Source organism: Rhodococcus sp. Q1 (assembly GCF_004153645.1).
GTDB classification, from domain to species: domain Bacteria; phylum Actinomycetota; class Actinomycetes; order Mycobacteriales; family Mycobacteriaceae; genus Rhodococcus; species Rhodococcus gordoniae.
Genome location: NZ_SDMJ01000003.1, coordinates 173,015 through 230,685, shown reverse-complemented (window position 1 = coordinate 230,685; position 57,671 = coordinate 173,015). Strand labels below are relative to the sequence as shown.

Annotated in this window: 55 protein-coding genes and 1 pseudogene (2 of these 56 running past the window's edge); 14 read left to right on the top strand and 42 right to left on the bottom strand. The window is 68.7% G+C overall.

Features of this window, described 5'->3' with window-relative positions; all coding sequences use genetic code 11:
* From EQ874_RS09580 to thyX, 5 genes are all read right to left on the bottom strand, one after another.
* Positions 1-1,581, bottom strand: partial view of a DNA translocase FtsK gene (locus EQ874_RS09580; protein ID WP_207213519.1) — the 5' portion only. 1,203 nt of this gene lie to the left of the window's left edge; 1,581 of the gene's 2,784 nt are visible here — the first part of the coding sequence; its start codon is at positions 1,579-1,581; its stop codon lies off the left edge, out of view.
* Between the two features lie 92 nt (positions 1,582-1,673).
* The gene (locus EQ874_RS09575; protein ID WP_064065147.1) at positions 1,674-2,300 is read right to left on the bottom strand and encodes a TIGR03085 family metal-binding protein; all 627 of its coding nucleotides are present in this window, start codon (positions 2,298-2,300) and stop codon (positions 1,674-1,676) included.
* 77 nt (positions 2,301-2,377) lie between these two features.
* Positions 2,378-4,183 carry a ribonuclease J gene (locus EQ874_RS09570; RefSeq protein ID WP_064065146.1) on the bottom strand — a complete coding sequence of 602 codons (1,806 nt, stop codon included), beginning with the start codon at positions 4,181-4,183 and terminating at the stop codon, positions 2,378-2,380.
* Positions 4,183-5,088: a 4-hydroxy-tetrahydrodipicolinate synthase gene (gene dapA / locus EQ874_RS09565; RefSeq protein WP_129976628.1), complete on the bottom strand. Its 906-nt coding sequence runs from the start codon at positions 5,086-5,088 to the stop codon at positions 4,183-4,185. Before dapA ends, EQ874_RS09570 begins: the two co-directional genes overlap by 1 nt.
* Positions 5,089-5,194: 106 nt before the next feature.
* Positions 5,195-5,950: an FAD-dependent thymidylate synthase gene (gene thyX, locus EQ874_RS09560; RefSeq protein WP_129976627.1), complete on the bottom strand. Its 756-nt coding sequence runs from the start codon at positions 5,948-5,950 to the stop codon at positions 5,195-5,197.
* Between the two features lie 142 nt (positions 5,951-6,092).
* Here thyX and EQ874_RS09555 point away from each other — a divergent pair, with 142 nt between their 5' ends.
* Positions 6,093-6,674 carry a hypothetical protein gene (locus EQ874_RS09555; protein WP_064065144.1) on the top strand — a complete coding sequence of 194 codons (582 nt, stop codon included), beginning with the start codon at positions 6,093-6,095 and terminating at the stop codon, positions 6,672-6,674.
* Positions 6,675-6,732: 58 nt separating this feature from the next.
* A complete protein-coding gene (locus EQ874_RS09550) occupies positions 6,733-7,173 on the top strand; it encodes an SRPBCC family protein (RefSeq protein ID WP_129976626.1) in 441 nt (146 codons plus the stop codon).
* 40 nt (positions 7,174-7,213) lie between these two features.
* On the opposite strand, the gene EQ874_RS09545 is transcribed toward EQ874_RS09550, so the two are convergent.
* The 4 genes from EQ874_RS09545 to EQ874_RS09530 form a co-directional block, all read right to left on the bottom strand.
* Positions 7,214-7,663, bottom strand: coding sequence for an NAD(P)H-dependent oxidoreductase (locus tag EQ874_RS09545; RefSeq protein WP_026003178.1), 450 nt, complete (start codon positions 7,661-7,663; stop codon positions 7,214-7,216).
* A 145-nt stretch (positions 7,664-7,808) separates the two neighbouring features.
* Positions 7,809-8,288: a hypothetical protein gene (locus EQ874_RS09540; RefSeq protein WP_064065141.1), complete on the bottom strand. Its 480-nt coding sequence runs from the start codon at positions 8,286-8,288 to the stop codon at positions 7,809-7,811.
* Positions 8,285-9,040 (bottom strand): 4-hydroxy-tetrahydrodipicolinate reductase, encoded by a 756-nt coding sequence (gene dapB, locus EQ874_RS09535; RefSeq protein WP_172506095.1) that lies wholly within the window; start codon positions 9,038-9,040, stop codon positions 8,285-8,287. The genes EQ874_RS09540 and dapB overlap by 4 nt, the downstream gene beginning before the upstream one ends.
* Before the next feature lie 104 nt (positions 9,041-9,144).
* Complete coding sequence (locus EQ874_RS09530) at positions 9,145-9,750, bottom strand: TetR family transcriptional regulator (RefSeq protein WP_129976624.1); 606 nt, start codon at positions 9,748-9,750, stop codon at positions 9,145-9,147.
* Between the two features lie 23 nt (positions 9,751-9,773).
* Here EQ874_RS09530 and zapE point away from each other — a divergent pair, with 23 nt between their 5' ends.
* A complete protein-coding gene (zapE, locus tag EQ874_RS09525) occupies positions 9,774-10,838 on the top strand; it encodes a cell division protein ZapE (protein WP_347400868.1) in 1,065 nt (354 codons plus the stop codon).
* On the opposite strand, the gene EQ874_RS09520 is transcribed toward zapE, so the two are convergent.
* The 9 genes from EQ874_RS09520 to EQ874_RS09475 all read right to left on the bottom strand — a co-directional run bounded on the left by EQ874_RS09520 (position 10,787) and on the right by EQ874_RS09475 (position 24,495).
* Positions 10,787-12,124 (bottom strand): pitrilysin family protein, encoded by a 1,338-nt coding sequence (locus EQ874_RS09520; protein ID WP_129976623.1) that lies wholly within the window; start codon positions 12,122-12,124, stop codon positions 10,787-10,789. The two genes, zapE and EQ874_RS09520, sit on opposite strands and share 52 nt — an antisense overlap.
* Positions 12,125-12,209: 85 nt before the next feature.
* A complete protein-coding gene (gene narI, locus EQ874_RS09515; protein ID WP_129976622.1) occupies positions 12,210-12,941 on the bottom strand; it encodes a respiratory nitrate reductase subunit gamma in 732 nt (243 codons plus the stop codon).
* Positions 12,938-13,621 carry a nitrate reductase molybdenum cofactor assembly chaperone gene (narJ, locus tag EQ874_RS09510; RefSeq protein WP_129976621.1) on the bottom strand — a complete coding sequence of 228 codons (684 nt, stop codon included), beginning with the start codon at positions 13,619-13,621 and terminating at the stop codon, positions 12,938-12,940. Before narJ ends, narI begins: the two co-directional genes overlap by 4 nt.
* A complete protein-coding gene (gene narH, locus EQ874_RS09505; RefSeq protein WP_129976620.1) occupies positions 13,618-15,288 on the bottom strand; it encodes a nitrate reductase subunit beta in 1,671 nt (556 codons plus the stop codon). Before narH ends, narJ begins: the two co-directional genes overlap by 4 nt.
* A gap of 52 nt (positions 15,289-15,340) precedes the next feature.
* Entirely contained in the window at positions 15,341-19,036 is a 3,696-nt protein-coding gene (locus tag EQ874_RS09500; protein ID WP_129976619.1) for a nitrate reductase subunit alpha, read from the bottom strand.
* Positions 19,033-20,292: a nitrate/nitrite transporter gene (locus tag EQ874_RS09495; protein ID WP_129976618.1), complete on the bottom strand. Its 1,260-nt coding sequence runs from the start codon at positions 20,290-20,292 to the stop codon at positions 19,033-19,035. The genes EQ874_RS09500 and EQ874_RS09495 overlap by 4 nt, the downstream gene beginning before the upstream one ends.
* A gap of 190 nt (positions 20,293-20,482) precedes the next feature.
* Positions 20,483-22,768, bottom strand: a complete 2,286-nt coding sequence (locus EQ874_RS09490) for a polyribonucleotide nucleotidyltransferase (RefSeq protein WP_129976617.1) — start codon at positions 22,766-22,768, stop codon at positions 20,483-20,485.
* 324 nt (positions 22,769-23,092) lie between these two features.
* Positions 23,093-23,362, bottom strand: a complete 270-nt coding sequence (gene rpsO / locus EQ874_RS09480; RefSeq protein WP_016933072.1) for a 30S ribosomal protein S15 — start codon at positions 23,360-23,362, stop codon at positions 23,093-23,095.
* 167 nt (positions 23,363-23,529) lie between these two features.
* On the bottom strand, positions 23,530-24,495 hold the full coding sequence (locus EQ874_RS09475; RefSeq protein ID WP_084421974.1) for a bifunctional riboflavin kinase/FAD synthetase: 966 nt from the start codon (positions 24,493-24,495) through the stop codon (positions 23,530-23,532).
* A gap of 157 nt (positions 24,496-24,652) precedes the next feature.
* On the opposite strand from EQ874_RS09475, the gene EQ874_RS09470 reads away from it, so the two are divergent.
* From EQ874_RS09470 to EQ874_RS09455, 4 genes are read left to right on the top strand one after another with little or no spacing between them, the layout of a single operon-like run.
* Positions 24,653-25,540, top strand: a complete 888-nt coding sequence (locus EQ874_RS09470; RefSeq protein WP_129976616.1) for a metal ABC transporter substrate-binding protein — start codon at positions 24,653-24,655, stop codon at positions 25,538-25,540.
* Entirely contained in the window at positions 25,537-26,334 is a 798-nt protein-coding gene (locus tag EQ874_RS09465; RefSeq protein ID WP_129976615.1) for a metal ABC transporter ATP-binding protein, read from the top strand. Before EQ874_RS09470 ends, EQ874_RS09465 begins: the two co-directional genes overlap by 4 nt.
* Positions 26,331-27,224, top strand: a complete 894-nt coding sequence (locus tag EQ874_RS09460) for a metal ABC transporter permease (protein WP_064065127.1) — start codon at positions 26,331-26,333, stop codon at positions 27,222-27,224. The genes EQ874_RS09465 and EQ874_RS09460 overlap by 4 nt, the downstream gene beginning before the upstream one ends.
* Positions 27,225-27,244: 20 nt before the next feature.
* Positions 27,245-27,937 (top strand): metal-dependent transcriptional regulator, encoded by a 693-nt coding sequence (locus EQ874_RS09455; protein ID WP_129976614.1) that lies wholly within the window; start codon positions 27,245-27,247, stop codon positions 27,935-27,937.
* Positions 27,938-28,073: 136 nt separating this feature from the next.
* Here EQ874_RS09455 and truB read toward each other — a convergent pair whose 3' ends face one another.
* The 11 genes from truB to rimP all read right to left on the bottom strand — a co-directional run bounded on the left by truB (position 28,074) and on the right by rimP (position 39,121).
* The gene (truB, locus tag EQ874_RS09450; protein ID WP_064065125.1) at positions 28,074-28,997 is read right to left on the bottom strand and encodes a tRNA pseudouridine(55) synthase TruB; all 924 of its coding nucleotides are present in this window, start codon (positions 28,995-28,997) and stop codon (positions 28,074-28,076) included.
* Complete coding sequence (npt, locus tag EQ874_RS09445) at positions 28,997-29,659, bottom strand: 4'-phosphopantetheinyl transferase Npt (RefSeq protein ID WP_165369239.1); 663 nt, start codon at positions 29,657-29,659, stop codon at positions 28,997-28,999. Before npt ends, truB begins: the two co-directional genes overlap by 1 nt.
* 41 nt (positions 29,660-29,700) lie before the next feature.
* Complete coding sequence (locus EQ874_RS09440) at positions 29,701-30,639, bottom strand: metallophosphoesterase (RefSeq protein WP_064065150.1); 939 nt, start codon at positions 30,637-30,639, stop codon at positions 29,701-29,703.
* A 5-nt stretch (positions 30,640-30,644) separates the two neighbouring features.
* Positions 30,645-32,063: an MATE family efflux transporter gene (locus tag EQ874_RS09435; protein WP_016935282.1), complete on the bottom strand. Its 1,419-nt coding sequence runs from the start codon at positions 32,061-32,063 to the stop codon at positions 30,645-30,647.
* Complete coding sequence (locus tag EQ874_RS09430) at positions 32,060-33,007, bottom strand: bifunctional oligoribonuclease/PAP phosphatase NrnA (RefSeq protein ID WP_242496740.1); 948 nt, start codon at positions 33,005-33,007, stop codon at positions 32,060-32,062. Before EQ874_RS09430 ends, EQ874_RS09435 begins: the two co-directional genes overlap by 4 nt.
* 88 nt (positions 33,008-33,095) lie before the next feature.
* On the bottom strand, positions 33,096-33,554 hold the full coding sequence (gene rbfA / locus EQ874_RS09425) for a 30S ribosome-binding factor RbfA (RefSeq protein WP_064065124.1): 459 nt from the start codon (positions 33,552-33,554) through the stop codon (positions 33,096-33,098).
* 53 nt (positions 33,555-33,607) lie between these two features.
* Positions 33,608-33,898: a DUF503 domain-containing protein gene (locus tag EQ874_RS09420; protein WP_064065123.1), complete on the bottom strand. Its 291-nt coding sequence runs from the start codon at positions 33,896-33,898 to the stop codon at positions 33,608-33,610.
* A 143-nt stretch (positions 33,899-34,041) separates the two neighbouring features.
* Positions 34,042-36,939, bottom strand: a complete 2,898-nt coding sequence (infB, locus tag EQ874_RS09415; protein WP_115311442.1) for a translation initiation factor IF-2 — start codon at positions 36,937-36,939, stop codon at positions 34,042-34,044.
* 204 nt (positions 36,940-37,143) lie between these two features.
* Positions 37,144-37,452 (bottom strand): YlxR family protein, encoded by a 309-nt coding sequence (locus tag EQ874_RS09410; RefSeq protein WP_081494085.1) that lies wholly within the window; start codon positions 37,450-37,452, stop codon positions 37,144-37,146.
* Between the two features lie 44 nt (positions 37,453-37,496).
* Positions 37,497-38,525, bottom strand: coding sequence for a transcription termination factor NusA (gene nusA, locus EQ874_RS09405; RefSeq protein WP_129976612.1), 1,029 nt, complete (start codon positions 38,523-38,525; stop codon positions 37,497-37,499).
* Positions 38,522-39,121, bottom strand: a complete 600-nt coding sequence (gene rimP / locus EQ874_RS09400) for a ribosome maturation factor RimP (protein ID WP_016933716.1) — start codon at positions 39,119-39,121, stop codon at positions 38,522-38,524. The genes nusA and rimP overlap by 4 nt, the downstream gene beginning before the upstream one ends.
* Before the next feature lie 156 nt (positions 39,122-39,277).
* Here rimP and EQ874_RS09395 point away from each other — a divergent pair, with 156 nt between their 5' ends.
* Positions 39,278-39,769: a hypothetical protein gene (locus EQ874_RS09395; RefSeq protein WP_207213518.1), complete on the top strand. Its 492-nt coding sequence runs from the start codon at positions 39,278-39,280 to the stop codon at positions 39,767-39,769.
* Positions 39,766-40,209 (top strand): ferritin-like domain-containing protein, encoded by a 444-nt coding sequence (locus EQ874_RS09390; protein ID WP_016933718.1) that lies wholly within the window; start codon positions 39,766-39,768, stop codon positions 40,207-40,209. Before EQ874_RS09395 ends, EQ874_RS09390 begins: the two co-directional genes overlap by 4 nt.
* Before the next feature lie 8 nt (positions 40,210-40,217).
* Here the strand turns inward: EQ874_RS09390 and EQ874_RS09385 are convergent.
* The 8 genes and pseudogenes from EQ874_RS09385 to EQ874_RS09350 form a co-directional block, all read right to left on the bottom strand.
* Positions 40,218-40,883, bottom strand: a pseudogene (locus EQ874_RS09385) (O-methyltransferase).
* Between the two features lie 25 nt (positions 40,884-40,908).
* Positions 40,909-41,400 (bottom strand): hypothetical protein, encoded by a 492-nt coding sequence (locus tag EQ874_RS09380; RefSeq protein ID WP_129976610.1) that lies wholly within the window; start codon positions 41,398-41,400, stop codon positions 40,909-40,911.
* A gap of 7 nt (positions 41,401-41,407) precedes the next feature.
* Positions 41,408-42,046, bottom strand: a complete 639-nt coding sequence (locus EQ874_RS09375; RefSeq protein ID WP_016933721.1) for a hypothetical protein — start codon at positions 42,044-42,046, stop codon at positions 41,408-41,410.
* Positions 42,043-42,660, bottom strand: a complete 618-nt coding sequence (locus tag EQ874_RS09370) for a hypothetical protein (RefSeq protein WP_016933722.1) — start codon at positions 42,658-42,660, stop codon at positions 42,043-42,045. The genes EQ874_RS09375 and EQ874_RS09370 overlap by 4 nt, the downstream gene beginning before the upstream one ends.
* Entirely contained in the window at positions 42,657-43,412 is a 756-nt protein-coding gene (locus EQ874_RS09365; RefSeq protein ID WP_129976609.1) for an ABC transporter ATP-binding protein, read from the bottom strand. The genes EQ874_RS09370 and EQ874_RS09365 overlap by 4 nt, the downstream gene beginning before the upstream one ends.
* On the bottom strand, positions 43,405-44,499 hold the full coding sequence (locus EQ874_RS09360) for an iron ABC transporter permease (RefSeq protein ID WP_129976608.1): 1,095 nt from the start codon (positions 44,497-44,499) through the stop codon (positions 43,405-43,407). The genes EQ874_RS09365 and EQ874_RS09360 overlap by 8 nt, the downstream gene beginning before the upstream one ends.
* Positions 44,480-45,625 carry an ABC transporter substrate-binding protein gene (locus EQ874_RS09355; RefSeq protein ID WP_129976607.1) on the bottom strand — a complete coding sequence of 382 codons (1,146 nt, stop codon included), beginning with the start codon at positions 45,623-45,625 and terminating at the stop codon, positions 44,480-44,482. The genes EQ874_RS09360 and EQ874_RS09355 overlap by 20 nt, the downstream gene beginning before the upstream one ends.
* 174 nt (positions 45,626-45,799) lie before the next feature.
* Positions 45,800-47,533: a proline--tRNA ligase gene (locus EQ874_RS09350; RefSeq protein ID WP_129976606.1), complete on the bottom strand. Its 1,734-nt coding sequence runs from the start codon at positions 47,531-47,533 to the stop codon at positions 45,800-45,802.
* A gap of 53 nt (positions 47,534-47,586) precedes the next feature.
* On the opposite strand from EQ874_RS09350, the gene yaaA reads away from it, so the two are divergent.
* On the top strand, positions 47,587-48,330 hold the full coding sequence (yaaA, locus tag EQ874_RS09345; RefSeq protein WP_129976605.1) for a peroxide stress protein YaaA: 744 nt from the start codon (positions 47,587-47,589) through the stop codon (positions 48,328-48,330).
* Here the strand turns inward: yaaA and EQ874_RS09340 are convergent.
* The 4 genes from EQ874_RS09340 to mqo form a co-directional block, all read right to left on the bottom strand.
* Positions 48,323-49,405: an FUSC family protein gene (locus EQ874_RS09340; protein ID WP_129976604.1), complete on the bottom strand. Its 1,083-nt coding sequence runs from the start codon at positions 49,403-49,405 to the stop codon at positions 48,323-48,325. The genes yaaA and EQ874_RS09340 overlap by 8 nt on opposite strands.
* A 72-nt stretch (positions 49,406-49,477) precedes the next feature.
* Entirely contained in the window at positions 49,478-50,899 is a 1,422-nt protein-coding gene (locus EQ874_RS09335) for an MFS transporter (protein WP_242496739.1), read from the bottom strand.
* A 59-nt stretch (positions 50,900-50,958) separates the two neighbouring features.
* Positions 50,959-52,221 (bottom strand): uroporphyrinogen-III C-methyltransferase, encoded by a 1,263-nt coding sequence (gene cobA, locus EQ874_RS09330; RefSeq protein WP_064063390.1) that lies wholly within the window; start codon positions 52,219-52,221, stop codon positions 50,959-50,961.
* 99 nt (positions 52,222-52,320) lie between these two features.
* Entirely contained in the window at positions 52,321-53,847 is a 1,527-nt protein-coding gene (gene mqo, locus EQ874_RS09325; protein ID WP_084421580.1) for a malate dehydrogenase (quinone), read from the bottom strand.
* Positions 53,848-54,033: 186 nt separating this feature from the next.
* Here mqo and EQ874_RS09320 point away from each other — a divergent pair, with 186 nt between their 5' ends.
* Positions 54,034-55,131, top strand: coding sequence for an alpha/beta hydrolase (locus EQ874_RS09320; RefSeq protein ID WP_129976602.1), 1,098 nt, complete (start codon positions 54,034-54,036; stop codon positions 55,129-55,131).
* Positions 55,128-56,501 (top strand): mycothione reductase, encoded by a 1,374-nt coding sequence (gene mtr / locus EQ874_RS09315; protein WP_129976601.1) that lies wholly within the window; start codon positions 55,128-55,130, stop codon positions 56,499-56,501. Before EQ874_RS09320 ends, mtr begins: the two co-directional genes overlap by 4 nt.
* Positions 56,502-56,577: 76 nt before the next feature.
* Here the strand turns inward: mtr and EQ874_RS09310 are convergent, their stop codons facing one another.
* Complete coding sequence (locus EQ874_RS09310; RefSeq protein WP_064063386.1) at positions 56,578-57,144, bottom strand: hypothetical protein; 567 nt, start codon at positions 57,142-57,144, stop codon at positions 56,578-56,580.
* A 121-nt stretch (positions 57,145-57,265) separates the two neighbouring features.
* Between EQ874_RS09310 and EQ874_RS09305 the strand changes: the two genes are divergently transcribed.
* Positions 57,266-57,625 (top strand): GntR family transcriptional regulator, encoded by a 360-nt coding sequence (locus tag EQ874_RS09305; RefSeq protein ID WP_129976908.1) that lies wholly within the window; start codon positions 57,266-57,268, stop codon positions 57,623-57,625.
* On the top strand, positions 57,622-57,671 hold the 5' portion of the coding sequence (locus tag EQ874_RS09300; protein ID WP_129976600.1) for an ABC transporter ATP-binding protein. It continues 856 nt past the right edge of the window; 50 of the gene's 906 nt are visible here — the first part of the coding sequence; its start codon is at positions 57,622-57,624; the stop codon falls past the right edge of the window. The genes EQ874_RS09305 and EQ874_RS09300 overlap by 4 nt, the downstream gene beginning before the upstream one ends.

Here is a 57,671-nt window from a genome sequence, read left to right as displayed (position 1 = left end):
GATACCGACGGCGGACTTGCCCGGGATCGGCGCGAGCAACCGGACGTTGTCGGTTGCGACCGCGTATGCGATGTTGCGGGCGAGCGCGGTGATCTTCTCGACCTTGACGCCCGGGCCGAGTTCGACCTCGTAGCGGGTGACGGTCGGGCCGCGCGTGAAGCCGGTGACGGCGGCGTCGATCTTGAACTGTTCGAGGACCTCGGTGATCGCCTCGATCATCTGATCGTTCGCAGCCGACCGCGTCTTCGGCGGGTCGCCCTTGGTGAGCAGTTCCAGCGAGGGAAGCGCGTAGTCGCCTTCGATCTCGCGGTCGCGGACGAACGTCTCGGCAGCCTCGGGTTCGGACGTCTGGTCGACGACCTCGGGTACCGGAGCGGGCTTCGGCTTCTTGCGTACGGGAGCCGGGGCCGGCGCCGCGGCCCGACTCTCCGCGACCGAGGGCATCTCCAGCGTGGGAGGGGGCGACGCGGACGTCTCGGGTTCGGGTGCCCGGTCGTCCCACAGCGGCAGGATCTCGGTCTTCGCGTCGCCGTCGAACTCGTCGGGCGGATAGTTGTCCGCCGGGGTACGCCGGCGTCTGGATCTCTTCGGCGCGGGCGCCTCCTCGAGAGGGTAGCCGTCGACATCGAACATCGGTGGCTCGTCGTAGCCGTAGCCGTCGTCGTAACGGTCGTCGTACTCGTCGTACTCGTCGTCGGCGCCGTAGCCGAGACCGAAATAGTCGCGGAACAGTTCGGGCAGCTCACGCACCGTGGTGCCGGTGAGCAGCAGGATTCCGAAGCCGGCCGCGAGGAGCATCAGCGGCACGGACAGCCAGACGGTGAGTCCGGAGGTGAGCGGCCCGCCCACCGCGGCACCCACGAATCCGGCTCCCTCGGCGCGACCCTCCGCGTCGGTGGGTGAGCCGGAGGCGATGTGCCACAGGCCGAGGGCGGGCAGGCCGACGAGCAGCCCGCCGACGACGAGCCGGGGACGGATCTCGGGATGCGGTTCGGTGCGCATGAGGGTCAGCGCGATCCCGACCGCGACGAGCGGAAGGACCGCGCTCGCGCCGCCGGTGACGGCGCGGACGGCCGTCTCGACCCACTCCCCCACCGGGCCGCCGACGCCGAACCACACCGTGCCGGCGATGATCACACCGATCGAGATCAGTCCGAGCGCGATGCCGTCGCGGCGGTGGCCGGATTCGATCTCGGTGGCGCGACCCATCGTGCGGGTCGTGGCCCCGACGGCACGGGCCGTCATCATCCAGCCGGCACCGACGGTGCGGCCGACGGCGGTGAGGATGCCCCCGGAACTGCGCCGGGGCCGGGCAGGTGCGGGTCTGCGACCGGCAGCCGGGGCACGGCGTGCGGTGCCACCGCGGCGGCGGTTCGTGGTCGACGTCGCGGCGCGCGGCTTGCGCGCAGCGGTGGACCTGCCCGAACCGGCCGCCTTCGATTTCGCGGTCGAGGTGCTCTTCGAGGTGGAGGCACCCGTACTGCGGGCGCGGGCCGTGCTGCCGCCCGAGCTCCGCGCTCCCGTCCGCGACCGAGAGGTCGTAGACGACGTTCCGCGGCTACCCGACGACTTTCCTGCCATATCCGCCAGGGTAGCCGCACGGACCTCTCGTGAACCATCAGCAACACGGGTACCGGACGGCGGCACTGGTCACACGTCGTCCGGAACGGTCCTCACAGTCCGCGTTTCGATCCCGCCAGCTCGGTCACCGCCGGCTCGTCGCCCTGGATCTCCAACCGCACCTCGTCGCGGCCGAACGCGTGCAGCACGAGTTCGGACGGCTCGCCGCGCAGCACGACGGTGCGCGGTCCACGCTTGCGCACGGTGACCTTCTCCCCCGAGTCCGACCTCTCGAACACCACGGTGACGTCGCACCCGCCGTAGCTGTTGCGGCCGAGCATCCGCGCGATCCGCCAGAGCTGATCCTGGTCGTCCGTCGACAACGCTCGCGGTTCCCATCCGGGCTGCGCACGGCGCACGTCCTCGTGGTGCACGAACATCTCCGCCGCGTTGGCGACGGCATCGAGCAGGAACATCGGCGACCACTTCGGCGGACCGGAATCGACGTCGGCGAGCAGGTGCGCCCACTGCCGGTCGGTGGTGGAGCGCCGCACCTTCTCCGTGTGCCCCGCCAGGGCGGGGACGACGATGCCGGGCATCGCGTCGACTCGGCGCTCGCGGACGAGCAGGTGCGCGGCGAGATCCCGGACCGTCCAGTCGCCGCAGAGCGTGGGCGCGTCGGGTCCGACCTCGGACATGGTGCGGACGAGGGCATGTCGTTCGCTGCGGGCGAGGCTCATTCCGCCACTCTAGCGATCGCTCCTGCCCTCGCCCATCGCGCGAGCCCGCGTGTCCTCCGGGCCCGCGCCGACCGTGTTCAGGAGACCGGAATCACCGTGGGCACGATCATCGGACGACGGCGATAGGTGTCGGCGACCCAGCGGCCGACGACGCGGCGGATGCCCTGAGCGATGCGGTGGGTCTCCGTGACGCCTTCGGCGGCGAGTTCGTTGAGCGCCTTGTCCACGAGCTGCGCCGCTTCGTTCAGAGCGGCCGGGTCGTCGGAGAAGCCGCGACCCGAGACCTCCGGAGTGCTCACCGCACGGCCGGTGGTGGCATCCACCGCGACGGAGATCGAGATGAAGCCGCCTTCGCCGAGCACGAGACGATCGGAGAGCGTGGACTCCCCCACGTCGCCCACCGACAGACCGTCGACGTAGACGTGACCGACCGGGACCCGCCCGACGATCTGCGCGAGCCCGTCGACCATGTCGACGACCACACCGTCCTCCGCGAGCACGATCCGCTCGCGGGGAACACCCGTGGCCTCGGCGAGGGCGGCGTTCGCCCGCAGGTGGCGCCATTCGCCGTGAACCGGCATCGCGTTGGTCGGGCGCACCGCGTTGTAGAGATAGAGCAGCTCGCCGGCCGAAGCGTGACCGGAGACGTGCACCTTCGCGTTCTGCTGGGTGACGACCTTCGCTCCGCGCTTGGCGAGACCGTTGACGACCGCGAACACGGAGTTCTCGTTGCCGGGGATCAGCGACGACGCGAGCACGACGAGGTCGTCGGCCCGGATGTTGATCTGCCGGTGCTCGCCTCGGGCCATCCGGGACAGCGCCGAGAGCGGTTCGCCCTGCGAACCGGTGGACACCAGCACGATGCGGTCGTCGGGAAGGCTCGCGGCGGTGTCGATGTCGACCTCGAGGCCGTCGGGCACGTTCAGATAGCCCAGATCCTGCGCGATCTGCATGTTGCGGACCATCGACCGGCCGACGAACGCCACGCGCCGGTTGTAACGCTCGGCGACGTCGATGATCTGCTGGATCCGGTGCACGTGGCTCGCGAAGGACGCGACGATCACCCGATTGGTGGCCTTGCCGATGACGGTGTCGAGCACTCCGCCGATCTCGCGCTCGGGTGTCACGAAACCGGGGACCTCGGCGTTCGTCGAGTCGACGAGGAACAGGTCGACACCCTCGTCGCCGAGGCGGGAGAAGCCCGCGAGATCGGTGAGGCGGTTGTCGAGCGGCAGCTGGTCGAGCTTGATGTCGCCGGTGTGCAGCACGACGCCCGCGGCCGTGCGGATCGCGACGGCGATCGCGTCCGGGATGGAGTGGTTGACCGCGAAGTACTCGCACTCGAACGGTCCGTGCGAGGTGGTCTGCCCCTCGACGACCTCGACGAGGTTGGGACGCTGACGGTGTTCGCGGCACTTGGCGGCGACCAGCGCCAGGGTGAACTTCGAACCGACGACCGGGATGTCGGGCCGCAGACGCAGCAGGAACGGCACGGCACCGATGTGGTCCTCGTGGCCGTGGGTGAGGACGATCGCCTCGACGTCGTCCATCCGGTCCTCGATGTACCGGAAGTCGGGCAGGATCAGGTCGACGCCCGGCTGCTGGTCTTCGGGGAAGAGCACACCGCAGTCGACGATCAGGAGCCGTCCCTGGTGCTCGAACACCGTCATGTTGCGGCCGATCTCGCCGATACCGCCGAGCGCGACGACCCGCAGACCGTCGCGAGGGGCCTTGGGGGGCGTACCCAACCGCTCGGTGGGATCGGCGATGCGTGCATCGGGTCGCTGGGGGGTGGCGGAGTTCTGCACCACCCGGCGCGGGGCGCGGGAGGGCGGACCGGCATTGCGGGTGGCGCGGCCGCGGCCACGATCGGGGCGGCTCATCACAGCACCCCCGCAGCCTGGAGATCCGCCGCGAGAGCGTCGATCTGCGCAGTCACCGGAGCGACCTGCGGCAGACGAGGCTCTCCGACATCGATGCCGAGAAGTCGCAAACCCGCCTTCGAGGCACTCACCCCTCCCAGTCGCGCGACGGCCCGGTAGATGGGGACCATCGACAAATTGATACGGCGCGCGAGTTCGAGATCACCGGCCTCGAAGGCGGTGTGCAACTCGCGGAGGCGACCGGGCACGAGATGGCCGATCACGCTGACGAATCCGACGGCACCGACGGACAGCCACGGCAGGTTCAGCGGGTCGTCGCCCGAGTAGAACTTCAGGTCGGTGGTGCCGATCAGTTCGGCACCCGCATTCAGGTCGCCCTTGGCGTCCTTGACCGCGACGATCCGCGGGTGCTCGGCGAGCAGACGCAGCGTATCGGTCTCGATCGGCACGACGGATCGCGGTGGAATGTCGTAGAGCATGACCGGCAGATCGGTCGCGTCGGCCACCGCGACGAAGTGAGCGTAGAGACCGGCCTGCGGGGGACGCGAATAGTACGGGGTCACCACGAGCAGTCCGTGTGCACCGGCCCGCGCGGCGTCGCGGGCGAGTTCGGCACTGTGGGCGGTGTCGTTGCTGCCGGCGCCGGCGATGATCTTGGCGCGGTCGCCGACGGATGCGAGCACGGCCCGCATCAACTCGATCTTCTCGTTCTCGGTCGTCGTGGGCGATTCGCCGGTCGTACCGGCGAGAACCAGTGCGTCGCAGCCACCGTCGACGAGGTAGTTCGCCAGACGCACGCCCGCATCCACGTCGAGCTTGCCATCGGCAGTGAACGGGGTCACCATCGCTGTGGCGACGGTGCCGAACGGAAGCTCGACAGCAGATGCGGAATCACCGTTGGTCATGGTCAGAAGGCTACCGCGTGGCAGTGCCGCCTCGACACACGCCCGCCCCTCGAAGACGGATCGGAGATCGGTGACCTGGTCGATCGGAGATCGGTGACCTGGTCGATCAGAGATCGGTCGCGAGCGTGGGGGCAGCGATCTCGCTGCCGTCGGGCAACTTCGTGATCGTGAAGTCCGAGAACGCGTTCGGTGCTGCCTCCGCGAGCTGCCGTACACATTCGACGGCGAGACGCCGGATCTCGACGTCCGCGTGTTCGGTCGCCCGCATGGCCACGAAATGTCGCCACGAGCGGTAGTTGCCGGTGACCACGATCCGGGTCTCGGTGGCGTTGGGGAGCACCGCCCGTGCGGCCTCCCGAACCTGCTTGGCACGCAGCGGCCCGGCAGGGAGATGCGCCAGCTTCTCGTCGAGCGCCGCCAGCAGTGCCACATAGGCCTCCCGGCTGCGTTCCGCGGCGGCGAAGAACAGCTCCTCGAGTTCGGCATCACCCGCGATCGCCGGCGGAACCACCACCGGTACGTCGCCGTCGGCGACGAAACGCTGGGACAGCTGCGAGAACGAGAAATGCCGGTGACGGATCAATTCGTGCGTGCACGAGCGCGAGATGCCGGTGATGTAGAAGGTCGCGGTGGCGTGCTCGAGAACGGACAGATGCCCGACGGTGAGCAGGTGGCGGAGGTATCCGGCGTTCGTCGCCGTGCGGGGGTTGGGTTTCGACCAGCTCTGGTAACAGGCGCGACCGGCGAACTCGACCAATGCTTCGCCGCCCTCGGCGTCGGTCTCCCAGGCGACATCGTCGGGGAGATGGAACTCCGTCGTGGCGATGAGCCGGACCTTCGGATCGGCGGATTCGGGCGCCATCGTCTCCTCCTCGCCTCTGCCGTTGCGCCCTCCGGGACGCACGGTTCCTTCCGTCCGCACAGTAACGCTCCTCGACCTGCACCGATCGATGACGTCACCATGACACCTTGCCTGGCGCCACCGATGACGCCACACTGGCGTCATGGATATCGACAAGTACACGTCCGCCATCACCGACTCCGTGATCGCGGCGGCCGAACTCGGCGACGAACAGACCCGGCGTACCGCCGCGGCCCTGGCGACGGCCATCGCCGCTCCTGTCCGGCTCGCGGTCCTGGCCGCCCTGTCCGACATGGCCAACGAGGTCAGCGACGAACTCGGCGACCGCACGGTCACCGTGCGTCTCGACGGCACCGACGCGGTCCTCGCCGTCCACAGCGAACCCGCTGCCCCGCACGAGGATCCGACGCCGTCCTTCGAGGAGATGACGGGCGACATCAGCCGGGTGACGCTGCGCCTCGTCGAGCAGATCAAGACCAAGGCGGAGGAAGCGGCCCAGCAGAGCGGCCTGTCGCTCAACTCCTGGATGGCACAGGCCGTGCAGGGCGCGCTCCGGGAGCAGATGCGCTACCAACGCCGGGCCGACGAATGGCGCCGCCGGGGCGGCTGGGCCGAGCCCACGCCGCCCGCACCCAGCGAGCAGCAGCCGTCCGAGCGCCACGACACCACCGGACCGGACGACACCGCCGGCCGCGACGACACGGGTCCTCGCGCCGACACGTGAGGCAACTCACCGCGCGATAGAGTGCCGACGCACACACATCGGGCGACGCGGAGGGCGCATGACGGTCAGCAGCACCAGGAGTTTCGACATCGACGCACACCCCGAGCAGGTGATGGCCGCACTCGCCGCGGTCGAACGCCTGCCCGAGTGGTCGTCGACCCACAAGTCCGTCACCGTCGAGTCCACCCACCCCGACGGACGGCCGCACCGCGTGCGGATGACGGTCTCGATCGTCGGCATCACCGACGAGCAGGTCGTCGAGTACTCGTGGAACGGGGACGAGTCGATGGCGTGGACGCTGGTGGAGAGCAGCCAGCAGCGGCAGCAGGACGGCGCCTACACCCTTGCCGCCACGGGATCCGGCACGGCGGTCGACTTCTCGCTGACCATCGACCCGAAGATCCCCGTCCCCGGCTTCCTCGTCCGGCGCGCCGAGAAGATGGCCCTCGAGACCGCCGGAAAGGGACTGAAGTCGTTCACGGAAAAGAACTTCCGCTGATCGCGGGGTGAAGGACGTCCGCTGATCGCGGGCGATCGATTCAGATCTCACCGGCTGCGGTCGCCGCGACGACGGCGCCGAGCTCGTAGCACTGTTCGCGCACCTTCGCGTCGACCGGCCCGGTGATCTCGAGGTCGGCGGCGGCCTGCACGAGGCCCAGCCCGGTGGTCAGGCGGCGAACCGACGCCACCGCCCCGGCAATGTCGTTGTTCCCGTGCACCCACAGCCCGTAGGGGCGGCCGGCCACGGCGTCGAGACACGGATAGTAGACGGTGTCGAAGAAGTGCTTGAGCGCACCCGACATGTAGCCGAAATTGGCAGGGGTGCCGAACAGGAAGCCGTCCGCAGCCAGCACATCGGGGACGGTGGCGCCCAGTGCGGGAACCACCCGGACGGTGACGCCCGCGATCTCCGGATCCCGAGCACCGGCCAGTACCGCTTCCAGGATCTCGCGGGTGGGCGGCGAGGGGGTGTGGTGCACCACCAGCACCGTGCGGGATCCGTCCCCGCGTCCCGTCTCGCCCGGTCCTGCCTGGTCGCCCGCAGCCTCGTCCGTCACATCAGCAGGTTGCTGCACCCGTGCGGGGTTGTCAAAGCCGCTCGCCGCTCAGGGAAGTCGACCGCAGCGTGCGGCTTCAGGAACCGCTGTGGCCGTCCCGTTCGAGCTTCTCGAGCGCGACGGCCCGACGCATGGTCTCACGCGCACGACTGCGGTCGCCCGCATAATCGTAGGCGCGCGCGAGCCGGTAGGAGCTGCGCCAATTGTCGGGGTCTGCTTCCCATTCCTGCTTCACGGTCGCGAACAGTTCGTCGGCGGCGTCCCGCTCGATCCGGCCCGACGGCATGCGAGGCAGATCGTCGATGTCGAGTTCGAGCCCCTCGTCGTGGATCCGCTGCGCGAGGTGCTGATGTTGCAGGCCGGCTCGGATGGTCGCGTAGACGATCCAGGCACCGACGACGGGGAGGATGAGGATCCCGATTCCCAGCCCGACTCCCGCGAACTCGCCGGATCGGATCAGCTTCAGGCCCGTGGAGCCGAGCAGAACGAAGTAGAACCCCAGCGCCACCACGATGAACGCGATGGGCACGAGGACTTTCAGCAGGCCGGTTCTCACAGGTCGAGGAGAGGATCGATTCCGACGGTCAGTCCCGGCCGCCGACCGATCTCTCGCACGCCGAGCAGCACGCCGGGTGCGAAGGAGGACCGGTCGATCGAGTCGTGCCGGATGGTGAGGGTCTCGCCCTCGGTGCCGAGCAGCACCTCCTGGTGGGCGACGAGCCCGGCGAGACGCACGGAGTGCACTCGGACACCGTCGACGTCGGCGCCACGTGCGCCCTCGAGTTCGGTGGTGGTGGCGTCCGGACTCGACGCCACCCCCGCCTCGGCGCGTGCCTGTGCGATCAGTCGAGCGGTGCGGAAAGCCGTGCCGGACGGAGCATCGGCCTTGTTCGGATGGTGCAGCTCGATCACCTCGACCGAATCGAAGAACCGGGCCGCGGCCTGGGCGAAGCGCATCGACAGCACGGCACCGATCGCGAAGTTCGGTGCGATGAGCACGCCCACCTCGGGGCGGTCGGCGAGCCAGCTCCGCACGCGATCCAGCCGCTCGTCGTCGAAGCCGGTGGTGCCGACCACGGCGTGGATGCCGTTCTCGACGAGGAAGTGCAGGTTGTCCATGACGACGTCGGGATGGGTGAAGTCGACGACCACCTGGGTCTGCGAGCTCACGAAGGCGTCGAGGCCGTCGCCCTTGTCGACGGTGGCGACGAGCTCGAGATCGGGCGCGGCGTCGACAGCGGCGCAGATCGCCTGACCGACCTTGCCGGCAGCACCGAGTACACCCACCCGAACCGTTGTTGCATCCACTTGCGTCGTCACGCCCTTTCGTTGCCGTCTCCCGGAAATCCTACGCAATCACCTGCGGATGTCCCGAGCGGGTCGCGTGCCGTCCACCGCTGCACACGGGCGTCCTACTGCCGGGCGCAGAGAGCGTCCAGCCAGAGACCGACCGTCGAACGGATCTCGTCGACCCGCACCGTCACCGAACCCGAGGACGCGTGGGCGCGTGTGCCGTGGGTGCGGTCGAACAGCACTCCTTCGAGCAGGGTCACCAGATCCCGCGCCGCCGTGTCGGGGTGGGACGCACCGAGGTCCCGCATGAGTCCGGTCGCGGCGGGGACGGAGAACATGCAGCCCGCCAGCGCCTCGGCCGTGCCGGGTTCGATCTGCGCGTCGGTCGCGAGCGCGTAGCGGGCGAGCACGTCGGTCCGCCGCGCGGTGAGCAGTCGTTCGAGGTAGTTCGCGATCAGGTCGGCGGGTCCGCGCGACTCGTCGCCGGGCGGCGCGGGGAACAGTGCGGCGAAATCGGCGCGCGACCGTTCGGTGAGACGGGCGATCGCAGCCGCGACGAGGGCGTGGCGGGTGCGGAAATAGTAGGAGGTCGAGCCCTTCGCCAGGCCGAGATGCATGTCGATGCCCGTGTGCGTCACCGCGTGGTTGCCACCGCGGGCGGCCAGTTCGAGGGCGGCGTCACTGATGGCCGTGCGCCGGGACGGGCGTTCGCGAGAGATCGTCACTCTACGATGATAGAGTCGGGTTCGTGAGGTTGCGACGCCGCAGTGACCCCGTCATCTCGAACCCGGTCTCCCGAACCGTGTTCGACGACGCCGCGCGCAGCCGGGGATTCGTGCTCGACTCCGCGCAATACGACGCCGTCGAGCAGCTGTGCCATCCCGGTTGCCCGAACGTCTACCTGTGGGGGCCGCCCGGGCGCGGCAAGAGCTGGCTCGCCGACGTGTACTTCTCGGCGTTCCCCGGACGGAACAAACTGCGCATGCATTTCCACGAGTTCTTCCGCGACCTGCACATCGAACTCCGGCGGCACCGCTTCGATCTCGGAGCCGCCCTCGATCGTCTGACCGGCCACGCCGAACTCGTCTGCTTCGACGAGTTCCACGTCCACGACCCTGCGGACGGCACGTTCGTCGCCCGGTTGCTCCCCGCGCTGCTCGCTCGTCGCACGCGTCTCGTCCTGACATCGAACTATCCGCCCCACGAGCTGCTCCCCAACCCCCTCTTCCACGACGACTTCCTCCCGACGATCGAACTCGTCGAGCGCTCCACGACGGTCGTCGCCCTGGACGGACCGCGCGATCACCGGCTCGATTCCGACCACGTGCGGGGGTTCGCGTCGGGGATCTGGACGACGGGCACGTCCGACCGGCAGTTACGACTTCTGGGGCTCACCCGGCCCATACCGGCCGAACAACGGGTCCTGCACCCGGCGGGTCGCCCGCTGCGTGCGATGCGGGCCGACGAGGACTGTCTCTGGTTCGATTTCGGCGATCTCTGCGGGCACACCACGGCACCGGCCGACTATCTGGCGCTCGCGGCGGAGCACCTGTTCTGGGTCGTCGACGGGATCCCGGACCTGACGGCCGCGGGTCGGGAACCTGCCCAGCGGTTCGCCAATCTGGTCGACGTGCTCCACGACCGCGACGTGCGGGTCGTGTTCGTCTCGGAGGTCGCGGTGCCGGAACTCACCATCCCGGCGGGACCCGTCTCGCACGACATCGGACGCCTGCGGAGCCGACTGGCTCAGCTGAGGACGATTCAGGACACGAGGTCGCGGACCGATGCGGGGAGATCGCGAGGCCTACGGTAGGGCCCGGCGACGGCGACCGCGAACGGCCGGTGCAGCAGGTCGGCTGCCACGCTGCGCACCTCCTCGGTCGACACCGACGAAATGCGTTCGAGGGTCTCGGTGATGCTCCAGTGCTGTCCGTAGCTCAGCTCGCTGCGGCCGATCCGGTGCATACGCGCGCCGGTGTCCTCGAGTCCGAGAACGAGACCGCCACGCAGCGATCCCTTGGCGCGAGCACATTCCGCGTCGGTGATGCCGTGCTCGGCCACGTCGGTGAGCACCTCCCGGACCACGGCGGCGACCTCTCCGAGATTGTCGGGCTGGCACCCCGCGTACACGGAGAAAGCGCCGGTGTCGGCGAAGGTGTCGGTTCCGGAGTACACCGAGTAGGCCAGCCCCCGCTTCTCGCGCACCTCCTGGAACAGGCGTGAACTCAGACCGCCGCCGACTGCGGCGTTGAGCACCGACAGCGCCCAGCGGCGGCCGTCGTGCCGACCGAACGACCGCACACCGAGCGTGAGATGCGCCTGTTCGTTGTCGCGTTCGACGATGCTCGTCGTCGGGGTGGTCCGCAGTTCGAGTCGTCCGTTCCGGCACGGCGCGGGTGCGGCCGCCTCGTCCAGGTGCCCGGCGAAGGCGCGGCGCACCAGTTCGACCGTGTGCGCGTGGTCGACGTTGCCGGCCACCGCGACCACCATCCGCGGCGGCGTGTAGCGGCGGACGTGGAACGAATGCAGTTGTGTCCGGGTCATGGACTCGATCGACTCGACGGAACCGATGATCGGCCGGCCGATGGGATGGTCGCCGTACAGCGCGGTGAGCAGCGAGTCGCCGAGCAGGTCTTCGGGATCGTCGTCGCGCATCGCGATCTCTTCGAGCACCACCTGACGTTCCACGTCGACGTCCGCACTCAGGCACCGGCCGCGCAGGACGACGTCGGCGACGATGTCGACGGCGATCGGCAGGTCGTCGTCGAGCACGTGTGCGTAGAAGCAGGTGTGTTCCTTGCTGGTGAACGCGTTGAGCTCACCGCCGATCCCGTCCATCGTCTCGGCGATGTCGAGGGCGGTGCGCGTCGGTGTCGCCTTGAACAACAGGTGTTCGAGGAAGTGTGCGGCACCGGCGACCGACGGCTGTTCGTCGCGGGATCCGACACCGACCCACACACCGACCGCCGCGGAGCGCACTCCCGGAACGTGCTCGGTGACGACCCGCACTCCCCCGGGCAGGACCGAGCGCCGGACGCCGGTGTCCGCGACGGGCGCGGGGGTCGAAGCGTCGTTCTTCACGTGGGAACTGGAAGCCATGGGGATCTTCGATGGTCCTGACAGGTGGGAGGGCGCGGAACATTTCACAGTACACCGGAGCCCTCCCTCGGCAGCGGGCGCTCACTCACCACCCACGTCGTTGCGGTTGTGAACCCACGAGTCGGCCGGGGCGCGCCTCCTCCCGGCTGCGGTAGACGATGTACGGCCGGAACAGGTACCCGATCGGCGCGCTGAACGCGTGCACGAGACGCGTGAACGGCCAGATGGCGAACAGAACGAGACCGATCAGGGCGTGCAACCGAAAGCTGAAGGGTGCCTCCACCATCAGATCCCCGCGGGGCTGCAGCACCCAGATCGACCGGAACCACGGCGAGACGGTCTCCCGGTAGTTGTGCTCTTCGCCGACGACACCCGATCCCATCAGGGTGGTCGCGAGACCCGCGACGATCGCGGCGACCAGCACGACGTACATGAACTTGTCGTTCAGTGTCGTGGCGCTGAAGACGGGCCCGCGGGTGCGGCGGCGGTACACGAGCAGGGTGATCCCCACGAGCGTCGAGACGCCGGCGATGGTGCCGAGCAGGATCGCCTGGACGTGGTAGGCATGCTGACTCAACCCCACTGCGGCGGTCCACGACTGAGGAATCACCAGGCCGATGACGTGCCCGACGATCACGACCAGGATCCCGAAATGGAACATCGGGCTCGCGATGCGCAGCAACCGCGTTTCGTACAACTGGGACGAACGCGTGGTCCATCCGAACTTGTCGTATCGGTACCGCCACCAGGTGCCCACCACGACGACGGCCAGTGTCACATAGGGCACGACGTCCCAGAAGATCTCTCCTGCGGTCATGATTGCGAGGTTCCTTTCGGTGGCATCCGGCCGGTCCGGGGTGGCACCGTCAGCGTGAACGGCTGGAGACCGATCGATTCGCGGGGCGGTCCCGCCTGCGCGAGGCGCCGGGCCCGTTCCTCCTCCTGGTCGGTCGCCGGTGGGAGGGTTGCACAGACCGCCGCGACGACCTGCGCGTACGGGGAGCGCGCGTCGCGCAGGGAGGCATGCAGCACGTCCAACGCCAGCCGATAGCGGGTGAGGAGTTCCTCCCCGGAGGCGGGATCGACGTTCGCGGTGAACTCGAGGACCACCGGGAGATGGTCGGGTGACTCGTGCGCAGGAGGCACGACACCCGCGGCACGATAGACACTCGCGAAGGTGTGCATCTCGGCTCCGCGGTTGCGCGTGTCCCCCGATGTCCAGTAGGTCAGGTACATCGTCGACCGCCGCCGCAGGTCGAAGGTCTCGACGTACTGCTGTGCCGTGGAGAGAAGGTCTTTCGCGCCCAGTTCACGAGCGGCCGTACCCAGCATGTCCTTTTCGGGCCCGGTCATGTGCTCGAGAAACTGGTCGACCGTACCGAGCCGTTCGCGGTGCCCCTTGTCGGGATAGGCGAGCAGCAGGGACGCGGACTGACGGACGAGACGGTGGTGCAGGGCGCGATCGGGGGCCGCGCGTCGTGAACGCAGCAGTCTCATCGTCGGTCCCCGTCCCCGTCACGTCCCCCCGGGAACATGCCGGTCGGCACGCCTTTACCGTCCCAGTTGAGCAGGTTCACCCGCGAGGGATTCGCCGCGTTCGCCCCCAGGCCTTCGCTGGTCTGCCGCTGGGCGAGAGCGTGGAAGTTTTCGACCGCCACCGGGACGGGGGCACCACTGGCCTCACCGAACGGTCCGGAGTCGTACATCCCGGGTCCACCCTCGTAGGACAGCGCGCAGTCCGTCGCGGTCTCCTCCAGCCGATGACCTTCGACCGCGTACGCGGTCGGGATGACGTACCGCTCGTCGTACTTGGCGAGCGCGAGGAGCCGGTACATCGCGTAGATCTGCTCTTCGCTCATGCCCACGGATTCGGGGATCTCGGGACGGGTCTCGCGTCCCAGATTGATGTCGCGCATGTACGAGCGCATCGCGGCGAGCCGGCGCAACACGGCCTCGACGACACCGGTGTCTCCGGCCGTGAACAGTTCCGCGAGGTACGCGACAGGGATACGCAGTGCGTCCAGGGCGCCGAAGAGATTGCCGATGTCCTCGCCGTCGTGCCCCTCGCGGCTGACGGCGTCGACGACGGGCGAGAGCGGTGGCACGTACCAGACCATGGGCATCGTCCGATATTCCGGATGCAGGGGCAACGCCACCCGGTAGGTGCTGATGAGGTCGTAGACGGGTGAACGCTGGGCGGCCTCGATCCACTCGTCGGAGATGCCTTCGGCGCGGGCACCGGCGATCACCTCGGGATCCTTCGGATCGAGCAGCACATTGCGCTGCGCTCCGTACAGGTCGGTGTCGTTCTCCACCGAGGCAGCTTCGAGGACGCGATCGACGTCGTAGAGGACGAGACCGATGTACCTGAGCCGGCCGACACACGTCTCCGAACACACCGTCGGCAATCCGACCTCGACCCGCGGATAGCAGAAGGTGCACTTCTCGGCCTTGCCGGTCTTGTGGTTGAAATACACCTTCTTGTACGGACATCCGGACACACACATCCGCCAGCCGCGGCACCGGTCCTGATCGACGAGCACGATCCCGTCCTCCGTCCGCTTGTACATCGCGCCGGAGGGGCACGACGCCACACACGACGGGTTCAGGCAGTGCTCGCAGATCCGCGGCAGGTAGAACATGAAGGTCTGCTCGAACTCGAGTTTCACCTGTTCGCCGACCTTCTTCAGGATCGGGTCGTCGGGCACGATCGTCGGAGAACCACCGAGGTTGTCGTCCCAATTCGCCGACCACTCCACCTTCATGGGCTCGCCGGAGATCAGACTGCGCGGCGTCGCCACCGGGATGTGCTCGCCGAGCGGGGCATCGGTGAGGTTGTCGTAGTCGTAGGTCCACGGTTCGTAGTAGTCCTGGATCGAGGGCATCTTCGGATTCGAGAAGATACGGGCGAGTTTCGCGAAGCGTCCGCCGTCGCGGAGGCGCACGCGGCCCCGGGAGTCCCGGATCCACCCGCCCCGCCAGCGTTCCTGGTCTTCGTACGTCCGCGGATATCCTTGCCCCGGGCGCGTTTCGACGTTGTTGAACCATACGTACTCGGTGCCCGATCTGTTGGTCCACGCCTGTTTACAGGTCACCGAACAGGTATGGCATCCGATGCACTTGTCGAGGTTCATCACCATCGCCAGCTGTGCCATGACCTTCACGACCGCCTCGCTTCCTGCGCTCCGCCTCGTCCGGCCGCTCGTTCCGTGCGCATCAGTAGACGACCTCCTGCGATCTGCGCCGCACGATCGTCACCTCGTCGCGCTGGTTACCCGTGGGGCCGAGATAGTTGAACGCGTACGCGGTCTGCGCGTATCCCCCGGCCAGGTGGCTGGGCTTGATGAGGATGCGCGTCAGCGAGTTGTGGATACCGCCGCGCGTACCGGTGGTCTCCGTCCGTGGCACGTCGATGACACGATCCTGCGCGTGATAGACGAAGACGACGCCCTCGGGCATGCGGTGCGAGACGATCGCCCGGCACACGATGACACCGTTGCGGTTGACCGACTCCACCCAGTCGTTGTCGTTCACCGAGATCTTCGCGGCGTCGGCCGGTGACATCCACATGGTCGGTCCGCCCCGGGACAGCGACAGCATGAACAGGTTGTCCTGGTACTCCGAGTGGATCGACCACTTCGAGTGCGGTGTCAGATAACGCACCGTGAGACCGATGCCGTCGCCCGTACCGACCCTCGGCTCTCCGAACAGCCGCGACATGTCGAGTGGAGGGCGGTAGACGGGGAGCTGCTCACCGAGTTCCTCCAGCCAGTCGTGGTCGAGGTAGAAGTGCATCCGGCCCGTCAACGTGCGGAAGGGCTCGAGCTCCTCGATGTTCACCGTGAACGGCGAGTACCTGCGCCCTCCCGTCTCACTCCCCGACCATTCGGGGCTCGTGATGACGGGCACGGGACGGGCCTGGGTGTCGGCATAGGTGATTCGCCTTTCCTCGCTTCCCTCCGCCAGGTGCACGAGCCTTCGCCCGGTACGTTTCTCCAATTCGCGGAACCCCTGGACCGCCAATCTCCCGTTGGAGGTGCCGGACAGAGCGAGAATGGTGTCGGCCATACGCTCGGCGGTATCGATCGCCGGACGTCCCTGTCCGGCACCGGAATTCATGACACCGAACTTCTTCGCAAGTTCGGCGACCTCCCGATCCGGCCGGGTGGTCACGCCCTTGGTGTTGAGCCCGAGCGTCTCGACGAGCGGCCCGAGGGTGGCCCACTTCTCCGCGATCGCGCCGTAGTCGCGTTCGACGACCGTCAGCGGCCCCATCGTCTTCCCCGGAACCGGCACCTCGCCCGTCGACCGCCAGTCCCGCTCCGCGCCGGAGGGATACGCCATCGCTCCCGGGGTGTCGTGCTGCAGGGTTCCCATCACGATGTCGGTGCGGGTTCCGAGGTGCGTGCGCGCCAGACTGCTGAACACCTTCGCGATGGCGCCGAAGGCGTCGTAGTCCGAACGGGTCTCCCAGGGCGGGTCGACCGCCGCGGTGAAGGCGTGGATGTAGGGGTGCATGTCGGTGCTCGACAGATCACCCTTCTCGTACCACGTGGCAGCGGGCAGGACGACGTCGGAGAACAACGTCGTCGACGTCATCCGGAAGTCGATCGACATGAGCAGGTCGAGTTTTCCTTCGGGCAGGTCCTCCGGCCGGACCACCTCGCCCGGACGCAGATCCGGTGCCGTGGGATCGGCCTGCACGTTCGAATCGGTACCGAGCAGATGCCGCAGGAAGTACTCGTTGCCCTTGCTGGACGAGCCGAGCAGATTCGACCGCCACACGCTGAGCACCCGGGGCCAGTTGCGCGGGTCGTCCGGGTCGGTCACCGCGAGTTTCAGGTTCCCTTCCGCGAGTTGCTGCGCGACGTATTCCGGGATGTCCCGGCCCGCCGCGCGCGCGTCATCGACGACGTCGTGGGTATTGCGGTCGAACTGGGGATAGAAGGGCGACCAGCCCATCGCCACCGCGGACGCCATGACATCCATCGTGTGCTTGTCGCGAAAACGCCCGCGTCCCAGCGGGCTCGACAGCGCGTCGGCGCGATATCCGTCGTAACGCCATTGATCGGTGTGCACGTACCAGTAGGAGGTGCCGGCCATCTGCCGGGGCGGCCGGCTCCAGTCGGTCCCCATCGCCATCGCGGCCCATCCCGTGACCGGACGGCATTTCTCCTGGCCGACGTAGTGCGCCCACCCTCCTCCGTTGCGGCCCATGCAGCCGGTGAGCATGAGCAGCGCGAGCACTGCGCGATAGGTCGCGTCACCGTGGAACCACTGGCAGATGCCCGCGCCCATGATGATCATCGAACGCCCGCCCGATTCCTCGGCGTTGCGTGCGAACTCCTTCACGATTCGGATCGCTTGGGCCGCAGAGACTCCGGTGATCGCTTCCTGCCATGCCGGGGTGTACGGGGAGGTCGCGTCGTCGTACCCGCTCGGCCACTGCCCGGGTAGAGCGAGTCCCGGACGGGTCACTCCGTACTGCGCGAGCATCAGATCGAAGACGGTGCAGACGAGATGGTCCCCGACCCGACGGACCGGTACGCCCCGTTCGATGCTCTCACCGTGGCCGTCGACGGTGTCGAAACTCGGCAGGTACACCGTGGCGGTCTCCCCCGCTCTCCCACCCGCGGGCGCGACCGTCAGTGTCGGGACGAGGTCGCCGAGTTCGAGATTCCACTTGCCGACACCGTCGTCGCCGTAGCGGAAGCCGAGCGAGCCCGGTGGCACGACGACCGTGTCGGTCGCCCCATCGAGGAGGACCGGTTTGAAGGCCGCGTTCTCGACGCTGTGCCCCAGGTCGGCAGCGGTGAGGTTCTTGCCCGGCACGAGCTTCCCGTCGCGTTCCTCGAGCCGCACGAGGAACGGCAGGTCGGTGTACCGGCGGACGTAGTCGACGAAGAACGGAACCCGCTGCTGCACATAGAATTCGTTCAGCAGCACATGTCCCATCGCCATCGCCAGGGCCCCGTCGGTACCTGCCGCGCACGGCATCCACTCGTCGGCGAACTTGGTGTTGTCGGCGTAATCGGGGCTCACCGAGACGACCTTGGTACCCCGGTAGCGGACCTCCGTCATCCAGTGCGCGTCCGGCGTGCGGGTGACCGGCACGTTCGAGCCCCACATCATCAGGTAGGAGGCATCCCACCAGTCCCCCGATTCCGGCACGTCGGTCTGGTCGCCGAAGACCTGCGGCGACGCCACCGGCAGGTCTGCGTACCAGTCGTAGAACGAGGTCATCACGCCGCCGAGCAGTTCGATGAACCGCGAACCGGCAGCGAACGAGACCATCGACATGGCGGGGATCGGAGAGAAGCCGGCCACCCGGTCGGGACCGTACACCTCGATGGTGTGGACGTGGGCCGCGGCGATCATCTCGGTGGCCTCGGCCCACGTGATCCTCACCAGCCCACCCTTACCGCGGGCACGCTGATAGCGCCGGCGGCGCTCGGGATCGCTCTGGATGTCGGCCCACGCGAGAACCGGATCGCCGAGCCGCTGTCTGGCCTCCCGGTACATCTCGACGAGCAGGCCCCGCGCGTACGGATACCGCACACGCGTCGGCGAGTAGGTGTACCAGGAGAATGCCGCGCCGCGCGGGCATCCCCGCGGTTCGTACTCCGGCCGGTCGGGACCCACTGTGGGATAATCGGTTTCCTGGGTCTCCCAGGTGATGATGCCGTCCTTGACGTAGATCTTCCACGAGCACGAGCCGGTGCAGTTCACCCCGTGGGTGGACCGGACGACCTTGTCGTGACTCCAGCGGTCCCGGTAGAAGATGTCGCCTTCGCGACCACCCCGCCGGGTGACGGTGCGTGTATCGGCGGACTGCTCGCCGGACGTGAAGAACCGTCCGCTGCGCACGAGCAGTTCCTCGATCCGGTTCCCGACTCCGGCGGTGTCCGTCACGGCTTCTCCTCACGTACCTCACGGTCGTCGCGGATCACGGAGCCTGCGGCCCGCGGGGGTGGTTCGTGGGCATGCAGGCGGAACGCGGTGTAGAGCAGGCACACCAGTGCGGTCGCGGCGAGCAGGAGCAGACCGACCGTGTAGTTGTTGTCCTCGGCGTTGTAGGTGGCGCCCATCACCAGAGGCGGGAAGTAGCCGCCCAGTCCTCCCGCCGCGGCCACGATGCCGGTGACGCTCCCCACCGCATGTGCGGGTGCCCGCCGGGCCACCCAGGCGAAGACGCCGCCGGTTCCGATGCCGAGGAAGATCGCCAGCGTGATGAAGGTGGCGGCCGACCACAGGTCCGCCGGGGGCTTGAAGGTCGCGATCACGGCCATCACCGCGGTGCCGGCGAACGAGGTGAGCACGACGTATTTCGGGGGCACCCGATCCGACAGTGCTCCACCTACGGGCCGTGCGAGGACCGCGGCGACCGCGAAACCGGCGGTGCGTGTTCCGGCGTCGACGGTGGAGAAGTCGTAGATCGTCTTGATGTAGGTGGGCAGGTAGGTGCCGAACGCCACGAACCCGCCGAATACGACGGCGTAGAGGAACGACATCTCCCAGGTGACGCGGAGTTTCGCCGCGACGGCCAATTTCGGCAGGACCGGATCGGTGGTGGGGGTGAAACAAGGTGCGTTGCGCATCACGAGGATGCACACCACCGCCGTCACCGCGAGGGCCCCCGCGACGATCAGATGCGTGGGCACCAGCCCGAACCAGTTCACGAAGCGAGGGGTGAAGAAGGCGGACAGCGCGGTGCCGACCATGCCGGCGCCGAACACGCCGGTCGCGAAGCCCCGGCGGGCGGGTTCGTACCAGTTGTTGGCGAACGGGATACCGACGGCGAAGATGGTGCCCGCGATACCGAGGAAGAAGCCGCAGACGAGCAGGAGCGGAAACGACCCCGCTTCAGCGACGAACCCGACCGCGACGACGGGCACGATCGACAGCAGGGAGATGGCGATGAACATCGCCCGCCCGCCGTACCGGTCCGTCATCGCTCCCACCGCGATGCGGCCGAGGGAGCCGACGAGGATCGGTGTAGCCACCAGCATCGACGCTTCCGTGCTGCTGAGCGACATGTCGGTGGCGTAGGTCGTCGACAACGGCCCGATCATGTTCCAGGCCCAGAAGTTGATTGCGGACACCCAGGTCGCCAACGCCAGATTCGCGCCCTGCGCTCGTCCGAGACCTTCGGGAGTGGCGGTGCTCACACCTTCAGGAAACCATTCCTGCCGGTGCCGGGGACGCACTTCGGAAGATTCTCGCCTTCGCGACGTCCGGCCGTGGCACCCGGTGGTCGCCGGGCCGGAAACGACGCACCCGTGGTGCCCGAACGAATGTCGGGCACCACGGGTGCGAGTTCAGGCGCCTACCGGAAACCGGCAGGCGGCCGGGTGAGAATCAGGACTCGGCGCCCTCGCCGGTCGCAGTGGCCTCGGCCGATTCGTCCTCGACGGGGACGAGGCTGATCTTGCCGCGGTTGTCGATGTCGGCGATCTCGACACGGATCTTCGATCCGACGTTCACGACATCCTCGACCTTGGCGATGCGCTTGCCGTTGCCCAGCTTGCTGATGTGCACCAGTCCGTCGCGGCCGGGGAGCAGGGACACGAACGCGCCGAACGCCGTGGTCTTGACCACGGTGCCGAGGAAGCGCTCGCCGACCTTCGGCAGCTGCGGGTTGGCGATGGCGTTGATCTTGTCGATCGCGGCCTGCGCGGACGGGCCGTCCGCCGCACCGACGTAAACGGTGCCGTCATCTTCGATGGAGATGTTGGCGCCGGTCTCCTCGGTGATCGAGTTGATCATCTTGCCCTTGGGGCCGATGACCTCACCGATCTTGTCCACCGGGACCTTGATGGTGGTGATGCGCGGAGCGAACTCGCTCATCTCGTCCGGGGCGTCGATGGCCTCGGCCATGACCTCGAGGATCGTGGCGCGGGCGTCGTGGGCCTGCGAGAGCGCACCGGCGAGCACCTGCGAGGGAATGCCGTCGAGCTTGGTGTCGAGCTGCAGGGCCGTGACGAAGTCCTTGGTACCGGCGACCTTGAAGTCCATGTCGCCGAAGGCGTCCTCCGCACCGAGGATGTCGGTGAGGGCGACGTACCGGGTCTCGCGGGAACCGTCCTCGAGCTCGATCTCGTCGGAGACCAGGCCCATCGCGATACCCGCGACGGGAGCCTTGAGCGGCACACCGGCGTTGAGCATCGACAGGGTCGAGGCACACACCGAACCCATGGAGGTCGAGCCGTTGGAGCTCAGGGCCTCGGACACCTGACGGATCGCGTAGGGGAACTCCTCTTGGCTCGGGAGCACCGGCATCAGGGCGCGCTCGGCGAGCGCGCCGTGGCCGATCTCACGACGCTTCGGGGAGCCCACACGACCGGTCTCACCGGTGGAGTACGGCGGGAAGTTGTAGTGGTGCATGTAGCGCTTGCTGGTCTCGGGGCCGAGCGAGTCGACCTGCTGCGCCATCTTCACCATGTCGAGAGTGGTCACACCCATGATCTGGGTCTCGCCACGCTCGAACAGCGCCGAACCGTGCGCGCGCGGCACCACGGCGACCTCCGCCGAGAGCGCGCGGATGTCGGTGACACCGCGGCCGTCGATGCGGAACTGGTCGCGCAGGATGCGCTGACGCACGAGCTTCTTGGTGAGCGAGCGGAAGGCCGCGCCGATCTCCTTCTCGCGACCCTCGAAGTCCGGGGCGACCTGCTCGAGCACCTCGACCTTGATCTCGTCGGTGCGGTCGTCGCGGTCCTGCTTGCCGGCGATGGTGAGCGCCTCGGCGAGCTTCTCCGACGCTGCGGCCTCGACCGCGGCGTACACGTCGTCCTGGTAGGCCGGGAACAGCGGGAAATCACCGGTCGGCTTCGCGGAGGCGGCGGCGAGCTGCTGCTGCGCGATGCACAGGCGGGCGATGAAGGGCTTGGCAGCCTCGAGGCCCTCGGCGACGATCGTCTCGGTCGGTGCCTGCGCACCACCGTCGACGAGCGCGATGACGTTCTCGGTCGCCTCGGCCTCGACCATCATGATCGCGACGTCGGCGGTGTCCGGGTCGTCGGCTCCGCCGACGATCCGGCCGGCGACGACCATGTCGAAGACGGCGTTCTCGAGCTGCTCGACGGTCGGGAACGCGACCCACTGGCCCGACTTGTTGTCGTCGGAGGTGATCAGCGCGACACGCACGCCGCCGACGGGGCCGGAGAACGGCAGGCCCGCGAGCTGGGTGGACGCGGATGCGGCGTTGATGGCGACGACGTCGTAGAGGTCGTTCGGGTTCAGGCTCAGAACCGTGACGACGACCTGGATCTCGTTGCGCAGTCCGTCGACGAAGGACGGGCGCAGCGGCCGGTCGATCAGACGGCAGGTGAGGATCGCGTCGGTGGAGGGGCGTCCCTCACGACGGAAGAACGAGCCGGGGATGCGACCCGCGGCGTACATGCGCTCTTCGACGTCGACCGTCAGCGGAAAGAAATCGAAATGCTCTTTGGGCTGCTTCGACGCACTGGTGGCGGAGAGCAGCATGGTCTCGTCGTCGAGATAGGCGACGACCGAACCGGCGGCCTGGCGCGCGAGGCGGCCGGTCTCGAAACGGATGGTGCGGGTGCCGAAGGCACCGTTGTCGAGCGTCGCGGTGGTCTCGTAGACCCCTTCGTCGATCTCGACTGCGGTAGTGCTTGTCATCTGTATGTCTTCTCTTCCCTCTTCGTCTTCGCCGTACCCACGCGGGCGCCGCGACCCCCGTGGCCACGGCTGCGCACCGACTCACGGAGGCGGTCGTCGATCGAAACCCTCCGGCGGATTCGGGATACGACACCCGACGGGACCGGAAGGTCACTACCGAGGACCGACACCGTCGGTGCATACGGATCATCGCCTCTGGAGGCGATGGAAGTCGCCGGCCGAACCGGCACAAACACCGGCAGCCAACGAGGCCCAGTGTAATGGGTACCCCGTCGGCTGCCGGAAAAGATCAGCGAATGCAGATCAGGTCGTGTCGTGTCCGCGTCAGCGACGCAGACCCAGACGCTGGATGAGCGAGCGGTAACGCTCGACGTCGACCTTCTCGACGTACTTCAGCAGGCGGCGACGACGACCGACCAGCAGCAGCAGGCCGCGGCGGGAGTGGTGGTCGTGCTTGTGCTGCTTGAGGTGCTCGGTGAGGTCCACGATGCGCTTGGTGAGCAGCGCCACCTGCGCCTCGGGGGAACCGGTGTCGGTCTCGTGGAGGCCGTACTCGCCGAGGATCTGCTTCTTCTGGTCGGTGGTCAGAGCCACTGGGTCACTCCTGTACAACTGACGTCCGCGTGACGGAAGACGGACGAAGTCCGCCCGGTACGGCCGCCGCGAACCGCAGCACGCACCGACTGTCCAGTCTATCAGAGACGGTGGGGCCGTCGCCGAGCCTGCGTGCAGTGTCATCCGTTCCGACGACACGAACGTCGCTACGCGGTGTCCGTGAGAACCTGTCGTGCGCGTTCGGCGTCGCGGTGCATCGCGGAGATCAACGCTTCCACGGAATCGAACTTCTCCATGCCCCGCAGCCGCTCGACGAAATCGACCGCCACGTGCTGGCCGTACAGATCGGCCTTCTCGTCGAGGACGAACGCCTCCACCGTGCGCTTGCGTCCGGAGAAGGTGGGATTGGTGCCCACCGAGACTGCCGCGAGGTAGCGCTGACCGGCGGCCAGCCCCTCGACGGGCGAACCGGAGTCGAGCACGGTGAACCAGGCCGCGTAGACGCCGTCGGCGGGGATCGCCGCGTAGATCGGCGGGGCGACGTTGGCGGTCGGGAATCCGAGACCGCGTCCGCGACCGTCGCCGTGTACGACGACGCCCTCGACCCGATGCGGGCGCCCGAGCGCGTCCGCGGCCGCGGCGACGTCACCGGCGTCGACGCACGAACGGATGTACGTCGACGAGAACGTCACGGCGTGCTCGGCGACCAGTGTGAGCCCCTGCACCGCGAACCCGAAACGCTCGCCGATGGAGCGCAGCATGTCGACGGTGCCGGCCGCCTTCTTCCCGAAGGTGAAGTTCTCCCCCACGACGACCTCGGCCACGTGCAGTCGCTCGACGAGGATCTCGTGGGCATACCGCTCCGGCGAGAGCTTCATGAACTCCGGGGTGAAGGGCATGACGCAGAAGACGTCGATGCCGAGTTCCTCGGCGAGTTCGGCCCGTCGCGCCAGAGTGGTGAGCTGTGCGGGATGGCTACCCGGGCGGACCACTTCCATGGGGTGGGGATCGAAGGTCATGAGCACGGCGGCCACACCGCGCGCGCGGGCCGCTTCCACGGCACGCGCTATGAGCTGCTGATGGCCGCGGTGTACACCGTCGAACACACCGATCGTGAGTACACACCGACCCCAGTCCGCGGGAATTTCGTCCAGACCTCGCCATCTCTGCACATCGGCAGCCTACGGCGCGTGCACGGGTGGGGCACGTTCGGCTGTGCCACGGCGTGGCCGCGTGACGCTGACGGCCGTGCGAATGCATAATTTCGGTGTGCCGAACTTTTTGTCGACAGCCCGCAGAACATGCACCGTACGTTCCCACGCCGGCCGCGTGGTCGCCGCTCTCGCGGCCACCGCCTGTGCCGCCGCCCTCGCGGCGTGCTCGACCACAGGTTCCGCCGACGACCGTCCCCTGGTCCTCACCACCTTCACGGTGCTCGCCGACATGACTCGGAACATCGCCGGTGAACACGTGCGGGTGGAGTCCATCACCAAGCCCGGCGCGGAGGTCCACGGCTACGAGCCCACACCGGGCGACCTGCGGTTCGCGACCGACGCCGACCTGATCCTCGACAACGGACTCGGTCTCGAACGGTGGTTCGAGCAGTTCGTCACCGATGTCGACGCCGAGCACGTGGTCGTGAGCGAAGGTGTGGATCCGCTGCCCATCGGTGAGGGCGCGGCGACGGGACCGTACAACCCCCACGCCTGGATGTCCCCTCTCGCGGCCCGTATCTACGTCGACAACATCGCCACGGCACTGGCCGATCTCGCGCCCGAGCACGCGGACGACTTCACGGCCCGCGCCGAGGCGTACACCGCCGAACTCGACGGTCTCCACGCCGAACTCGTCAGCGCCCTCGACGAGGTTCCCGCGAATCGGCGGGCACTCGTCACCTGCGAGGGGGCATTCAGCTATCTCGCCCGCGACGCCGGCCTGCAGGAGGCCTATCTGTGGCCGGTGAACTCCGAGCAGCAGGGCACTCCCCAGCAGATCGCCCGCACCGTCGATTTCGTACGCACCAACGAGGTGCCCGCGGTGTTCTGCGAGTCGACCGTCTCGGACAAGGCGCAACGGCAGGTCGCGGCCGACACCGGAACCGAATTCGGCGGGATCCTCTACGTCGACTCGCTGTCCGAGCCGGACGGGCCCGTGCCCACCTACCTCGATCTGCTCCGACACGACATCGACGTCATCACGACAGGACTGGGCTCATGACCTCGACACTCGACGCACCTGCCCTGTTCGTCGACGACCTGACGGTGCGCTACGACACCGTTCCGGCCCTGCAGGACGTCACCCTGAAACTCGCGCCGGGCCGCGTGTGCGGACTCGTGGGCACGAACGGCTCGGGCAAGTCGACACTGTTCAAGACCATCATGGGTCTGGTGCGGCCCACCTCGGGCCGCGTCACCATCGGCGGTGCCACCACCGCCGCGGCGCGGCGCCGCACACAGGTCGCCTACGTGCCGCAGTCCGAGGCGGTCGACTGGAACTTCCCGATCGGTGTGCGCGACGTCGTCATGACGGGACGCTACGGCCACCAGGGCTTCCTGCGCCGACCGCGTCCCGCCGATCACGAAGCCGTCGACGCCGCACTCGACCGCGTGGGCATGACCGCGCTCTCCGGCCGTCAGATCGGGCAGCTCTCGGGCGGCCAGCGCAAGCGTGTCTTCGTGGCACGGGCGATCGCGCAGGGCTCGCCCTTGCTGCTGCTCGACGAGCCGTTCGCGGGGGTCGATACCACCACCGAGCACGCACTGACCGCCGTCATCCGCGAACTGGCCGCGAGCGGCCACGCGATCCTCGTGGCCACCCACGATCTCGCGGGCCTGACGCAGCTGTGCGACGAGGCGGTGCTGCTGCAGCGCCGCGTCCTCGTCCACAGCTCCCCCGAGGAGGTCCTGCGCCCGGAGAACCTCGCCCGCGCCTTCGGCGCTCCCCCACCGGTGAACGGTGGACGAGCCGAGGACCTCGCACGGAACACATACGCACAGGAGGCCGGACGATGATCGACGTGCTGATCGAACCCCTGCAGTACGGCTTCATGCAGCGCGCGCTGCTCGTGGCCGTCGCCGCGACCGTCGTGTGCGCCCTGCTCAGTTGCTGGCTCGTGCTCATCGGCTGGTCGCTGATGGGCGACGCGGTCTCGCATGCCGTGCTGCCCGGCGTCGTGCTCGCCTACCTGGTAGGAGTGCCGTTCGCGCTCGGCGCACTGGTCTTCGCCGGGATCGCCGTGGCGTTGATCTGGCTCGTCCGCGGAACGAGCCGCGTGAAGGAGGACGCCACCATCGGCATCGTCTTCACGACGCTGTTCGCCCTCGGCGTGGTGCTGATCTCGAAGAACCCGAGCCAGATCGACCTGCACCACGTGCTGTTCGGCAATCTGCTCGGCCTCGCCACGGGCGACGTCTGGCAGGTCTCGATCCTGGCGGCCGTCGTCCTGGCCGTGCTCGTCGCGAAGCGCCGCGATCTGACGCTGTTCGCTTTCGACCGCGTCCAGGCACACACGCTCGGCCTGTCCCCCGCCGCGTTGTCGGCACTGCTGCTGTCGCTGCTGGCGGTCACCATCGTCAGCGCGCTGCAGGCGGTCGGCGTGATCCTGGTCGTCGCGATGCTCATCATCCCGGGCGCGACCGCGTACCTGCTCACCGACCGGATGGCCCGGATGCTGGTGATCGCGCCGGTGCTCGCCGTGATCGCGTCGGTGGTCGGTGTGTACACCAGCTACTACACCGACGCCGCGACCGGCGGCGTGGTGGTGCTCGCCCAGGCCGTGGTCTTCACCCTCGCGTACCTGTTCGCGCCGCGGCAGGGCGTCGTCACCCGATTCGTGACGCGCCGCCGGTCGCCGGAGGGCGTGAAGACGAGCGAGCCGACGGAGAGCGTGATTCCCGGGTGACGGTTACCTAAGCTGGACGCGTGCCTGAGAGTAACGAGACCACCGCGACCGAACTGCTGTCCTCGGTGGCGCAGGACTATCTCAAGATCATGTGGACGGTCCAGGAGTGGTCCGGAGACAAGATCTCGACCAAGCTGCTCGCGGAGAAGCTCGGCGTGTCGGCGTCCACCGTGTCCGAAGCGGTGCGCCGCCTCGCGGATCAGGGACTCGTCGACCACGAACGCTACGGTGCGATCTCCCTCACCGACGAGGGGCGCCAGGCCGCGGTGGCGATGGTCCGCCGCCACCGCCTCATCGAGACGTTCCTCGTCCGCGAGCTCGACTACGGGTGGGACGAGGTCCACGACGAAGCCGAGATCCTGGAACACGCCGTGTCCGAACGGATGGTCGCGGCGATCGACGCCAAACTCGGTCATCCCGAACGCGACCCGCACGGCGACCCGATCCCGTCACCCGACGGCACGATCCCCTCACCGCCGGCGCGCGCCCTGAACGAGTTCCGCGACGGCGACCACGGACGGGTGGCCCGCATCTCCGACTCCGACCCGGCCATGTTGCGCTACTTCGACGAGGTGGGCATCGCGCTGGACACCGACATCACCGTGCTCGAACGCCGAGACTTCGCGGGCACCATCTCGATTCGGCTGGGCAGGGCCGAAGGACCCACGATCGATCTCGGCCACCCGGCGGCCGAGGCGATCTGGCTCGTCTGACCCGGTCCGGGGCAGAACTCACAACACAGGCGGAGCTCGCAACACAGGCAGGCTCACACCAACGGCAGAAGGCTCGCAACACCGTCGCCGGCCGACAGTGTTGCGAGCCCGCGGTCCGTGTGGCGAGCCTGGCCGATCACATGTTGGCGGGCCGCACCACGAAGACGGCCGACGCGCGGCTGCCCTTCTCCTGGAGGAGCGCCGCTGCCCGTCCCCGGGAGTCGACGGCGGCGTAGACACCGCGCAGTCCGACGGGTTCGAGCCAACGGCCGTTCGCGAGCAGACCCGCCTCCTCGTCGCTGATGGTCCGGCACTCGAAGGCGGTGCGTACCGCCGCGTCGATGTCCAGGCTCGGTGTCGGATCGTCCGCGAGCTGCTCGAGCGTGCGGGCGTGCCCGAGGTCGAACGGGCCGACCTGCGTGCGGCGAAGCACGGTCAGGTGACCACCGACTCCGAGGGCCGCACCGAGATCGCGTGCGAGCGCGCGGATGTAGGTGCCGGACGAGCAGTCCACGTCGACGTCGAGGTCCACGAACCCGTTCTCGGGCACATCACGGCGTGCGCGGACGTCGAAGCGGGAGACCGTCACCGGCCGGGCCTTCAGCTCGACCGTTTCCCCCTCCCGCATACGGGCGTAGGCACGTTTCCCGTCGATCTTGATGGCGCTGACACTGGCGGGCACCTGCTGGATGTCGCCGGTCAGCACGGCGACGGCCTCGGCGATCTGCTCGTCGGTCACAGAGGTGGCGTCCGCCGTCGCGACGGTCTCACCTTCGGCGTCGTCGGTCACGGTGCTCTGGCCGAGACGCACGGTCGCGCTGTACGACTTGGTGGTCAGCGCGAGCAGCCCGAGCAGTTTCGTGGCGCGTTCGACGCCGAGGACGAGCACACCCGTCGCCATCGGGTCGAGTGTGCCCGCGTGCCCGACCTTGCGTGTACCGAGCAGTCGGCGGCAGCGGGCCACCACGTCGTGGCTCGTCATGCCGGCGGGTTTGTCGACGACGAGCAGACCCGCACGGGCGAGAGCCGGATGTTCCTCCGGGGATACGGTGTCGTTCATCAGCGCACCGTGATCGCGGTGAGGACGAGACCGTCGGCGATCAGCCACCGGCCGTCGAAGCCGGTCAGCGGCTCCCCGTCGACGGTGTCGCCCGGAACGAGCAACCGCGAGTGGAAGGTACCGGTCGTCGCGTCCGCGCTGGTGTCGCGTTCGAACGTGATGTGGGCGTCCTCGAAGCCCAGCCACCGCCGCGTGAGCGGGAACCACGCCTTGTAGGTGGCCTCCTTGGCGCAGAACAGCAGGCGGTCCCAGTGCAGGTCGTCGCCGGCCGAAGCGAGCCATTCGCGTTCGGGTTCGAGGCTCACCGCGGGCAGCACCCCGTCGGGGAGCACGTCGTGCGGTTCGGCGTCGATGCCCAGCGAGCGAATCTGCAGCGAATAGCCCAGCACGGCACCGCGATAGCCGTCGCAATGGGTGAGGCTGCCGACGACGCCGCGCGGCCAGATCGGATCGCCGTTCTCTCCGCGCAGCACCGGCGCGGGGTCGACGCCGAGGGTGCGCATGGCCTCCCGAGCACAGTGGCGGGCACCGGCGAACTCACGTCGCCGCTTGTCCACCGCCCGGGCCACGAGCGGCTCCTCCTGGGGATGCGGCCGCAGTCCCGGTGGGTCCTCGAACAACTCGGCTGCAGCGACGCCGTCCGGCACGATGCGCCCGATCAGCGCCCCGGGCGTATCCGTCTTCTGCTCGGTGTCCGGTTCCGTCACCGCAACTCCTTCTCTCGTTGAGCCCGCATCTTCTCGACCTCGGCTTCCATCTCGGGGGTCACGGTGAAGTGACCGCCCCACTTGTTCAGGCTGCCCGGCGGATACGCCGGGACAGGGAGGATCTGCCGCAACGGCTGCTGCGGGAGACCGCGTCGCTGCCATTCGCGCGGATAACCGACCGAGACCTCCTCGAAGCGCACACCGTCGTAGTAGGTGGTCCGCGGAATGTGCAGGTGACCGTAGACGCTGCACAGCGCCCGGTAACGCAGGTGCCAGTCGGCCGTCTCGGTGGTGCCGCACCACAGCGCGAACTCGGGGTAGAACAGCATCCGGGTGGGTTCGCGTACCAGGGGGAAGTGGTTGATGAGCACCGTGGGCAGCGCAGGATCGAGCGCGTCGAGTCGCGCCCGGGTCTGCTCCACCCGTACCCGGCACCAGGTGTCGCGCGTGACGTACGGATCCGGCTTCAGCAGGAATTCGTCGGTCGCGACGACGTTGCGTTCCCGCGCGAGCGCGAGGCCGTCCGCCTTCGTCGTGGTGCCGTCCGGGAGGAACGAGTAGTCGTAGAGCAGGAACATCGGGACGAGCACCACCGGACCGTCCTCACCCTCCCAGATCGGATAGGGATCCTCCGGGGTGAGCACGTCGAGTTCGCGGCACATCGTCACGAGGTAGTCGTAGCGGGCGACCCCGAACATCTGCACCGGGTCCTTGGCGGTCGTCCACAGTTCGTGGTTGCCGGGCACCCAGACGACCTTCGCGAAGCGGCTGCGGAGCAGTGACAGCGCCCATCGGATGTCGTCGGTCTTCTCCGACACATCGCCCGCGACGATCAGCCAGTCGTCGGGCGACTCGGGATGCAGATCCTCGGTGACCGGCCGGTTGCCCCGGTGGGCCACATGGATATCGCTGATCGCCCACAGCTTCGCTGCCACCGGCACTAACCTCCCGACTCGTCGTGGACACGCACCTGCCGGTCCGCGCCCGTCACCGCCCATCGTCCCGAGAGCGTGCGCCATACGACGGCGATCATCCGGAACACGATGAACACCGTAAGCCCCGTCCAGATACCCGCCAGACCCCAGTCGTACGCGAGCGACAACCAGATCGACGGCAGGAACCCGAACAACGCCGAGGCCAGCGTCGCGGTGCGCAGGAACGCCGCGTCCCCGGCACCGAGAAGAACTCCGTCGAGCGCGAAAACGATTCCCGCGAGCGGCATGATCGCCACGAAGAACCACCATGCGACACCGATCTGATCGAGCACCGCGGCATCGCCGGTGAACAGACCGGGAATCACGTCCCGGCCGAGGACGAAGATCACGGCCAGGACCGCGGCGAAGATCGCGGACCAGACCGACAGGCGCCACGCCAGCCGCGACGCGCCCCGCCGATCCGCCGCGCCGAGCGCGGCGCCGACGAGGGCCTGCGCGGCGATCGCCAGCGAGTCCAAGGTCAGCGTCACGAAATTCCACAGCTGCAGCACGACCTGGTGACCGGCCACCGCGGCGGCACCGAATCGGGCTGCCACCGCCGCCGCGGACAGGAAACACGCCTGGAACGCGAGACTGCGGGCGATCAGGTCGCGTCCGAGGCGCAGTTGCGCGCCGATCACCGTGGGGTTCGGTCGCAGCGGGACGCCCGACCGCAGCAGGGCGATCACGAACAGGACGGCCGTCACGGACTGCCCGATCACGTTGGCGACGGCGGAACCGACGAGTTCCCATCGGGGAGCTCCCAGCAGACCGTGGACCAGTACCGGGCACAGCACCGCCGACAGGGCGAGACCCACGACGACGAAGCTCAACGGCCGCATCGTGTCCTGGACGCCGCGCATCCAGCCGTTGCCGGCCAGACCGACCAGGATGAGGGGTGCCCCGAACAGCGCGACACGCAGCCACGACACCGCCGCGTCGGCGATCTCGGCATCGCCCGCGAGCAACCGTGCGACGGGTCCGGCCAGCGCCTGACCGACGATCAGGATCGCCAGTCCGACGATCATCGCGAGCCAGGTCGCCTGCACACCTTCGCCGACCGCGTCGCCGTGCCGGCCGGAGCCGTGGAAGCGCGCCGCCCGCGAGGTGGTCCCGTACGACAGGAACGTGAGCTGGGTGCTGACCTGCGCGAGGATCAGCCCGCCGATCGCGAGGCCTGCCAGGGGCAGAGCCCCGAGCCGGCCGACGACGGCGATGTCGAAGAGAAGGTAGAGCGGTTCGGCTGCGAGGACTCCGAGGGCGGGCACGGCGAGACCGAGGATGCGCCGTCCCGTGACGTCCGAGGTGAAGGACCCGTCGGGCGTGTCCGAGCTGCAGGACGCGCCGGGCGGGTCCGGGGCGGCCGACCCGCCGGGCGCCGTCAACCGAGCACGCCGCGCAGTGCGGCGACGATCCGATCGGGGTCGCCGTGGGCGGTGTATCCCGCGGCCAGGCGATGCCCTCCACCGCCGAGCACGGTGGCGACGGCCGACACGTCCACCGAGGTCTTCGCGCGCAGCGAGACGGTCCACTCCTCGGGAACGACCTCCTTGAACACCGCGGCGACCTCGGCTTCGGCGGTGGTGCGCACGATGTCGATGACGCTTTCGACCTCTTCCGGGCCGAGATGCGCCGAGTCGGCCCGTCGGACGAACGCGTAGACCAGTCCCTTGCCCTGCGCGGCGGCGCGGTCGAGCGTGGCCGTGGCCAGCACCGACGACAGCATCGGCAGCCACCCGAAAGGATGGGTGTCGAGCAGCACCCGTGTGATCGACGTGCCGTCGATCCCCGTGGCGAGGAGACGCTCGGCGAGTCCGTGGGCCTGCGGGCGTCCCCACCGGAACGATCCGGTGTCGGTCACCAGTCCCGCGTACAGGCAGTGCGCGAGCGCGGCGTCGATGTCGACACCCCACGCATCGAAGAGGTCCGCGAGCACCATCGCCGTGGCCTCGGACTCCGGATCGATGAGGTTGTGGGTGCCGAACCGGGTGTTGGACAGGTGATGGTCGATCACCAGGACGTTCGGAGCAGTGTCCAGGCGGTCGCGCAGGACACCGAGACGGCCCGCGGTGCCGCAGTCGACGGTGACCACGAGATCGACTTCTCGGCGCACGTCCGCCACCGGGGTGACCAGGTGCCCGCCCGGCAGCGACCGCATCGACTCGGGCATGCTCGCGGGCGAACCGAAGGCCACCTGCACGGCGACCCCGCGCCGTTCGAGGGCGATCCCGAGAGCCAGACCGCTGCCGAGGGTGTCGGCGTCGGGATTGATGTGGCACAGCACCGTGACGGTGGCCGCCGCGTCCAGCAGAGCGGCGGCACCGTGCAGGTCGACGGATCCTGCCGGGACGAGCGGGACGCCGGCATCGTCCCGGCGCGTGGGGATCACCGGCGGGTTCGACTCGGGCACCGGTGTGCTATTCGTCGTCGTCACCGGCGTCGCGCTCACGGGGCTCCTTGTAGGGATCGGCGTCGCCGGCCGGAACGGCACCTTCGCGAGCACGGGCGACCTCGTTGTCGGCGGCGCGAGCACGCTCGAGGAGTTCCTCCATGTGACGGGCCGTATCGGGCACCGTGTCGGTGACGAACGTCAGCGTGGGGGTGAACCGCACGCCCGTGCCCGCACCCACCTTCGAGCGGAGCACACCCTTGGCCTTCTCGAGCCCCGCGGCGGCGGCGGCGTGATCGGGTTCGGTGTTCAGATCCGCGCCCCGGACCGTGTAGTACACGGTGGCGTCGTGCAGATCCGCGGTGACCTTCGCGTCGGTGATCGTCACGAACTCGAGCCGCGGATCCTTGATCTCGAGATCGATGGCGGTGGCCACGATGGTGGCGATGCGCTTCGCGAGGCGGCGGGCCCGTGCTGGATCGGCCATGTCGTTCGTTCCCTTCTGTGGCCGCCGGCCGGCGGCCCGTCGTGCGGCCGGGATCAGTCCTCGGGCCCGAACAACCTGCGCCTGACCGACAGCAGATCGAGTTCGGGCCGCTGGGCGACCAGCCGCTCACACTTGTCCAGTATCTCCCCCACGTGCGCGAGATCGGAGGCGACAACCGCCACACCCACCCGCGCACGGCGGTACAGATCGTGTTCCCCGGTTTCGGCGACGGACACCCCGAGTCGGCGCAGTTCGGCGACCACCGGGCGGATCGCCGAGCGCTTCTGTTTGAGCGAATGCACGTCACCGAGCAGCAGATCGAGTTCGAGTGCTCCCAGGTACATCCGTTGCTCCCGTCATCGTCGACGCCTCGGTGCCGGTGCACCTCGACGGCCGACCGGGCCGACGGTGCGCCGGCCGAGTCGGGCATCCCGACACGCCCGTGGCGGCGAACGACGAATCGTTCACCGCCACGGCCGCGGGTGGATCAGTCGCGCGGCTTCTCGCGCAACTCGTACGCCTCGATCACGTCGCCGACCTTGATGTCGGAGTAGGTGACCGTCATACCGCACTCGAAGCCCTCGCGGACCTCGGTGACGTCGTCCTTCTCGCGGCGCAGCGACGAGATGGTGACCGTCTCGGCCACGACGTTGTTGTCGCGGATGAGGCGGGCCTTCGCGTTGCGCTTGACGATGCCGGACTGCACGAGGCAACCCGCGATGTTGCCGATCTTCGACGACTTGAAGATCGCGCGGATCTCGGCGCGGCCGAGCTCGACCTCCTCGTAGATCGGCTTGAGCATGCCCTTGAGGGCCTTCTCCACCTCGTCGATCGCCTGGTAGATGACCGAGTAGTAGCGGATGTCGACACCCTCGCGGTTCGCGAGCTCGGTGGCCTTGCCCTCGGCGCGGACGTTGAAGCCGATGATCACGGCGTTCGACGCGGCAGCGAGGTTGACGTTGGTCTCGGTGACGCCACCGACACCGCGGTCGATGACCCGCAGGCGCACCTCGTCGTCGATCTCGATACCCATGAGCGCCTCTTCGAGGGCCTCGACGGTACCCGAGTTGTCGCCCTTGAGGATGAGGTTGAGCTCGTTGTGCTCCTTGAGCGCGGCATCGAGGTCCTCGAGGCTGATGCGCTTGCGGCTGCGTGCTGCAAGCGCGTTGCGCTTGCGGGCATTACGCCGGTCGGCGATCTGACGCGCGATGCGGTCCTCTTCGACGACGACCAGGTTGTCGCCGGCGCCGGGCACCGAGGTGAAGCCGACGACCTGGACCGGACGCGACGGCAGTGCCTCGAGCACGTCTTCACCGTGCTCGTCGACCATGCGGCGCACGCGGCCGTAGGCATCGCCGGCGACGATCGAGTCGCCGACCCGCAGGGTGCCGCGCTGGATGAGCACCGTGGCCACCGGACCGCGACCGCGGTCGAGGTGCGCCTCGATGGCGACGCCCTGCGCCTCCATGTCCGGGTTGGCACGCAGATCGAGTGCCGCATCAGCGGTGAGCAGCACCGCTTCGAGCAACTGCTCGATGTGCAGGTTCTGCTTCGCGGAGATGTCGACGAACATGGTCTCGCCGCCGTACTCCTCCGCGACCAGCCCGTACTCGGTGAGCTGCTGACGGATCTTCTGAGGGTTGGCACCCTCCTTGTCGATCTTGTTCACCGCGACCACGATCGGGACGTCCGCGGCCTGCGCGTGGTTGATCGCCTCCACCGTCTGCGGCATGACGCCGTCGTCGGCGGCGACCACGAGGATCGCGATGTCCGTCGACTTGGCACCTCGAGCACGCATAGCGGTGAACGCCTCGTGACCCGGGGTGTCGATGAAGGTGATCAGGCGATCTTCACCGTTGAGGTGCGTCATCACCTGGTAGGCACCGATGTGCTGGGTGATGCCACCGGCCTCGCCCTCGCCGACGTTCTCCTTACGGATCGTGTCGAGCAGGCGGGTCTTGCCGTGGTCGACGTGACCCATGACGGTGACCACCGGCGGACGCTGGCGGAGGTCTTCCTCGCCGCCCTCGTCCTCGCCGTACTGGATGTCGAACGACTCGAGCAGCTCGCGGTCCTCGTCCTCGGGCGAGACGACCTGCACGACGTAGTTCATCTCCGAGCCGAGCAGCTCGAGGATGTCGTCGTTCACCGACTGAGTGGCCGTGACCATCTCACCGAGGTTGAACAGTGCCTGCACCAGGGCCGACGGGTTGGCGTCGATCTTCTCGGCGAAGTCCGACAACGACGCGCCGCGAGCGAGACGGATGGTCTCGCCGTTGCCACGCGGCAACCGCACGCCGCCGACCGACGGCGCCTGCATCGAATCGTATTCCTGCCGCTTCTGCCGCTTCGACTTGCGACCACGACGCGGAGCACCACCGGGACGACCGAACGCGCCGGCTGCACCGCCGCGACCGCGGCCACCGCCGCCGCCACCGGGGCGACCACGGAAACCACCGGGAGCGCCTGCACCGGCAGGTGCGCCGCCGCCGCCACCGGCACCGCCACCGCGGTAACCGCCGCCACCGCCGCCGGGACGTCCACCGGGAGCTCCGCCGGGGCGACCCGGGCGACCGGACGCGGCCGGACGTGCAGCACGCTGCGGCATCGCACCCGGGTTGGGGCGCGGAGGCATCGAACCCGGGGACGGACGGGGTCCGCCCTGACCGGGAGCGGGACGAGGACCGCCCTGACCGGGAGCCGGCCGGGGGCCGCCCTGACCGGGAGCGGGACGCGGGCCACCGGGGCCCGCCGCGGGACGTCCCTGTCCGGGCGTCGGGCGGGGGCCGCCCTGACCGGGAGCCGGACGCGGTCCGCCCGGGCCGGGACGCGGTCCACCCGGACGCGGAGCGGGACGCTCGGCCGGAGCCGAGGAGTACGGGTTGTTACCGACGCGTGGGGTCTTCGGACCCGGACGCGGACCGGCCGGCTTGGGGCCGGGCTTGGCCGCGGGGGCCTGCGGCGTCGGGCTGGGAGCCTGCGCCTGCGCAGCCGGGGCCTGGGGTGCCGCCTCGGCGGCGGGCGCCTGCGGCGCGGGAGCCGCGGGCTTCTCCTCCGGTGCCGGAGCCGGCTTGGGAGCGGCCGGCTTCGGCGCGCCCGGCTTGGGACGCGCGGTCTCGGCCGCGGGGGCCGGGCTCGCAGGAGTGGGCCGGGGACCCGGCCGGGGGGCACCGGGCTTCGGTGCGGGGGTGGGTGCAGCCTTCGCGGCTGCGCCGTCGCCTTCGGTCTTGCCGAACGATTCGCGCAGACGACGCGCGACCGGCGGTTCGACGGTCGAAGACGCGGACTTGACGAACTCGCCCTGTTCCTTCAGGCGTGCGAGTAGTTCCTTGCTGGTGACACCGAGTTCTTTCGCCAACTCGTGCACGCGGGCCTTGCCTGCCACTGCTCTCCTCACTGATGAGGTCGAGCGGCCGACTGCCCGCACGACCTCGGGTTATCTCCGATGGACGTTCATCGCTGGTGCTTCACGGTGTGCTCATGAGTGTTCGTGCCTGTTCTTCTCAGAGTGCGATGTCACTGTTGGTGTTCCTCGTCGTCGTTCCCACGATCGTCGTACCCGGCCGAGGCCGACTCGATGCGTCCGTGATCACTGTGCCGTGGACCCGACCAGCTGATCCAGCGCTGTGGTGTCCGGATGCCCGGTCACGCGCAGTGCCCTGCCGAATGCTCGACGCCGAACCGCCAGTTCCAGACATTCCGGAGTGGGATGCAACCACGCACCTCGCCCGGGAAGCCTGCGTCGCGGATCGGGAATCACGGCGAAATCTGACGATTCCGTATCGCACGCCACCACCCGGAGCAGTTCGGCAGTCAGCCTTCGCTGCCGACATCCGACACAGGTACGCACCGTAGAGGCACGTTCCCCGCCGTTCGAGGACAGGTCATGCTGAACCATCGACCACTGTACCGCTGTTTTGCCCGGAATCCCGCATCCCACTCCTACGAGCCTGTCGAGCCGCCGCGGGAATCGTCCGTCCCGGCGGGCGCGGCGTCGCTGCGGATGTCGATGCGCCAGCCGGTCAGGCGGGCCGCGAGCCGGGCATTCTGCCCTTCCTTGCCGATCGCGAGGGACAACTGGAAGTCGGGAACGACGACCCGGGCGGCGCGCGCGTCGGGGTCGACGACCGTGACCGACACCACCTTCGACGGCGACAGTGCGTTACCCACGAATCTCGCGGGGTCCTCGTCGTAGTCGATGATGTCGATCTTCTCCTCGCCGAGTTCGCGCATCACGTTGCGCACCCGCTGCCCCATCGGGCCGATGCACGCACCCTTGGCGTTGAGACCGGGGACGGTCGAGTGCACGGCGATCTTCGAGCGGTGCCCGGCCTCACGGGCGACCGCGACGATCTCCACCGACTCGTCGGCGATCTCCGGGACCTCGAGGGCGAACAACTTGCGCACCAGATTGGGATGCGTCCGCGACAGGGTGATCTGCGGGCCGCGCTGCCCACGGGAGACGCCCACGACGTAGCACTTGATGCGGTCGCCGTGCTCGTAGGTCTCCCCCGGCACCTGCTCGGCCGGCGGGATGAGCCCCTCGGCGTTGTTCGTCTCGCCGCCGATCTTCACGACGACCATGCCGCGGGCGTTGGCACGCGAGTCGCGCTGCACGACGCCGCTGACGATCTCACCTTCGTGGGTCGCGAACTCACCGAAGCGCTGTTCGTGCTCGGCGTCGCGGATGCGCTGCATGATGACCTGACGCGCGGTGGTCGCCGCGATCCGGCCGAAGTCCTCGGGGGTGTCGTCCCACTCGGCGATCAGGTTGCCGTCGGCGTCGCGTTCCTCGGCCAGGACCTGGATGGCGCCGGTCTTCGTGTCGACCACGACCCGCGCGTGCGGCTGGTGTCCGTCGACGTGCCGGTAGGCCGTGAGCAGGGCCGTCTCGAGCGTCGCGATGAGCTCGTCGAACGGGATGTTCTTCTCCGACTCGAGCATGCGCAGGGCAGCGATCTCGATATTCACTTGTCCACCTTCGTTTCGTTCGTCTCGTCGTGATCGTCGCTGCCGGTCTCGTCCTCGGGTCCCTCGGTGAGCTCCCCGGCCGCGACCCGGCCGTCCGGAACCCCACCCGCGAGCTCGAGTTCCCTCGGCGGCGGCGGGGAGAACTCCACCTCCACCACTGCTCTGTGCACCGCGGCGAGCGGGACCGAACGGACCACCGGCCCGGACCGATCGGGCAGCACGAGCCTGATCTCGTCTCCGACGAGCTCGCCGATGCGTGCGACGAGGGTCTCGTCGGCCAGTTCCACCTTCGCCTTGCGGCCCTGGGCGCGCCGCCAGTGGCGGGCCTCGGTCAGGGGCCGACCGATACCGGGGCTGGTGACCTCGAGCACGTAGGGCGACTCGCCGAAGTCCGGCACCTCGTCGAAGGACTCGGAGACCACCCTGCTCAGGCGGGCCGCCTCGTCGAGACCGAGACCTGCGTCGCTGTCGACGAGAAGACGCACCGTACTGTGCTTTCCGGCGGCCGTGACCACCACGTCCTCGAGGTCGTATCCCTCTCTGGCGAGCAGATCGGAGACGAGCTCGACGATCCTCTCCGGGGGCGGCACAGGCATGGCGGGCAGGCTCCTCGTTCAGTTGTGGTCGCAGCGGACAGCGGGCCGGAACGGATGCGTACCGGCAGACTTCAAGCCTAACCCGCGTTTCGTGCTGTCGTGACCAGGGCGGCGTCCTTCTCCCGGCGACGCGACTGGCAGGATGGTCCGGTGCCGATGCCACTCGACCGACCCGCCGTCTCCCGACGAACCGTCCTGCGATGGTCGTCGGCCGCCGTCTGTGGGCTCGGAATCACGACGATCACCGCGTGCGGCGCTTCCGACGAGGATGCCGCCGAACCCGATCCGCTGGCGGGCCAGGCGACCCGGGCCCGCACCGATGCCGCGATCGCCACCGCGCTGCTCGCCCGGTCGCCGGAGCTGTCCGCAGCGCTCACCACGATCGCGGCGGAGCGGACCGCCCACGCCGATGCGCTCGAGACCGAGATCGCCCGGATGGAAGGCGCCACCACGAGTTTCACTCCCCCGTCGACCACCGCCACCACACCCACCGGTGAGCTCCCGAACGTCGGGGAACTCCGTGAACGGCTGAACCGGTCGCAGCGCGAAGCCGCGGATCTCGCACGCACGCTCTCGGGTTACCGCGCCGGCCTGCTCGCCTCGATCAGTGCGTCCTGCGCCGTGCAGACGGCGGTGATGTTGCCGTGAGCTCACCCGAACCCGGTTCCGAACAGCAGGCTCTCGTCGACGCACTCGAGGCCGAACACGCCGCGGTCTTCGGATACGGCGTGATCGCGGCCTTCGCGGATCCCGCCCGCGCGGATGCGGTGGCGGAGGACACCGCCGCGCACCGCGCACGACGTGATGCGACGGCCGAAGCGCTGCGCGCCGCGAGCGTCGATCCCCCGGTCGCCGCCCCCGGCTACACCGTGCCGTTCCCGGTGACCGACCCCGCGTCCGCCGCCCAGCTCGCCGAGCAGATCGAGAGCGACACGGCGGTCGCCTGGCGGTCGGTCGTGGAACGGTCACGCAGCGAGTCCACCCGGGCCACCGCCGTGGGCGCCCTCACCGAAGCGGCCCTACGGGCGGCGCGCTGGCGGCAGAGCCGTGGAGTCGTGCCGTCGGTGGCCTTCCCCGGGCAGCCCTGAGCCGAAGGTCACTCGGTCACGACGGCGAGCGCGAAACCGTCCCAGCCCTTCGTCCCGACGGTCTGCAGCGCCGTCGCGTCGAGGCGCGGTTCGCGGGCGAGCAGTTCGAGCACCTCCCGGGACGCACGGACGCGTTCGTCGTCGCTGTCCGGGTCCGTGATGCCGCCCGCCCGCACCACGTTGTCGACGACGATCACGGTGCCCGGCCGCGACAGCCGGAGCGCCGCCCGCACGTAGTTGCTGTTGTTCTCCTTGTCGGCGTCGACGAACACCAGATCGAAGGGGCCCTCGGCGACCAGGCCCGGCAGCGAGTCCAGCGCGGGGCCGACGCGGATCTCCACGCGGTCACCGACCCCGGCGCGGTCGAGATTGGCGCGGGCCACCTCGGCGTGCTTCGGCTCGTATTCGAGCGTGATCACCCGGCCGGACGCCCCGACCGCCCGGGCCAGCCAGATGGTCGAGTATCAGTATCCGCCGAGCGTGCCGATCTCCAGGACGCGGCGGGCACCCCGCATCCGCGCGAGCAGGTGCAGGAACTTGCCCTGCGGGGCGGAGACGTCGATCGGTGGCAGTCCCGCTGCGGCGTTCGCGTCGAGCGCCGAACTCAGCGCGGGGTCGTCGCCGATCAGCACGTCGGTGAGGTAGTTGTCGGTCGCACTCCAGTTGTCGGCCATGCGGCTCATTGTGTCCCGGGGTGGGTCACTCCACCACTTCGTAAGCGGCGCCCACCTCGCGGGCGAGCAGGCGATCGGTCATCTCCTGCTTCAACACGGTGAGCCGCGCGTTCTCGGGGCCGGTGCGGCCGGGCTTGGCGCCGAGCGCGATGAACTCGTCGGTGACGAGTCCGTCGTCGCGGATCTGCAGCGTCACGCTGCGCTCGCGCCAGGTGAACTGCCAGACGTAGCGGGCGAGGGTGGCGCCGCGTTCGGTCGCGGCCAGTTCCGGATCGACGACATAACGCCCGTCGGTGACGGCACGCAGCACCATCTCCACGGCGTCACGTCCTCCGGGGCCGGGGAAGGCGGTGCGCACCCGAACTTCCCGCCGCTCGACGTCGCCGAGGATCGAGAAGGCGTGCCGCATCACCGTGAAGCCGTGAGCCACTCCCCCGGGAAACTCGGGACCGTGATATTTCATCAGGTCGGCGAAGGTGAATTCGATCGGTTGTCCCGACTCGTAGACGGTGAGCACGCGCGTCCTATCCTCTCGTGGCCCAGTGCAGGGCCGAATACAGCAATCGGGTGGCACCGGGCATGAAGCCCGAACCGTGGTGGTAGACGGGATCCATCGTGGTCACCAGCAGGCGGCCGCGGTGGTTGGTCTCGTCGACGAACAGGATCGAACCGTCCCGTTCTCCGTCGGGGGTGTGCAGATCCGCCAGACTCACTGCGCCGGGTGGGGGCTCGAGCACCCCGTGGTAGTGCCAGATCACCGAGCGGTCGGAGAAGAATCCCCAGGCCGGATGGTCCGGTGCCTGCAGTCGCACCCGGTGGTCCTCGCCGGTGCGCCACCACCAGAAGACGGTCGGCCGCGGCTGTTCGGGCACTCCCAGCCAGTCCTGGACGTGGTTCTCACCGAAGACGACGACCGTCGCGCCTCGTTCCAGGGCATCCTTCACCGCCGCTGCCCATCCGGACAGCAGGTCCGGCCGCAACCGGTCGGCGACGACCACGACATCGGAGCCTGCGATGTCCTCGGGTACGCCGGTGCGGGCGTGCACCGCGCGTATCCGGTAGGGCGCGAGGGCGGGGTCGGCCAGGGTCGCCAGGTGACTGTGGCTGCCGCCGTGCAGGAAGGCGACCGCCGGCGCCGGGTTCGTTCGGGTCGCTCGGCTCATCGGCCCTCCAGCCAGTCGAGGATCTGCGTACGAAGATGCGCGGTGCCCCGGTGCTCACCGGCGAACTGCAGCAAGTCGTTGCCGCCGTGCACGAGCACCCGTCCCCGGCCGAGCCGGTACTCGTAGTCGATCGGCGCGTGGGTACGTCCGAGGGTGTGCACCACCTGCGCGCCGTCGGGCATGTCGAGATAGCATCCGCGGCCGTAGAAACCGGCCACGCCGATGCGTTCGAGTTCCTCGAAGGGCACCGGCTCCCGGCGACCGCTGTTGTACAGCAAGGCCTTCGGATCGATCCCGGCCCAGACCGGATGCTCGTTCACCCGGCTCAGGGCGAGATCCGAGGGGTTGCGGAATTCGAGCTTGCGCCACCGTGTGAGGCCGGTGAGGAAGATCCGCTGGACGTGACCGTTGATCAGAACTCTGCCGCCTCGTGCGACGAACGCGTCGAGCACGTCGCGGTTGTCGGACAGATATTCCTGATCGACGTCGCCGGTGAAGTAGATTCCGGTGACCTCGGGCCCGCACGCGGACGGCAGGTCGTAGACGTCGATCTCGCGGAAGCCGTCGATCAGCGCACCGTCGCGCGGCGCCATCACCGCTTTCAGGACGCTCATGCGATCCCCCTTCCGAAATCCGGAACCGTCAACCGCCGGAGTGCACTCGGTGTCGTGACGTCGGCGGTGACGATCGGCACGCCGTACATCTCACTGAGCAACTCGTCGCCGAGCAGTTCCCTGGTGGCACCGACCCGCTGGTCGTCAGCGGAGACCATGAGCATCGAACGTTCGGCGATGTGCAGGGCGTGATCGGGATGATGGGTCGTCATGACCACGGCCATCCCGTCGTCGGCCAGGCCGCGCAGAACTGTGAGCACACGTGCCTGGTTCCGCAGGTCGAGGGCGGAGGCCGGCTCGTCGAGCACGATCGTGTCGCAGCCGGACACCAGGGCCCGGGCGATGAGGACGAGCTGCCGTTCGCCCCCGCTCAGACCGCCGTAATCGCGGGTGGCCAGATGCAGGATGCCGATGCGGCCGAGTGCGTCCAGAGCGGCGTCACGGTCGGCATCCGTGGGGCTGCTGTAGATCCGCACCTTGCGGGCGCGTCCCATGAGCACGATGTCGAGCACGGTGAACGAGAACGCCACCGCATGACTCTGCGGCACGTATCCGATGGTGCCCGAGGACGTGACGGTCCCGGTGACCGGTGCGAGCAGGCCGGACAGACATTTGAGCATCGTCGTCTTGCCGCGCGCGTTCGGCCCGAGCACAGCGAGAACCTCACCGGCGCTCGCGGTGACCGTGACGTCCTCGAAGATCCACGGCCCCTTGGCCGAGTACCGGAACGAGATGGATTTCGCGTCAAGCATCGCTACCCCACAGTCGGGTTCGGTTGCGGATCAGCAGAGCGACGAAGAATGGCGCACCGATGATCGCGGTGAGGATGCCGATCGGAATCTCGGCGGTGCTGAGCACCCGCGACAGGGTGTCGATGGCGGTGAGATAGGCGGCGCCGAGGAGCGCGCTGACGGGCAGCACCATCCGGTTGTCGGTGCCGATCATCATGCGTACCAGGTGCGGCACGACCAGGCCCACCCATCCGATGACACCCGAGACCGCCACCGCAGCGGCGGTGATCATCGCGACGCAGCCGAGCAGCAGCAGCCGCAGGCGTTGCGGGCGCAGACCGAGAGCGACGGCGTCCTCGTCTCCCATCGACAGGATGTTCAGGCGCCAGCGCAGCGCGAGTACCACGAGGGCGGGCAGAAGGATCGGCACCGCGGCGATCGCGAGTTTCCCGTAGCCGGCGGTGGCGAGAGATCCCATGAGCCAGAAGACGATCGACGGCAGTTCACTGTAGGGATCGGCGATATAGGTGATGAACGAGACCATCGCCTGGAACATCGCGCCCACGACGGTCCCGCCGAGGATGATCATGAGCAGTGGTGCTCCCGGGACGGCCCGCGCGATCGCGAGGACCAGAAGCAGAGCGATCACCCCGCCGACGAAAGCGCCTCCGACGAGGGTGATTCCGCCGAGTCCGACGAGCAGCACCAGCACGCCTCCGAAGGAGGCGCCGGAGGACACGCCCAGGATCTGCGCGCTCGCGAGGGGGTTGCGGAAGACCCCCTGCATCACGGCGCCGGTGAGCGCCAATCCGGCACCGATCAGAATGGACAGCAGCACGCGAGGCAGACGGACGTCGAGGACGACCGTGCTCTCCTGCTGCGTCCAGGTCTCGCGGAGCGGAAGGATCTGGCCTGCGAGCAGTCGGACGATTTCGTTCGGAGGAACGAGATAGCGTCCCACCGCGAGGGCGACGAGGGCGACCACCACGAGCAGGGCGGTGAAGCCCACGATGATCAGCGGATTACGGCCCCACTTCACCGGCCGGGGCGCCGGGATCGGCGCCCCGGGGGCAGAGGGCGCTGCCGAGTCAACGTGCGAACTGGTCATAGCTCGCGGCGTCCCGGTTCAGGTCGAAGCGCAGCACCTGGTCGATCTCGTCCTCGGAGATCTCGTAGGCGAACAGGTCGTCGAAGGCCGCGCGGATGTCGTCGCGGAACTCACCGGTCTGTTCCTGCGGATAGAGGATGCGGAACATCCACTCCCACATCAGGGGCGATTCGGCGCTCGGGACCTGCCAGCGGTAACCGCCGAGCGGGGTCTTGTAGACGCGGCCGTTCTGCACCGCGCTCACACCGGCGAGACGCGGGTCGGCGTAGATATCGGCGGGGGTGCTCTGGTCGAAGCCGCTGAGCATGATGACCTCGGGGTCCCAGGCGAGGATCTGCTCGGGACTGACCTGGCCGGAATCCGAGACGAATCCTTCGGTGACGAGATCGGCCCCGACGAGGTCGAACTGGAAACCGTCGTATCCGGTGGCGCTCGTCGTGCTGTAGGCGTCGCCGTTGCGCGAGAGGATCATCGCGCGCGGTCGCGGGGCGTCCTGTCCGGCGACCTTCTCGCGCATCTCCTCGATCTCGGCGCGCTGCCAGGCGACGAGTTCCTCACCGCGCTCGGGCTTGCCCGCGATCTGGGCGAACAGTGTGATCCATGCTTCCAGGTCCTCCTGCGTGCCGTACTCGAGTCCCACCACGGGGAAACCGACGGATTCGATGGGCTCGACGACGTCGGGACCACGATCGCCCCACTGGACGACGACGTCGGGGTCGAGTTCGAGCAGCGTCTCGACATTGGGCACGAAGTCGCTTCCGGCCACGGTGGTCGACTCGGCCGACGCCGGGAACATGGTTGCGAACATGCCGCCCTGGTTCGCGACGAGTGTGGACTGGTTGATGCCGACGATGCGGTCGTAGCTCCGGTCGACCGCCGCGAAGATCGAGGGGGCGGGCATGACGGTGAAGGCCACCTTCTCGGCCGGACCGTCGAGGGTGATCGTCTCGCCTCGCTGGTCGACGATCGTGACGGTGTCACCCGTGGTCGATGCGCCGGCCTCCTGGGTGTCGCGGCTCGAGCATCCGGCCGTGAAGGCGAGGGCACCGATGAGTCCCGCGGCGACCCACCGGGACGACGACGCCACGCCCCGCTGCCGCATCTCCCGCCGCACCGTCGATCTCATATCCACCATCCGTTTCTGTCGTGACAGACCACAAGAACGGAATGAGGTTAGCATTACCTATGCAGTGCCGGTATTGCCGCCTTCGCGCAGATGCAGCGATGCCCCCGCACAGAGAGTGCGAGGGCACCGGCAGACAGGGTTCAGCGAGAGACAGGGGTCAGCGAGAGACAGGGGTCAGCGAGAGAGGATGCGCTGGACGACCTCCCCGATCGGCACCTCGTCGGCGACACCGGAGAAGCGGTCGCGAACCTCGACCGTGCCGTCGGCGAATCTACGCCCGACCACGACGACCAGCGGCATGCCCAGGAGTTCGGAATCCTTGAACTTGACGCCCGGCGACGCCTTACGGTCGTCGAGCAGGACCTCCACCCCCGCGTTGGACAGTTCCTCGGCGAGATTCTCTGCCCCCTCGCGCGCCTGCTCGTCCTTGTTCGCGATCACCAGGTGCACGTCGAACGGGGCGATCTCCGCCGGCCACCGCAGGCCCTTCTCGTCGTGCTGCTGCTCGGCGATCACCGCGACGAGGCGGGAGACCCCGACGCCGTAGGAGCCCATCGTGGGGCGCACCGGCTTGCCGTTCTCCCCGAGCACGTCCACCGCGAAGGCATCGGTGTACTTGCGGCCGAGCTGGAAGACGTGGCCGATCTCGATTCCGCGAGCGGAGACGAGTGCACCGGCTCCGTCGGGCGACGGATCGCCGTCGCGCACCTCGGCGGCCTCGATCGTTCCGTCCGGCGTGAAGTCGCGACCCGCGACCAGACCGAAGACGTGCTTGCCCTGCTCGTCGGCACCGGTGATCCAGCTGGTGCCGTCCACCACCCGCGGGTCGACGAGATAGCGGACACCGTTGGCGAGCAGCGCCTTCGGACCGATGTAGCCCTTGACGAGGAACGGGTTCGCCGCGAAATCCGCTTCGGTGAGCAGTTCGACCTCGGCGGGTTCGAGCGACGCCTCGAGACGCTTGTCGTCGACCTCGCGGTCGCCGGGGATACCGATGCCGAGCAGCTCCCAGTCACCACCGGGCCGGCGAACCTTGACCAGGACGTTCTTGAGCGTCTCGGACGCGGTGACCTCACGACCGAGGATCGTCGAGGCCGCCGCGACGAGCGTGCCGATCGTCGGGGTGTCGGGGGTGTCGTGCACGACCGCCTCGGGCTGTCCGTCGATCGGCAGCGGTTCGGGCGCGAGGGTCTTCACCGCTTCGACGTTCGCGGCATAACCGGATTCGAGGCATCGCACGTAGGTGTCCTCACCTGCCGGCGAATCGGCGAGGAACTCTTCGGAGGCACTGCCGCCCATCGCGCCGGAGGTGGCCGAGACGATCACGTACTCGACCCCGAGGCGCGTGAAGATGCGTTCGTAGGCGTCGCGGTGCGCCCGGTAGGACTCGGCGAGCCCTTCGTCGGTGAGGTCGAAGCTGTACGAATCCTTCATGACGAACTCGCGGCCACGCAGGATGCCGGCGCGGGGCCGTTCCTCGTCGCGGTATTTCGTCTGGATCTGGTACAGCGTGACGGGGAAGTCCTTGTACGAGTTGTATTCACCCTTGACGGTGAGCGCGAACATCTCCTCGTGGGTGGGCCCGAGAAGGTAATCGCCGCCCTTGCGGTCCTGCAGCCGGAACAGACTGTCGCCGTATTCCGTCCAGCGGTTGGTGGTCTCGTAGTGCTCGCGCGGCAGCAGCGCCGGCAGGACGATCTCCTGCGCACCGATGGAATTCATCTCCTCGCGCACGACCCGCTCGACCTGCCGCAGCACCCGCAGCCCCAGAGGCAACCACGAATACACACCGGGCGCGATACGTCGCACGTATCCGGCTCGGACCAGCAACTTGTGGCTGGCGACCTCGGCGTCGGCCGGGTCGTCTCGGAGGGTGCGGAGGAACAGGTGCGACATGCGGGTGATCACGACCGTGCAGCCTACCGTGGCCACCTTCCGCGACGTCGGTACGGTTACCGGTTGTGCTGGTGCTTCTCCCCCCTTCCGAAACCAAGTCCGATGGCGGCGACGGCGGACCGCTCGATCTCGCCGACCTGTCGATGCCGGAGCTGACCGAGACGCGGGAGATGCTCGTGCAGGCGCTCGTCGACCTCGCCGACGATCCCGAGGAGTCGAGCCGCGCGCTCGGGCTGGGCGCCAAGGGAGCCGACGAGATCGAACGCAACGCGAAGCTGTGGGTCTCCCCTACCCGTCCGGCACTCGAGCGCTACACCGGGGTGCTGTACGACGCGCTCGACGCGGCGACATTCACGAAGACCCAGCGGGACAAGGCCTGTCGGCGTCTGGGGATCGGTTCGGCACTGTTCGGCGCCGTGCGGGCCGCCGATCCGATACCCGCCTACCGCCTGTCGGGAGGCTCGAAACTGCCCGGATTCGGCACACTCAAGACCGTCTGGCGAGCCGAACTCACCGAGGCACTGGTCGCCGAGGCCGACGGTGACCTCGTGGTGGACCTCCGCTCCGGTGTCTACCAGCAACTCGGTCCCGTCCCGGGTGCGGTCACCGCCACGGTGTTCACCGAGCAGCCGGACGGCACCCGCAAGGTCGTCAGCCACTTCAACAAGCACCACAAGGGCCTGCTCGCCCGCGCCCTCGTCCTCACGCGGGCGGAACCGGGCGACATCTCATCCCTCGCGCGGGTCGCATCGAAGGCCGGGCTGCGCGTCGAGGTGGAGTCGCCCACCGAGCTGGTCGTGCTCACCTGACCTCGAGTCCCATCGCGGCGACGATGCGACGGGCCGAGTGCAGGACGGCGCCGAGCCGCGCCGTGAGAACCATGTCGCCCGACTCGATGGCGAACCGTTCGAGATCCGTGAGATTCCGGCGGCACGCCCCGTCGGGATCGACTTCCCGACCCGCCCCCACAGCCTCGATCATCCCGGCCAGGGCGTCGAGCACCGCGGCCACCGCCGACCGCACGTCCCGGCGGTCGAACTCCGCGAACTCGTCCCCGAGCACCGGATCCAGGGCGTGCGCGAGTTCCTCGACCGCGCTCGACACCGACGACAGGTCGTCGAGCGTCCGGTCCCAGCGACGCGCCCGTTCGCCGGCGCGGGCCGCGGCGGGGCGAGGATTCAACGTGGCGCTCTCGTGCGCCCACCGCGATTCGTCGAAGGCACGCTGGACGAAGCTGTGGATGCCGCGCGCACGCTGAACCCAGTCGCGGGACCCCGACGATTCCTCGCGGCATCCGGTGGCCATGTCCCGGAGCAGGTCGCGCAACTCACCGGTGAGCTCGGTGCCCTCCTTGCCTGCCGAGTACACGGGCGGGAAGACCAATGCGGTCACCGCGACGCCGACCGCTGCCCCGATCATCGTCTCGAGGAGGCGTTCGCTCAGCAGGACGGGACTGTCCGAGGCGCCGGTGGCGATCACCAGCAGCGCCGTGATCGCAACCCAGATGCCACTGGACTCGAACCGTCGCCAGCGTCCCGCGAAGTAGCCGACGGCCACCGCCATTCCGATCGCCGCGGTCGTCGACTCCACGAGCCGCGTCACGACGACCGCGACCAGCAGACCCGCGACGACCGCCCCGATCTGCACCGCGGCCTGCCGGAGCGAGCGGACGAGCGTGGCCTCGACGAGGAAGACCGCGACGTAGGGCGCGAGGAACGCCTGCTGGAAATGGAACACCTCGGTGACGAGGAGCCACGCCAGGACCGCAGCGAGCGTCGACCGGAACGCCTGGAGGGCGACGTACCGCTCGTGCCCGGCCTCGCGTACGGCCCGGACGATCCACGATCCGACGAATCTGCCCCGTTCGAGAACACCGACCTGCATGGGCGTCGGGTACCCGGCGTTCGCGCGTGGCAGGCGTGAACAAACTCATCCGCCGCGCCGACGGTCCCGGGATCAGGACGTCTGCGCGGCCTTCTCGGCTTCCTGCGCCTGGGCGACCTCTTCGGGGGTGAAGCGGATGAACAGAGCCGCGATACCGGCGATCACCGCGCAGACGGCGCAGCCGACCAGCGCGAACATGTAACCCTCGCCCTGGGCTACGAGCTGGGCGTCGGTCATGCCGGCGACGGCCCCCGAGACACCGCCGAGCGACATCGTCCGCGAGGTGGCCATCGCACCGATCACACCGAGGCCGACCGGACCTCCGAGGGTCTGTGCGACCTGCGCGATCGCCGAGAGCGGTCCGATCTCGTGCGGACCCACCCCGGAGATCGCGCACAGCGGCAGCGGGACGACGGCCAGTCCGACGCCGAAACCGACGACGAGCACCAGCACGAACAGGGTCGGGAAGTAGCGGACGCTACCGTCCATCGTCGATCCGTAGAGGAGGCTCACCGTCATGATCACCGAGCCGGTGACCACCAGCCAGCGGGGTTCGATCCGCGCGACCATCTTCGACGACACCGCGGCGGCGCCTCCGAGACCGAAGGCGAACGGCACGAACGCCAGGCCCGCGGAGAGTGGGCTGTAGCCGAGAATGTCCTGTACGAACAGGGCGACGAAGGCCGCGAGGCTGAACATCACCGCACCCGCGAAGAAGATCGCCACGAAGGTCGCGACGCGGTCCTTGTTCCGGAACAGCACGAACGGCAGCAGCGGGTTCTCGGCCCGCCGCTCGACGAGCAGGAACAGTCCCAGCAGCACGAAGCCCGCGGCGACAGCACCGATCACCGGAAGGCTCGACCAGCCGAGTTCGGGGCCCTCGGTGAGACCGAAGACCAGACCGGTGCAGCCGAGCGTCGCGAGGATCGCGCCGGGAACGTCGAGCGCGAGGCGTTCGGACGCGGTCTCACGCAGCGCGAGCGCGGCGAGCACGACGATGAGCACACCGATGGGGACGTTGATGAGGAAGATCCAGCGCCACGACACCTGTGTGAGGGCCCCACCGAGGATGAGTCCCGCGATGGACCCGACGCCGGTCATGGCGGCGAAGACCGCGATGGCGCGGTTGCGTGCCGGGCCTGCGGCGAAGGTCGTCGCAACGAGCGCGAGAGCGGTCGGGGACGCGACCGCGGCCCCGACACCCTGCAGGGCGCGGGCGCCGATGAGCATCGCTTCGCCGGTCGCCAGCCCGCACAGAAGGGACGCCAGGGTGAACAGGCCGACCCCGCCCATGAACATGCGTTTGCGCCCGTAACTGTCGCCCAGGCGGCCGCCGAGGAGCATCAGTCCGCCGAACGCGAGGGCGTACGAGGTGAGGACCCAGTTGCGACCCGAATCCGACAGTCCCAGATCGCTCTGCAGCGGAGCGAGCGCGAGATTCGCGACCGTTCCGTCGAGAACGACCATCAACTGGAGACCGCTGAGGACCAGCATGGCCAGAGCGACCGCGCGGGTGGCCGACGGATGCGAGGTGGCTGACACGTGTTCCAACGTTACCCACCGTCCGAGTCGGAGCCGGTCCGCGGATCGAGTCCGAATCCGGCCACCGGCCCGATCACGATGATCGCGGGCGGGCGCACGCCCTCGTCGCGGACGCGGTGCGCGACGGTCGACAGATCGGCACGCACCACGCGCTGACTGCGCAGTGTTCCCTCCTGCACGACGACCACCGGGGTGTCTGCGGGACGTCCGCCGGCGATCAGGGCATCGGCGAACCGGTCGATGCGTTCGACAGCCATGAGCAGGACCAGGGTGCCCCGCAACTTCGCGAGCGCGTCCCAGTCGGTGAGCGAGTCGGGATGTCCCGGCGCGACGTGTCCGCTGACGACGACGAACTCGTGGGTGACGCCGCGATGGGTGACGGGGATGCCTGCCGCGGAGGGCACGGAGATCGCGCTGGTGATGCCCGGGACGACGGTGACAGGAATCCCGGCCGCAGTGCAGGCCTCGAGCTCCTCGTAGCCGCGACCGAAGACGTACGGGTCGCCGCCCTTGAGCCGGACGACGAACTTGCCGGCCCTCGCACGGTCGATCAGGGTCTCGTTGATCATCTGCTGGGCCATCGCCCGTCCGTACGGGAGCTTCGCGGCGTCGATCACCTCGACGTGATGATCGAGTTCCGCGAGCAGTTCCTGCGGTGCGAGGTGGTCGGCGACCACGACGTCGGCGCGGGCGAGGAGCCTGCGGCCACGGACGGTGATGAGATCGGGATCGCCGGGACCGCCGCCCACGAGAGCCACGCCGACCGGCTTCGGTCCGGCGTCGGCGAACTCCGTGACGGTCGCTCCGGCGAGAGCGTCGCGGATCGAGGTGCGCACGGCGGCGGACCTACGGTGGTCGCCTCCGGCGAGGACACCGACGGCGAGGCCTTCGTACCGGGCGGTGGCGGGAGTGACGGCACTGCCGTGGCGGGCGTTGTCGGCGCGGACGCAGAAGATCCTGTTGCGTTCGGCCTCTGCGACGACGGCCGCGTTGGTCTCGGGCTCGTCGGTGCAGGCCATGGCGTACCACGCGCCGTCGAGATCCCCGTCGCGGTAGTCACGCAGGTCGAGCGTGATGCGGCCTTTCGTCGCCATGCTCTCGACCACGGGGGTCGCGGCCCGGGTGACGACATGGACGCGGGCGCCGGACGCGACGAGCAGGCCGAGACGCCGCTGCGCGACGCTGCCTCCTCCGACGATCACGACGCGGCGTCCGCGGAGATCGAGTCCGACCAGGTAGCTGGTCTCGTCCTCTGCGGCAGCGGGCACGGGCATCTCCCCATCTCTCGTGTCGCGGCGAATCCGCCGGTCGGACCCACCGTCAGGACACCTGTGGCCCGGGCATCGCCTCGGGCCACAGGTGCGGTGATCGGATCAGACCGCGGCGGCCTCGACGGGCGCCTCGGCCACGGTGTCGGAGACGACGTCGAGCTGGAGCGACCTCGTACTGTGGTCCCACACCTGACGGAACAGGTCGGGGTTGTCGGACAGCCTGACGCCGAGGGACGGGACCATCTCGCGGAGCTTGGACTGCCAACCCGCCCACTGCTGCGGGAAGCACCGCTCGAGCACGTCGAGCATGGCCGGAACCGCCGTCGAGGCACCCGGCGACGCACCGAGCAGGCCGGCGATCGAACCGTCGCCCGCATTGACCACGGCGGTACCGAACTCGAGGACACCGCCCGCACCCTTGCGGCGGATGACCTGCACCCGCTGGCCGGCGACGATGAGCTCCCAGTCCTCGAGACGCGCTTCGGGAACGAACTCGGCGAGGGTGCCGATGCGGTCGGCGGGCGACTGCATCAGCTCGCCGACGAGGTACTTGACGAGGCCGAGTTCGGTGACACCGACGCCGAGCATCGACATCAGGTTGCCGGGCTTGACCGACTTGGGCAGGTCCATGATGCCGCCCTGCTTGAGGAACTTGGGCGACCACCCGGCGTAGGGGCCGAACAGCAGACCCTGCTTGCCGCCGATCACGCGCGTGTCGAGGTGCGGAACCGACATCGGAGGGGCGCCGACCGCGGCCTTGCCGTAGACCTTCGCGCTGTGCTGCGCGATGACCTCGGGGTTGGTGCAGCGCAGGAAGGCACCGGAGACGGGGAAGCCGCCGAAGCCCTTGATCTCCTTGATGCCCGACTTCTGCAGCAGGTGAAGTGCACCGCCACCCGCGCCGACGAAGACGAACTTCGCCTGGACCTTGCGTGACTCGCCGGTGCGGCGATTGCGCACCTTCACGATCCAGCTGCCGTCGGACTGCTTGGCGATGTCGGTGACGTCGTGCCCGAAGAAGACGGAGCCGCCCGAGGCCGCGACGTGGTTGATGAGCTGTTTGGTGAGAGCGCCGAAGTCGACGTCGGTTCCGGTCTGCGTCCAGTTCAGCGCGACCGGATCGGAGAAGTCGCGGCCCTTGCCCATGAGCGGCAGGCGCTCGGTGAAGACCTCGGGGTTCTCGGTGTACTCCATGCCCTCGAAGAGGGGATGGCCGGCGAGAGCGTCGTAGCGGGCACGCAGGTACTTCACGTTCTCGGCGCCGTGCACGAAGCTCACGTGCGGAACCGGGTTGATGAAGTTCTTCGGGTCGGACAGGATGCCGTTGTCGACGGCGTACGCCCAGAACTGCCGCGAGACCTGGAACTGCTCGTTGACGTTCACGGCCTTCGCGATGTCGACCGAACCGTCCGGCTTGCCGGGGGTGTAGTTGAGCTCACACAGCGCGGAGTGGCCCGTACCGGCGTTGTTCCAGGGATCACTGCTCTCGGCCGCCGCGGCGTCGAGACGCTCGAACGCGGTGATCGACCAGTCGGGCTGCACCTGACGCAACAACGCACCGAGGGTTGCGCTCATGATGCCCGCGCCCACGAGCACTACGTCGGTTTTCGCTACTACGTTCTCTGACACTGGGAAATCGACTTCCTTGTCTGGTTCGCACGCGCCGCCGAAATACGGAGGTACCGTCTCGCGTGAGTGTCCCGCAACGCGGCGCGCGAATGCGACCGACAGGTTACCCGCGCGTTGTCCGGCGTTTCATTTCACCTCATTGTGTACCCATGAGCGGTGGTCGGCGAACACACCTAGGGTGTGATAGTGACTACTTGGCGTCCTGACGTCCTCGGAGACGGCTACGAGCAGCTCGACCTGCCACTGGGCACCGACCCCGACGGTGAAGGCGAGATCTCGGCGACCCTGGTGCGCTACCAGCCGGCGACCACCGATCTGCCCGACCGCGCGGTGCTCTACATCCACGGCTTCACCGATTATTTCTTCCAGCAGCACCTCGCCGAGCACTTCGCGGCGCGCGGCTACCGGTTCTTCGCCCTCGACCTGCGCAAGTGCGGCCGCTCACGGGCACCCGGACACACCCCCCACTTCGTCACCGATCTCGCCTACTACGACGCCGAACTCGACGAGGCGCTGAGGGTGGTGCGCAGCGAGGTCGGCGGCGGTGTGCTGCTGGCGGCCCATTCGACGGGCGGGCTGGTGCTGCCGTTGTGGCTCGACCGGCTCGGCCGCCGACCCGGTGGGCCGACCGCGGCGGGCATCGTGGGTCTCGTTTTGAACAGCCCCTGGTTCGACCTGCAGGGGCCCTCCTACCTGCGCAATGTGGGTACGACGCTCATCGACGCCGTCGGCCGGCTCCGGCCCCGGGCGCCGATCCCGCTGCCGAAGACCGAGAGCTACGGCCGCAGCCTGCAGAGCGACGGCTGGCGCTACGACCTCGACTGGAAGCCGCTCACCGGTTTCCCCATCCGGTTCGGGTGGTTGCGTGCGGTCCGGCGGGGCCATTCCGTACTGCACCGCGGACTCGACATCGGGGTGCCGTCGCTGATCCTGCGGTCCGGCGCCTCGCGTTCCGCTCCGCGGTACGACGCGAGTGTCGACACGGTCGACGCGGTACTCGACGTCCGCCAGATCGCGCGATGGGCGGGTTGCCTCGGGAACCGCACGACGATCGTGCCGATCGACGGTGCCCGCCACGACGTGTTCCTGTCCACCCCCGGCCCGCTCGCGGTGGCCTTCCGGGAATTGGACCTGTGGCTGGAATGGTTGGACGGAGCGGACGAGGCGGAGACCTCCGGTTCCGGCACCGAGGCGGAGACCTCCGGTTCCGGCACCGAGACCGACGACTTCGCCGGCTCCGCCCCCGTTTCCGTACTGCATCGACCCATGGGAGAGCACGCGTGACCCACTACGACCTCGCGATCATCGGCACAGGATCGGGGAATTCGATCCTCGACGAGCGCTACGACGGGATGCGCGTCGCCCTTCTCGAAGAAGGCACCTTCGGTGGCACCTGCCTCAACGTCGGCTGCATCCCCACGAAGATGTACGTCTACGCCGCCGAGGTCGCCCATACGATCCGGAACGCGGCGAAGTACGGCGTCGACGCGTCCGTCGACGGGGTGCGGTGGAACGACATCGTCGACCGGGTCTTCGGCCGTATCGATCCGATCGCGGCGGGCGGCGAGCGCTACCGCCGCGAGGACTGCGCGAACGTCACGGTCTACGGCGGGCACGCGCGTTTCGTCGGCGAGCGCCGCATCGACACCGGAACCGGAGAGGTGATCACCGCGGATCAGGTGGTCGTGGCGGCCGGTTCGCGGCCGACGATCCCGCAGGACGTGCTCGACTCCGGTGTGAGATATCACACCAGCGACGACGTCATGCGACTGCCGAAACTGCCCGAATCCCTCGTGATCCTCGGGACCGGCTTCATCGCGATGGAATTCGCCCACGTGTTCTCGGCGCTCGGCACCCGGGTCTCGGTGGTGGCGCGGACCGACCGCCTGCTGCGGCATCTGGACGCCGACGTCTCCCAACGATTCACCGCGCTGGCCGCCGCCAAATGGGACGTCCACCTCGCCAACCCCGCGCGGGAGTTCCGTCCTGTCGGCGACGGCGTCGAGGTCGAGCTCGCCGACGGCACCGTCGTGAGCGGCGACGCTCTGCTCGTCGCGACGGGCCGGCAGCCGAACGGAGACCTGCTCGACACCGCGGCGGCCGGCATCGAGCTCGACGCGCAGGGCCGCATCGTGGTCGACGAGTTCCAGCGCACGTCCGCGGCGGGGGTCTTCGCGCTCGGTGACGTGTCGTCGCCCTACCAGCTCAAGCACGTCGCCAACCACGAGGCACGGGTCGTGCAGCACAACCTGCTCCGCGGCGCGTGGGGTGGCGACCCCGCGGGTCTGCACCGAACGGACCATCGCTTCGTCCCGTCGGCCGTGTTCACCGATCCGCAGATCGCGACCGTCGGCCTCACCGAGGCCGAGGCCCGGGACGCGGGATACGACATCTCCGTCAAGATCCAGGACTACGGGAACGTCGCCTACGGGTGGGCGATGGAGGACACCGAGGGCTTCTGCAAGCTGATCGCCGATCGGTCCACGGGTCTGCTGCTCGGTGCCCACATCATCGGGTCGCAGGCGTCGACAGTGATCCAGCCGCTCATCCAGGCGATGTCGTTCGGTCTGCCCGCCCGGGAGATGGCGACCGGCCAGTACTGGATCCATCCCGCTCTGCCCGAGCTCGTCGAGAACGCGCTGCTCGGTCTCTGAGCGCTCCCCGGTCTCCGAGCACCCTCGTCAGCGCCGTGTGGCCTGCCGCCCTCCGGGGCCGCAGGCCACACGCGTATCACCAGCTGCCGGTACGCAGCGCGATCGCGGACGCGAAGTCGGTGGGCGCATCGACGGGCACGTTGTCCACTCCGTCGAGTTCGACCACCCGGAACTCCCCCGTCACGTAGCGCATCGACGCGTCGGCCTCGGCGCGACGCGACGAGGTACCGACGACGATCGTGGTGGGGACCTCCGCGGGCGGCGCCGTGGCGTCGCGCACCGTGCCGTCGCGGTCCGGGACCGCGGGATGGCCACGATCGGCGACCACGAGACTCGCGAAGCGTCCGAATCGTCCTGCGGCGACGGCCCATGCCAGCTCGGCTCCTGCTCCACTGCCCGCCAGGTGCACCCAGGGCAGGGCGAGACCGTCGAGCAGGGCGAAGACGTCACCGGGCGCGAGTCCGTCGATCTTCTCGACCACGATCGTCCGTAGGTCGGAGGTGTGCAGCCGCTCGCACACGACGTCGTACACGTCCGCGTTCTCTCCCGCATCCGGGAAGAGCAGCACCGTGTAACGACTTTCGGGGCCGCCGATCCGTACCTGCACGTCGCCACCGGGCGTGGTCACCGTCCTCGAGTCCATGCGCAAACGCTACATGGCCGCGGTAGGTGCACCGGCTCTTGCCGTATCGACGATCAGGCCCTATGGTTCATTACATGAGTAATGAACCGATGCACCCGCCTTCGGGTTCGGGGGCATCGTGCTGAACGACGAGGGCAAGCCCCTCTTCCGGCAGATCGCCGAGCTCATCGAGAACTCGATCGTCGACGGCAGCCTCGCGGAAGAGACGCAGGTTCCCTCCACGAACGAGCTCGCCGCCTTCCATCGCATCAATCCGGCCACGGCGGCGAAGGGTCTCAACGCCCTGGCAACCGAGGGAATCCTCTACAAGAAGCGAGGAATCGGCATGTTCGTCACCACCGGCGCCCGCGACAAGCTGGTCGCCCGCCGACGGGATCGGTTCGCCCGGCAGTACGTCGTCCCGCTCGTCCTCGAGGCCGGAAAACTCGGAATCGGCATCGACGAGCTCAAGTCCATGCTCGACACACGGGAGCACAGATGACCATCACCTCGCCCGTCGTCCGCGCGCGTCACCTCGGCATGCAGTT

Coding starts and splice junctions, on each gene's coding strand:
- EQ874_RS09570 (WP_064065146.1), bottom strand. CDS start 4,183: ATGAGCCGCCCCGATCGTGGCCGCGGCCGCGCCACCCGCAATGCCGGT.
- narI (WP_129976622.1), bottom strand. CDS start 12,941: ATGACCGCAGGAGAGATCTTCTGGGACGTCGTGCCCTATGTGACACTG.
- rbfA (WP_064065124.1), bottom strand. CDS start 33,554: ATGGCCGATCCAGCACGGGCCCGCCGCCTCGCGAAGCGCATCGCCACC.
- dapA (WP_129976628.1), bottom strand. CDS start 5,088: ATGACCAACGGTGATTCCGCATCTGCTGTCGAGCTTCCGTTCGGCACC.
- EQ874_RS09355 (WP_129976607.1), bottom strand. CDS start 45,625: ATGAGATCGACGGTGCGGCGGGAGATGCGGCAGCGGGGCGTGGCGTCG.
- EQ874_RS09360 (WP_129976608.1), bottom strand. CDS start 44,499: ATGACCAGTTCGCACGTTGACTCGGCAGCGCCCTCTGCCCCCGGGGCG.
- truB (WP_064065125.1), bottom strand. CDS start 28,997: ATGAACGACACCGTATCCCCGGAGGAACATCCGGCTCTCGCCCGTGCG.
- EQ874_RS09465 (WP_129976615.1), top strand. CDS start 25,537: ATGACCTCGACACTCGACGCACCTGCCCTGTTCGTCGACGACCTGACG.
- EQ874_RS09335 (WP_242496739.1), bottom strand. CDS start 50,899: ATGCTGGTCCTCAGCGGTCTCCAGTTGATGGTCGTTCTCGACGGAACG.
- rimP (WP_016933716.1), bottom strand. CDS start 39,121: ATGCCTGTGCCGCCCCCGGAGAGGATCGTCGAGCTCGTCTCCGATCTG.
- EQ874_RS09575 (WP_064065147.1), bottom strand. CDS start 2,300: ATGAGCCTCGCCCGCAGCGAACGACATGCCCTCGTCCGCACCATGTCC.
- EQ874_RS09375 (WP_016933721.1), bottom strand. CDS start 42,046: ATGAGCCGAGCGACCCGAACGAACCCGGCGCCGGCGGTCGCCTTCCTG.
- EQ874_RS09410 (WP_081494085.1), bottom strand. CDS start 37,452: ATGGTTCAGCATGACCTGTCCTCGAACGGCGGGGAACGTGCCTCTACG.
- EQ874_RS09370 (WP_016933722.1), bottom strand. CDS start 42,660: ATGAGCGTCCTGAAAGCGGTGATGGCGCCGCGCGACGGTGCGCTGATC.
- EQ874_RS09550 (WP_129976626.1), top strand. CDS start 6,733: ATGACGGTCAGCAGCACCAGGAGTTTCGACATCGACGCACACCCCGAG.
- EQ874_RS09310 (WP_064063386.1), bottom strand. CDS start 57,144: ATGGACTCGAGGACGGTGACCACGCCCGGTGGCGACGTGCAGGTACGG.
- EQ874_RS09555 (WP_064065144.1), top strand. CDS start 6,093: ATGGATATCGACAAGTACACGTCCGCCATCACCGACTCCGTGATCGCG.
- EQ874_RS09520 (WP_129976623.1), bottom strand. CDS start 12,124: ATGGCTTCCAGTTCCCACGTGAAGAACGACGCTTCGACCCCCGCGCCC.
- EQ874_RS09490 (WP_129976617.1), bottom strand. CDS start 22,768: ATGACAAGCACTACCGCAGTCGAGATCGACGAAGGGGTCTACGAGACC.
- EQ874_RS09460 (WP_064065127.1), top strand. CDS start 26,331: ATGATCGACGTGCTGATCGAACCCCTGCAGTACGGCTTCATGCAGCGC.
- EQ874_RS09395 (WP_207213518.1), top strand. CDS start 39,278: ATGCCACTCGACCGACCCGCCGTCTCCCGACGAACCGTCCTGCGATGG.
- EQ874_RS09420 (WP_064065123.1), bottom strand. CDS start 33,898: ATGTACCTGGGAGCACTCGAACTCGATCTGCTGCTCGGTGACGTGCAT.
- EQ874_RS09340 (WP_129976604.1), bottom strand. CDS start 49,405: ATGCAGGTCGGTGTTCTCGAACGGGGCAGATTCGTCGGATCGTGGATC.
- narJ (WP_129976621.1), bottom strand. CDS start 13,621: ATGAGACTGCTGCGTTCACGACGCGCGGCCCCCGATCGCGCCCTGCAC.
- cobA (WP_064063390.1), bottom strand. CDS start 52,221: ATGCCCGTGCCCGCTGCCGCAGAGGACGAGACCAGCTACCTGGTCGGA.
- thyX (WP_129976627.1), bottom strand. CDS start 5,950: ATGGCGCCCGAATCCGCCGATCCGAAGGTCCGGCTCATCGCCACGACG.
- EQ874_RS09365 (WP_129976609.1), bottom strand. CDS start 43,412: ATGCTTGACGCGAAATCCATCTCGTTCCGGTACTCGGCCAAGGGGCCG.